Below are 57671 nucleotides of genomic sequence, written 5' to 3' on the forward strand. Positions count from 1 at the left end.
GCATCTCAAAGGTCTCAATCATGCTGAAATAGTCCTGTCCAGAAAGGATGACTTCATCACCAGTTTTCCAATCCAGTCCTTGGATCACAATATTGAGCGCTTCCGTGGCATTTCTGGTAATCAATGCTTCTTCCGGGTCAATCCCGGCAAAGTTTGATAAGCTGCTAACAATGGATTGGTAATCTGCTCCGTAGTTGGTTCTTAGGTACCTGGAGGAGTTAACATTTACCTGCTTGATGTTTTTTAAATATGCCTTTTGTACAGGAAGTGGTTGTACTCCAAAATACCCATTCTCGAGGTTGATAAAGTCTTTGGGCACATCATAAAAATCCTTTCGGAATTTTTTCCAGAATTTTTCATCAGTAGTCTGATCTGATTGGAAGAAACCTGAATAATCTGCAATGGTGGGACGGTTAGCTTTTGCCTGAATAAATGGAAGCCCCGTTATGCCGGCAGCCATTCCTTTAATTACTTTTCGACGGTCCATATCTATCTGTTTGGTGAGGTCATCACCAATAAAGATAGTTACTTCCCGAACTTCTCATCCAGCACCTTCACCCGATATTCAAAAATTCCTTTAAGCTGTTTTTTTACAAAAAGGGTCTGAGCAATGTGACCAAGAAATCCGAATGGAATTTTGTAGGCGACCTTATCCGTCATCAGCACGCCTTTTCCATTTTCCTCAAAGTGGTGCTCATGGTGCCACATGGAGTACGGGCCAAATCGCTGTTCGTCCACAAAGAATTTTTCTTGCTCCACATGTGTAATTTCTGTCACCCAGCTGGTTTTAATTCCTGGTAAAGGCGATACCTTATAACTAATTATTTGACCCGGATACATTTTGCCAGGCTCTCCTGAGGTAATCTTAAACCCCATCTGTTGAGGTGTGATCTTCTCCAGGTTTTTTGGTGATGAAAAAAATTCCCAGGCCTCAGACAACCCAATTGGAAGTTGCTGCATTACTGTTAATGTATAGATGCCGGAATGCTTTTTGATTTCAATCATTACCAATTAACCTGTTTTTACAGAAAATGTTAAATAATCCTAAATCAAAAATTCGCATTTATTAATCAATGATATTTGATTCTTGAAATTTCTGATGACCATATCGCTAATCCTCATTGGGGTTGCTGTGCAGGCGCAGCGTACATACGTCTATGGAGTGGTTCGTGATAGTTTGAGTGGGGACGAAATGATTGGTGTACATGTAAGAAACATTGATGCCGGCAGCTTGACATCCACCAATGAGGAAGGAAAGTTTAGGATTCCCTCACAAATAGGTGATACACTGGTCTTCTCAAGAGTAGGTCATACCACACTTGCCTGGATTGCCGACTCCACCTGGTTTCAGGAGGAAGAAATTGAATTTTTGTTGCCTGTCAATACCATTTATCTGGATGAAGTGGTTGTTGGCGAGTTTCCCGAATATAAACGATTTAAAGAGCTTATTATTCAGGAGCAACCAAAGGACACTACGTTCAAGATTTTCGGTGTGCCGGAAGTGGTGATGGATCCTTATCCGCAATTAGAAAAAAATGAATATCTGAATCCTGTCTTCGTTTTCTTCCATCCTATATCGGCTGTTCATCATTCCTTCAGCAAAAAGGAAAAAGAGAAACGAAAGATGCAGCAGATCATGAAACGCCAGCATATTACCACAAAAGCCAATCTAAAATTTACGCGTGAGTGGGTAGCTGAAAACACGAAACTTGAAGGAGACAAACTCACCAGCTTCATTGAATATTGTGATTTCTCTACCGACTACCTGGCTAGCGCTACTGTATTCGATATTCATCAGCGAATGATGGCCCTTCTACCTGACTTTTTGGAGGAGTATGAGGAGAAGGAAAGGTACAGAGAAGGCTATAAATAGGTAGTTGAATGCAGAATGTATCTACTTTTGTTGGATGAGACAAATGAGCGCATGCGAATTACATGCGTCCATGATAAATAATTAAATCGCATGAAACCCAACATACGCGTCGGTTACGGATACGATGTTCACGCCTTGGCTGAAGGTGTGGATTTTTGGATAGGAGGAATAAAAATCCCTCATACACACGGCGCATTTGGTCATTCAGATGCTGATGTATTGATTCATGTCATTTGTGATGCCTTGCTGGGGGCAGCCAATATGCGGGATATTGGTTTTCATTTTTCAGATAAGGATCCAAAGTATAAAGGGATCGATAGCAAGATTTTGCTGAAGGATGTCATCAAAATTATTGGTGATAAAGATTATAAAGTTGGCAATGTGGATTCAACCATATGCCTGGAAATGCCTAAACTCAATCCTCATATTCCGGAAATGAAAAAGGTACTGTCTGAAGTAATGAAAATAGATGAGGATGATATCTCCATTAAAGCCACAACTACAGAAAAGCTGGGATTTGTTGGCAAGGAAGAAGGCGTAGCAGCCCATGCGACAGTTTTGATTTATAGGGAACCAGATAGGCAAGGCGCGCCAACTTATCAAGGCTTGTGAGATATTGGTAAGAAGGCATGTTAATAAATCTTCTCAGATGTCAGACCATAGAGGGGTGGCGTTTTTACACCAATAGTGAATTTTCCATCCTGATAAGTCCATTTTGAGTTACCCGGCAGGTTTATGGTCTTACTGGCTTCCCTTTCATATTTTTTCAGGAAATTTGGAATGATTCTATGCAATCAGAGGGTTTGTTTGACTAACTAAATTTAAAAGTAGAGTAGATGTTTTTGATCAAGGAAACGAAAATTGTAAATGAAGGACGGATAACTGAGGGGGATGTACTGATCAAAAATGATCGGATTGAAAAAATTGGCACCAATATCAGTGTTGATTCAAACCACCAAATTATAGACGGCAGTGGTTTGCACCTTTTTCCGGGAGTCATTGATGACCAGGTTCATTTTCGTGAGCCCGGGCTCACACACAAAGGCAATATTTTCACGGAATCAAGAGCAGCAGTGGCAGGAGGCGTGACGTCTTTTATGGAAATGCCGAATGTAAATCCACAAACGATTACTCAGGAGCTGCTCGAAGCAAAGTATCAAATTGGCGCAAAAAATTCATTGGCAAACTACTCCTTCTACATGGGGAGTACCAATGACAATCTTGATGAAGTGCTAAAAACAGACCCATCGTCTGTATGTGGTATAAAGATTTTCATGGGATCATCTACCGGAAACATGCTGGTGGATGATCAGGAAACCCTGGAGAAGATTTTTAGGAATGCGCCCATTCTGATTGCCACGCATTGCGAGGATGAAGCAACCATTCGGGCTAATACTGAAAAATTTGTGGCTGAATACGGAGATAACATCCCATTCAAATATCATCCGGTCATTAGAAACGAAGAAGCGTGCTACCTCTCATCTTCGAAGGCGGTAGAGTTGGCGAAGAAGAACGATGCGCGATTACACATCTTACATATTTCTACCGGGAAGGAAACCAACCTATTCACGAATGAAATTCCTTTAGGGCAAAAAAGAATTACTTCTGAAGCTTGCATTCACCACTTGTGGTTTAGCGATGCAGATTATGATAAAAAAGGAGCATTTATCAAGTGGAACCCTGCTGTAAAGACAGCCGAGGATAGAGATCAGATTTGGAAAGCGCTGCTGGATGATCGTATTGATGTGATTGCTACAGATCATGCACCACATACGCTCGAAGAAAAGCAAAACACATACATGAAAGCCCCATCAGGTGGTCCGCTCATTCAGCACACACTGGTTGCGATGTTGGACTTTTATCATCAGGGGAAAATTTCGTTGGAGCGTATTGCCGAAAAGATGTGCCATGCCGTAGCAGAATGTTTTGAGGTAAAGGAGCGAGGATACATTAGGGAAGGCTATAAAGCAGATTTAGTGCTTGTGGACTTGAATAAACCCTGGAAAGTAGAGGAAAAGAATATCCGTGCTAAGTGTGGATGGTCCCCATTTGAAGGGCATACTTTCAAATCGTCTGTAGTGAAAACCTTTATTTCCGGACATCTTGCCTATACAGATGGAGAATTAGACGAAAGTAAACTTGGTCAGCGCTTAAAATTTGATCGAAAATAATCGTTTGTAGATTTCGTAAGGGGTATTACCTTTGCACTCCTTTTGTAAGCAAGAGCTAATTATCGGAGGCTTACTTTTCAGAGAAATCTGAAAAATATGGTGATTGTAGTTCAGTTGGTTAGAACGCCTGATTGTGGTTCAGGAGGTCGCCGGTTCGAGTCCGGTCTTTCACCCTAGTATAGAAAGCAGTTACAGAAATGTGACTGCTTTTTTTTGTTTATAGACCTCCTGAATTGATCCATTGTGGCTCAGGAGGTCACCGGCCAAAGGTTGGTCCCATCGCCTCCGGTCTTTCACGCAAAAATTTGGAACAAATTTTTGCCCTAACAAGCTGTGCTTAGGCGCAAAGCGTTGAAGATGTGCGGTGGGTATTTCCGAATGGAATACTAACTCAAATCTCAATCTCATAATCCTTTGTCATTGCTTGTTTGTCGTACTTCATTAAGAACCTCTTTTATTGATTTAATAACAAGTTCCGGTTGCTCTCTCTGAATATGATGTCCACTGTGCTCAGTATAAATTATTTTCATTTGTGGGACACCTCTGCTAAATTGTCGATAAGTATTTACTTTGGTTGATATCCATTCGTCAGGTCCAGCTTTTTTTCCAGATGCAACTAATAGATGGACTGGTAAGTCAGTAGTGAAGTCCTCTTTGAACCAGTAAATATTTTTGCTTACATAGCTCATTTCATAAGACTCTCCCTTCGTTGCTATTGAATCGGGACCAAATGAGTCCAAGGAGAATAATCGCTTCTGAATTAGTGAGTCATAATAAATTTCATCATTGGCACAGTCAACAAATACAAAGCCTGCTACCTTATCTGGGAACTGCTTATAGTATTGTCTTGCAAGACCACCACCATAGGAATGGGCAACAAAAATGTAAGGTGCTTTAATGTCTTCGCTTGTCAGTATTTTTTCAAGTTCGTTTGCAACATGGTCATAGGTCCGAACCGTGTCGATAATTTCAGAAAGTCCTAATCCTGACCTGTCATAAGAGAAAGTCCGAGTTTCTTTGGATATTTGACTTTGTACTGTATAAAAATGTTCAAGAGGGCAAATTAGCCCGGTGAGAAATACTACAGTAGGTTCGCCAGTCCCTCGGTCAAGTACATGTATTTTTTTACCGTCCACCGTAGCAAATCTGTCAACTGATTTTTCGCAAGCAATTGTCAGTAGTAGTAAAACTAATATTGGTATTACATTTTTCATGTCTCTTTATTTGGAGTGGTCTTTGTCCCAACCCACATTGCCAACAACTTTTTTATATAACTTGTGTATACGTTGTTGAATGCAGTGCATTATTTTTCATTATACAATTCAGATACTTTTTGTAATCAGTTAAACTGTTTATTTGATAAAAATAATTCAATTCCCATTTTTGAGTTCGTTCAGCTTGTTTACTTTTTACAGCATCCCAATTCGGATAAACTCTGAATGCTCGTTTTCCTTCTTTCTTGTCTGTTGATAGAATTCCTTTTTATATCAGCATAGATTTCGGGAATTTCTTTTGGTTTTTCTATTCTATTTGTTACGTTTAGAGTATTACAAATAACGTCCAGATAAATTTATCATTTGTTACCCTTTGTGTTTTTATCATCGAATGTTGGAAGCAAAATGTCTTTCATTACAGCAAATGCTAATTTATCTTCCTGTGAGTTGTAAGCACCTCCCGTAAATACAGCAACAATATCCATTTCCGGAATTACGATTATATATTGACCACCATTTCCAGTTGCTGTTTTGGAAATTAACTCCTTCCCATTTATTATAAAAGGAATGTTCCACCACAGGTAACCATATTCAACACTTGTGATGGCTGTTTTGGTGGTAGTAGATTCCTTAATCCAATTTGCTGATACGATCTGTTGTCCATTCCAACTTCCCTCATTTAATATAAGCTGACCAATTTTGGCTAAATCCCTTGGTGTCAGGTACAGCCTCTTTCCTGAAGGGATTACATCCTTTTCTGAGGTATGCCCCCACTTCAGATTTTCTATTCCTAAAGGTTTGAATAGGTATTCTTCAGCAAATTTGTCAATGGTTGATCCGGATGCTTGACTGATGATTTCTGCCAATATGATTACGCCCATCGAACAATAATTTGAGACCTTTCCGGGAGCATTAACCACTGGGAGATCCAGTGTGTATTGAATCCAATCCTCTTTCTTATAAACCCGATCTTCCTGTCCCTTTGATTTCTTATCCCAATCATTACAATCCCATCCGGCGGACATGGTTATAAGGTGCCTAATTGTTATTTCGTCCTTACGTTCATCGAGGTTTTTCTTGGGGCTATGACTTTTAAGGTACTTGGATATCGGGTCATTTATGTCATCTATTATTCCCTTTTCGATGGCGATTCCGAGAAGAATGGACTTGATGCTTTTGTTTACGGACCGCAGATCGTGCAGTTTCTTTGCGTCATACCCATTAAAGTATTCATCAATAATTAATTGGTTGTTCTTGATTAGCAATACACTATGAAGATTGTGCTCTTCTCCTATGATTTGATTAAAAAAAGTATAGAGACGTGTGGTATCAAATGCTGTTGATTTCAAATGGTTTGTTTCCCATCCATCTCCAAGTTCTACAGGCTGAGAATACATATATCCACTTTGAGCAATACAAAGCGGACTTATAAATAGTATTAAAATTAGGTGGATGATTAAGTTTTTCACAATAAAAGGTAACGACCAGCAAAGCTCCGTAGGCTTAGACTATATAATATCGATAAAAGTATCTTTTCGCAGGGCCTTTTGCAAATAGCTCACTAAGCTTATGGATAATAGTGTTTGCTGGCAACTATCTTGTATCATGAGATTATTACTAATATCATTACGCCAAACCAAAGTAAATACATATTAAAGCAATGGTGTCGAAAAAACCATGTACAGCAATAACAAACCATAAATCGTATTTACGCAAATAGAATATTAGGGCCAAGAGAGCTCCTACAGTTCCTGTAACAAGTTGCCCTGTAATCCCCTGCTGGCTATGCATAAAACCAAAAAAGCAAGCAAATAGGATAATGTTAAGCATAATACTGGCTTTGCTATCACCAAAGAATTTTACGAATTGACGCATAAAATAACCGCGAAAGATGATTTCTTCTCCAAACCCCGCAGTAAGCCATACTATCGGTAAAGCAATTAAACAGGCCGTAAGGTCTCCTTCCAATTGATCAAAATTCGAATAATCTATAGGAGCTCCGGTAAGTATCGCAATTCCAGGAACTAATACAAAGGCATACAATGCAAAGAGCCCTAATGCAACTATTGGGGCAATCACCAAGATGTTTTTGAAATTGAATTTTTCACGTTTAAAGCCAAGGGCTGAAAATGGCTTTCCTTTATATTCTATATAATTAGCTATAATGATTATTATCGAAATAATGATATTCTCTATGATCATTCTTTCCATTGGTCCAAACCATAAAAAGCAGATGATAGAAACGGTAATTAATGGAATTAATATTTGCCGTAAGGTGATTTTGTTCATAGTCCTTTGTTTTTTGATTTGAAACAAAGGTGAATCAAAAAGCTACTCAATTGACACTTTAAGCATGTTTTGGTACAAAAGAACCATTTTTAGGTATGAAGATTTTACCGTAAAATCGACTGGTAGGAAGGCCCCAGTTTTAGGTACAAAAAACTATGCAGACAGAAGTTCCTTATTGAAAGTTTTGGAAACAGGAAGCTCCATTTCGGTCAGGTATATTGTGTTTGAGTCTTTCCACGATTTGAAATGAGTGGGGTTGATAAGATGTGAACGGTGTACTTGCAATAAGAAATTAAATTCAACTTTTAAGTTCTTTAATGAGGTACGAAGTAGTTTGGAATGGAGCGTATTGCTTTGGGTGTAAAAGATCTCGACATAGTTTTGTGCATTAGATACACAGATCAATTCTGCCTTTTTAATTTTTAATATATCTAGTTTATTATCTCCCTTTATGATCAGGCTATCTTCCTTTGCAGGTATTAGTTTGATGAGGTAGCTTCTGGCAATGGCCAGGATAGTTAGGTTTACAATTGCCGCCCTCAACATGATTTCGGTGTTCCATTCAAGGAAAGTATAGCCACCATTAATTATTGGGCTCTTATACAGAGCGAATGTGCCTATAGTATGAATGATGTAAAAAAATAAGAGGGCGCTAACTTCAAGGCCAACAGACCACCTCCGGATTTTTTCAAATATTGCCTTTTGGATCACAGCTATAAATCCATAGGCTAAGAACGCGATCAAATTGAATCCGATGCTGGATCGGACCCAAAAATAGAATCCAGTCGTTTGATCACTAAAAGGTTTCACCATATACATGAAGAGAAAACCCCATAGAGCGAAGCACAAACCTACAAGTAAGTGGTATTTGATAGATGGATTCAGTTTATTCATTTGAACTACTGGTCATTTTTATTCGGTTTTGCATTAAACTTTGCAGGAATTCGTTAAAAGAATAGATGTATGCTATTTAGTTGTAGTGTTTAGCTATTTTCTATTTTGATCAGGGGTTATTTTATCGGTTGTTGCCAACAACCGGCTACAGCACACATTATGCACTATCTCCACTTATATGTGCAATAAAACTACACAATATCTCTTTAGACAAATGTCAATTGTCATACCACTTAGAGTGGTGGGACGACTTTCTTCATGCTTGTGAGAAATTTGTAGCTGTTAGAGATTGCAAATTCTGGATTGCAGGCTTTGCCACATAAGAGTTTTTATGCTCTAAGCTCTTTCACGCAAAAATTTGTTCCAAATTTTTGCCCTGACAAGCTGTGCTTCGTCAGGGCTTTTTATTTTAACATGATGTACTTTGTTTACATTCTATACTCCAAATCATGCGATAAATACTATAAAGGTCAAACCATCCATCTGGATAATCGGCTGAAGAGACACAATGCTGGTTATGAAAAAGGGACCTCACTTGGTCTTGGAAAATGGTTTGGCATGCATCAAAAGATACTCGAGTAGAGGCTGTAGAATTGGAAAGAAAGCTGAAGAATTTGAATAGGGATCGGCTTAAAACTATTAAAAAATACTCTTAGTGATTTTCCATCAAGGCGCAAAGCGTTGAAGATGTGGGATGGATCTTTCGCATTGAATACTAGGTTCAGCTAAGGTGAGTGTGACTACTTTAGGTAAAAACACTAATACACATTCACCTTAGCAACCTGTTATGTCAATACGAAATAGCCAATCTTGGTAATTATACCAGTTGATTGATTATAATCAATATATAAGCACACGGTCTCATCATTTGATGGGACAAACAGAATACTCTTGCCTCCGTCCGTGTCATTATTCTTCTGCGTACCACCAAGCTTAAGGATATGGTCTCCAATTTTGACTGTACGTCCATTTACCGTTATTGAAACGGATGGGCCGGTTATCTCAAAATTTCCAAGATTTCCGGTCGCTTCTATATGATTAGTAAACTCTAATTCTAAATCCGAATAAGTAAATAAGCGACTTAGAGCGCCCGGTATAGGGTCTTGATTAGTTACAGTGACATTATCACCAAGCAAGCTTTTTACCTGATTAACATCTCCACCAGAATCCCAAATTTGCCTGAGACTCGCATTATTGATTTTGATATTCTCAAACTGAGTAGGTGTTAATACGTTTTCTGTTGGTTGTGCCACTATTTGGAAAGCCGATACAGCTATTAACAATACTAATATTAAATTTTTCATATTCTTTTTTTTAAAAATTAGCAATCTGAATCTTTAATTGAAGCACCATCATCGTTGATTATCGTTTTTAGATAAGCACGGGGATCAACCGGATCAAAATTTTTCAAATAATCTGATTCATGGCTTCCATCATGTTCTTTTATTTTGATGTGAACATGAGAAACAGTCATCCCTTTTTCAATGGCTCCTTTCAAGTTACCCGAATCCCCCTGATAGCCTATGATCTGTCCTGCAAGTACATTGCCAGAGGTTACCCGGTTATTTTCTTGCATATGAAAGTATTCGGTAATAATAGTTTTTCCATTAACAGTTGATTGAATACGAGTAAACCAGCCTGCTGACTTGGAATGAAATGATGTATAGATAGATCCAGTGTACATGGCCCTTATCGGGCTTCCATATTCATTCACTAGATCAATACCTCCATGATATTTTTTACCAGGATAAGAAATTCCACTCAATTCACAGACACTTCCGTTCCGTGTACACCCAAACATACCCCCAGCAATACCAGAATTTTTTTGCTCAGCAACAATAGGATAGGGGACTGGATCACCCAAACAAGGAGTATCTTCTACAGTGGCCAGTTCTATCACATCATCACCGGGATTAGGCGATTCACTTCCTCCTGCCTGAGCTTCTATCCCATCTATAAAGTCGCCATCATCTCCACCTGTGTCTCCTCCGCTAGTAACACAAATACTAACAGGGTAAAAAGTCCTAGGCATTACGACCACAGTTCCGTCTGAATCAACATAATTATTGTTGACCTCTATCCAGATGGTGGTACAAGTAGTACTTCCAACCCTGCCGCCTTCATCCGCATCTTCAACCTCTTCATTTCCCCAAATTTTTCCAGTAGAAAGGGAGGTGAGTTGTACGTCTCCATCAAAAGGGTTTTCGATTCTGAAAGAAAGATCACTTCTCCAATTCTTGGAAGGTTGAAAGGAAAGCAAGTATGGAAATAGCTCACCATCTTGCTCAAAAACGATCAAATCATTTGAGTAACAACCATTGTCTAGTCTCACATTCATACTGTAAGAATTGTAATCCAAAGTTTCATTTTCTATAAATCGAACCTTATTCCAACTAGCCTGTTCAATGATATTTTCATCATTCCTAGCCCTATCGTTAGCAATTACTAGACCATAAGAGTTTAGTCGACTCTTTATTGATTGAAGATGGGTATTTTTATTGATGGAAAGATAATCCTGATCGGTTGGTTCGTCAGAATTCAGTTTCTCGTGCTGGCATCCAATTAAGGATAGCAGAATTAAAAAGAACGTTAGATTTTGTTTCATAGATAATTTTAATAGTGAGTAAATTGTTTCTAACTATCGGCTACAGCACACTTTATGCACTATATCCACTTTATATGTGCAATAAAACTACACAATATTTCCCTTACACCTCTTTAGATGTTATGTCAGTCGTCCTACCACTTAAAGTGGTGGGACGACTTTCTTCATGCAAATTCGGAATAGCGGAGCTATTATTTTTTAAGCTAATTTCCTCATCCACTTTTTTGACATCAACGAGACAATAGGAGTACCGATTATTCCCGGAAGTATCCACAACAACCACTGATAGGAACTACCGGGCATAAAAATGTTAGGGTTCTGAACAGCGAATGCGGTGACAGCTGCAATGTAGCTTCCTCCCATGGCGCCAATGTGCTGCTTAATCCACCAGGTCTTCTCAACTGTTGGTTTGCTGATAAAAAACCTTAAGTCCTGAGTCGCATTTAAGGTGGTGAAAACCCCAAACAGTATACAGAGGAAGGCAAGAATCGTATTAGCTGTGTTGAAATAAAGATGACCGCCATAAATGATAATCCCGATTCCGAAAAGGAGGGTAACAATGCTTACCATCCAATCATACCACTTTTCGGAACCGTCTTTTTTTCGTCTCAGAATACGAACCCCTACAAAAGATGCATGAAAGGTTAGTACTGCTATGACCATGAGAAAAGCGCTGAATCGATAAAATGAAATGATCATCCAGGCGCTTATGCATATCCACCACATGGCACCTACATAGATTCTACCCAATAAAATATGATTCGCTGAGCCTTTACGATTCAAAAATTGAATAAGGCCCAGCAGCAAAACTGTGCCACCACAAAAAATATGAGAGAAGATCAGAAACGTGTGCATTGCTTTTTTAGGCAATTCAAAGTGAAAAATAGCCAATCCAAAAAATAGATTGACTGAACTGTTGATTTAGCAAGATGAATTGTGGCTTCAATCTTATCTTGGTGTCATGTATCAGTTTCTTTCTCGTATCTCTAATAAATACTTCAGCAGATACGCACATATTTTGTTTAAGTGGTTCTTCAATAAGTCTCCGATGTATCGCAGAACTACAGGCAGAATTACATCCGTAACCAAAGACCTAAGCAGGATAGAAGTCAAAATCCCTCTTTCTTATAAGAACAAAAATTACGTCGGGACCATTTTTGGGGGAAGTCTATTTTCAGCCACCGATCCAATTTACATGGTGCAATTGATTCAGCTTTTGGGTAGAGAATACGTGGTTTGGGACAAATCCTCCATGATTAAATTCAAGCGACCGGCCAATGAAAACGCTTATGTTGTTTTCGAGTTTACGGATGAGGAAATTTCAAAACTAAAAGCTGATATCTCCGCTAAAAAAGAAGTCGATCTTACGAAAACAGTTCTAATAAAAAGCAAAGAAGGTAAAGTCTTCTGCGAGATTGAGAAAACGATATATGTGGCGGATAAGGAGTTTTACAAGGAGAAGAAAAAAGCTATATCCTAATTCTTAATCGGCATCCGTTTAAACTCCTTCGTTCTATCAAACAGATATCTATAGGTATGATGTGTCTTCACTACATCACCCCCAACCTGCTCCACCACTTTGATCATTTTAGGGTTAAAATCCCCAATCCAGTTCATTTCTAATTGCTCATATCGCGTGTACGTTTCCTGTACCACATCCCTGATGGCCAGAATTAGTGCACCATCTACTCCCTTTCCTTGATGCTCTGGTGAAATGCCAAACACCAAACCAATCATTTTTTTGTTGGTCTTCCTGATTTTGTGATAAAGGAATTTCAATTTTCCAATGAGGTCAAGCTTTCCATTTACGTGTTTGAAAACCTGGTTCAATTCCGGAATATTGATGTAAAAACCAACAGGTTGATCCTTGTGGTAGCCGAACCACATGATCTTTTCGTCCATGATTGGTTTCATCTTTTTGATGATTGCATTAGCCTGAAGGGAAGACATCTCCGCTACCCCCGGATGACGCGCCCATGCATCATTATAAACTGTTCTAAAATCCTCAGCGTATTTTTTTAGTTTCTTCTTCTCGATGTGTCGGAAGGTGTAATCCCCATCTTTTTGAGCCACCTCCGCTTTTTCATAAAGACGATCACTTAACGGATCCATCACTTGCCGTCCAAACGTGAATTGTTTGAAGTAAACCTGAAAGCCATATGTTTCAAACAACTTTTGATAATATGGGAAATGGTAATTGCATTGATAGTTTGGCGGTCGGTCAAACCCATCCACAAGCAACCCCCACCAGGTATCACGGTCACCGAAGTTGATCGGTCCGTCCATAGCTTCCATGCCTTTATCTTCCAACCATTTTTTGCCCGTATCAAAGAGGAGGTTTGCGGCTTCCTGATCATCGATGCAGTCAAAAAACCCAACCCCTCCGGTTGGTTGGTCATTGTCTTTGTTGACGGTCTTTTTATTTATGAAAGCAGCTATTCTACCTATTGTTTTGCCTTGTTCATTCCTTAGTATCCAGCGCGTGCATTCTCCGTTTCTGAAGAATTTATTCACTTTCGGATCAAAAACGCCATTGATGTCTTTATCCAGCGGTCGTATCCAGTTGGGTTCATTTTTATAAAGCCTTATTGGGAAGTGAAGAAATTCGTTAGCTATTTTTTTATCCGTGATTTCGACTATGTGCATGTGTCAAAGTTCTGGTAAAAAAAACAAATTCCTAATATCAAATTTTGCAGGTTATTCCTTTATTATTCTAACAACTTTTACTTCTTCCCCATTAATAAACTTGAGTATATAAACCCCATCAGAAAGGTTCTCGATATTCATGATAAAATCAGAGCTGGCCGTTGTTTGCTTGATCATCTCTCCGGACATAGATACTAACTGGATGATGGTATTAGGCTCATTGATTTTAATAGACAGATTATCCTGTGAAATACTTGGATAAACTTGTGTTGAATTTTTGTTAACACTTAATGGTTCATTCACCAGGATAAAATTTTCAACAATGAGCTCATCCTCCGTGTCTCCAGTAAGAATTAACGTGACATCAAATTCACCAACCTCTTCATAGGTCACTACCGGATTCTCATTGGTAGAGCTGCCAGGAGTTCCCCCTTCAAAAGTCCATGACCAATCGGTTGGATTTCCATCATAAATGGACGAGAAAGTAACACTTTGCCCCTTATCAATCGACGCAAAATCAGCTGAAATGGACTCAATGGTTATCAGATCCAAAACAGTGATCATTTCTGAACGGGTTTCCTCGTTTAAAGTGACATCATATTTTCCGGCTTCAGAGTAAGTAACGGTTGGAGTTGCCTCGGTAGAGGTGCTTGGTGTTCCGCCTTCAAATGTCCACTCATAGCCAGCTGATTCATCGACCAGGATCGCACTAAATGCGATGCTCTCCCCCTCAACTACTTCCAGCAGGTCAGCGGAAATAGCCAACACTCCAGTACCACCTCCAATGATATCAGCAGACCACAGGCCTCTTCCGTATGTTGCTGCAACAATTTTTTCAGACTCGTAATGAATCTCCAGTTCATTTACTATCACATTAGGAAGCCCACTAAACCATGGCTCCCAGGTTCCCGAGTTGTCTTTTTGATATACACCCACGTCAGTACCAACATACAACTGATCATCTGTGTCGCGTTGGTGAACGATACAGTTTACCGGGAGGTTTGGAAGGCCCGCTGAAATATTTGTCCAGGAATCTCCACCATCTGAAGATTCAAACACCTTATTTTGACTATTGTAACCGGAGAATGTAGCCCAAAGTTTTTCTGGATTTTCCTCTGATATTGTAATATATGAAAGGTAATCCGATGGCAATCCAGCGCTGATATTTACCCAGTTTTCTCCACCATCAGTTGTTCGGTAAGTTGTATACCCTGTGGATATATACATGTAGTCAGAGTTGGTTGGTGATATTTTTAGGCTGGTTATATTGGAACTTGACCCAAAATCTGAAATTTCTTCCCAGGAGCTGTTCGAGTTATCATATTTCCAAACATTTTGATATCCGGCATACAAGAAATTATTGTCCGCCGGATCCAGCATATACGGAGTTATCCACGCACCAGTACCATCAAGATCTCCGGCTATATAGTTGATATTTCCAGTCCCTCTGTTGGTGTATTTAATCAACCCACCAAACTGGTACGTGCTGTACACAACATCACCATCTGTGTGGTCTATGACTGCCTCCATTCCATCCGCCCCAAATATGTGCGTCCACGTACCATTTATCATGATATTGCTGCCATTGTCCTGTGCCCCTGCGATGATTACATTTTCATCATTTGGATCAAGGCCTAATCGATAAAGTTGTGTATTATTGAGTCCTTCCGAGAGATCTACCCAGCTTTCACCAAGGTTGGAACTCTTCCAAATTCCTCCATCACATCCGGCATAAAGCTCACCATTCAGGAAGTCCAGGGTGTGATTATCGGCATGAACGTAATTACTTGTATTGGATGGGTTATACACCCAGTAGTTGAGGATTTGAAAATTATCATTATCATCTTGCCAGGTTGCTCCACCGTCTTTAGAATTCCAAATATGCACACCGCTTACGTAGATATCCTCTGCATCATTTGGATTAACTGCAATGGCAAGATCGTACCAGCCTTGTCCAGAGTCATCATCAGCAGTAAGTGAGTACCCAAAAATATTTGGACTATCTGACTGCAACGAAAATGTTTGACCGGAATCTGTAGAACGATAGACCCCACCGAATGTGGAGTTATCCGCAGAAGCGAGGAGGTATACATATTCCGGATTGTCCGGACTTACACCTATGGCTGTTCTGCCAAGGTTTTCAAGTGGGGTGGTAATGGTGCTCCAGGTGTCCCCGCCATCCTGAGAAAGGCCGAAATCACTTGAGGCCCTGGTGCTGGCATATACCACAGATGAATTTCCCGGCTTAAATTCAATGTCTACAAAGGATCCACTATTAACCATCGTCCATGACTCAGCGCCATCGGTTGACTTCCAAATCCCACTCGTGCCGGCAATCAAAATAATATCACTATTGTCCGGATCAACAATCATTCGGTACATTCTGCGAAAGTCTGTTACCACCGGACTGAAGTTAGAATTATTAGCCCATGTGATGCCGCCATCGGTCGATTTAAACACACCATAGCTATAGGTGTCTGCTCCGTACGCATCTCCTGTTAAAACGTACATCTTGTCGGGATCCTCCGGGTCAATGAAAAAATCAGTTACGCCAAGAATTGGAAACTCTTCGGATAGGGTAGACCAGCTATTTCCTCCGGTTTCACTTTTCCAAAGCCCTCCGCTGGCTGTTCCAACAAACAGTGTGTTGGGATCAGTGGGATGAATGTTGATGCTGTTTACCCTTCCAATCCCTGGATTATATCCGTTGGTGCCATTTTGCCAGGAATAAGGCCCCAATGACTCCCAATTACTATTTTCCGCCCTGGATTTTGACATTCTCACGTCTTCTGCTTTTTTGATCTGATAGACCGAAGCAATGTTTGGTATCTGACCATTTATAAGTCTAGGTGCATTTTTATATTCCCAGCGTTTAAACTGCTTGTATCCGTTACCTTTTTTGAGCACTTTGCCATCCCATTCATCATAGAATGCTTTCTGTATTTTCTGGAAATCCCTTTCGCCATCCATCAGGAGTCTTTGCCACTCTTGAGAATAGGCCGTAAGTGAAATAATTAAGGCGGTTAGTAGTATCGGTAGCTTTTTCATTTTGGATCAATTATAAGAGCATTAAATTTAAGCAAATTAGATTGCGAAGACATTAATCGCTAAATAAGTCCTTGTAGCTAAGGATGTTTTAAAAAGATCACCATGAAATACATATACATTGGAGCTATGCTCGCTGCACTTATTTTGGGAGGCTGCAAGGCAAGCGAAAGTTTTTCCGGTTCTGAAAGCGTTTTAGTAAGCAAACTCCAGGACAAATACAGCAACAATGTTTCGTTTGTTCTGACCAATGTTTCAGATGAACCTGTGCAGGTAGAGTCTACCCAACATTTGTATATAGAGAAGAATGAAGAGGGAAGTTGGGTAAGAATACCCTACATACCCTGTGCTTGTGGCACACCATGTAGACCACCGGCTGTCAACGAGGTAAAACCGAATGAAACCATTGAGATTTCATGGGGGTTGATATCCCGAAAGTGCGGGAATGAAAATGGGATAAGGCCACCCATTAAAACTATTGAGGAAAAGGTCGCTGCGGGTGATTACCGAATGACTTTCAACGTGAACAGGCAAAAAGATGGAATGCGACTGACACCTGAAAAGCTGGTAGTCAGCTTTTCACTTACGGATTAATCCACTTTAATAAATTCATAGTCATTCAAGTCCCAGTCGATGACTAAGCCACGACCGACTCCTTTCGCTACTTTGTCTCCATATAAATGGTGAACCAGATATAGCGACACGTCATAAGACTTTGCTCCTCCTGCGGAGGTTAGCAGTTTATCATGATGTACGAAAGAGACGTTTTCATGTACTGTGAGATTAGGGAATGTTTCCCGGAATTTTTCAATATCGGTTGGAAATGTGGTGGACTCTTTTCCTTCTACCAACCCTGCTTTTGCTAAAACAAATGCTCCATCACACAATGATATGACATAATCGGCCTTTGAACCAACTTCGGACACCCAGTTGATAAGGACTTCATTTTCAAGGTCGGTATCCATGTTGTGTTCTGCACTTGGAACCACCAGAATGTCTATCTCCGGTAGATTAGGACTATCAAAGGAATAATGAGGAATCAGCTTTAACCCCTCGAAAGACGTCACTGTATACATCGTTTCTGCTACAGTAAAAACCTTGATTCCTCCGTCAGTATGGAAAATAGTATGCTGGAAAATGTCATAAGGAGCCATCAATTCGGAATTATAAACTCCATCAATCATTAGAAATGCAGCATTGAAAGATTGACCTTCCGCAACAGGATCTATTACAATCGGTGAATTTTCACTGGTGGTCTGGCAACTTACCAGGGTTGCAATTAAAAATCCTATCCAAATCTTTTTCATGGCATTTTCAACTTTAATTTATCCCAAAGGCTCATTTCTTTGAGGTTGGCCAGCATTTTCTCTCCTACTTTCTCAATGGCTTTACTTGGACGAATCATCACCTTGAATTCCGTGATTTTATTTTCCTCATTCCAGGTAATTATATCTACACCATCCATGATGATTCCATCTATTTCGGCATTGAACTCTAGCATGGCGTCTCGCTCACCTATGATTTCTTTTACATAATGAAAGTTGGCACTTTCAAACATTTTAGCTGCTGAAAGCAAGTAGACCATAACGATCTTTCGCCCCTTTTGAGGTTTGAAAAGAATAGGAGAATAGAATATGGCGTCTTTGTCAAGGATGGACTTAAGCAACTTAGCATCTCCGTGCTTTACCACCTCATGCCAGCTACTTATTAGACTATTCATGGTTACAGGCCAAACGCCTCTTTTACCTGATCAACATAATCAAGCTTTTCCCAGGTAAACGTCTCCACCACTTTTTTCACTTCTTCATTACCATTTCCTTTGAAAATCACCTGCTTTACTTCAGGAGCCCTTCCCATATGCCCATAGGCAGCAGATTCAGAATAGATAGGTTCTTTAAGCTTCAATCGTTTGATGATATAAGCGGGACGCATATCAAAAATCTTTGCAACGATTTTAGCAATTTCACCATCCTTCATATCCACATTAGATGTTCCGTAGGTGTTAACATAAATACCCATCGGCTCAGGAACTCCGATAGCGTAAGAAACTTGAACAAGCACCTCATTAGCCACACCTGCTGCAACTAGGTTTTTCGCAATATGCCTGGTGGCATAAGCAGCAGAGCGATCTACTTTGGAAGGGTCTTTTCCGGAAAATGCTCCACCACCATGTGCTCCTTTTCCACCATATGTATCGACGATGATTTTTCTTCCGGTAAGCCCGGCATCACCGTGAGGCCCACCGATTACAAACTTACCGGTTGGGTTGATGTGGTATTTGATCTGATCATTGAAAAGTTCCTGGTTTTCGGCCTTCATTTTAGCAATGACCCGAGGAATCAAAATGTTGATCACATCTGCCTTGATCTTCTTCAACATATTATCCTCATTGTCAAACTCGTCATGCTGGGTAGAGACTACTATCGCATCAATTCGAATCGGATGATTATTGTCATCATATTCAATTGTAACCTGCGACTTGGCATCAGGCCTTAGGTAGGTCATCTCTTTGCCTTCTTTTCGAATGGCTGAAAGTTCCATCAAAATGCTATGCGAGATGTTTAGCGCCAGCGGCATGTAATTGTCCGTCTCAGTGGTGGCATAACCAAACATCATACCCTGATCACCTGCTCCTTGCTCATCTTCTGTAGCACGATCAACTCCCTGGTTAATATCAGGAGATTGCTCATGGATTGCGGAGATCACTCCACAGGAATTTCCGTCAAACATGTATTCGCCTTTTGTGTAGCCAATTTTGTTGATTACTTCACGCGCAATGTTCTGAACATCTACATAGGCTTTGGTTTTTACTTCTCCAGCTAAAGCAACAAGTCCGGTTGTCACCATCGTTTCGCAAGCTACTTTGCTGTCCGGGTCGAAAGCGAGGAAATGATCCAATAGGGCATCTGAAATCTGATCGGCAATTTTATCCGGGTGTCCTTCGCTTACGGACTCTGAAGTAAATAAATAGGGCATCTATGTAATGTTTAAACTGGTCGGCAAATTTAGAAGATTCGGTGAACTACGTTATGGGAATTGACCAAAACTAAAAATGGCTGGAATTTTATGTATTTGAATGTCAGTCTTCTGCCATTTTGATACTGGCTGAGTTCTAATTTTTTCATTAGATCCGGAGATGTCTGCAGCAACACTGAGTAAGGTATCTGGTCTGCACGTCTTCAAAATGTCTTTTATTAATTGCTGATTTCGGTAAGGGGTTTCCATGAAAAGCTGCGTGTATCCGGTCTGACTCAGCTTCTCCAACTCTCGTATTTTTTGCTGTCTTGGGTTTTTGTCAATCGGAAGATATCCGTGAAACGTAAATTTTTGTCCATTAAAGCCGGAGGCAATCAATGCCATTTGGATAGATGAGGTTCCAGGCATTGGCACCACCTGGATGTTTGTTTGATGTGCAAAACTTACTGCCAGGTTTCCAGGATCTGCAAGGCAAGGAACACCGGCCTCAGAGATTACCCCCATGTCTTCTCCATTTCGAAGGGGTTCAAAAAGAGGATACATCTGATCCCAGTTTGATTTTTTATCTAAAATTTTAAAGTCAAGCTCGTCAATAGTGATACCGGCTTTCAGACTGCTTATAAACCGTCTGGCTGTTCGGACATTTTCAACAAAAAAAAACTTCGTGTTTAGAAGCACTTCAGTCACCATTGGTGAAACAAAAGACGCATCGTTATCTGTTGACAAGTAGGTAGGAATTAGGAACAGTTTACCTTGACTCATATGGGCAAAATATTGATTTTAGTTGGAATTGTTTTAGTGATTGCTGGTTCGATCCTGGAATTCGCCCCGAATGTTCCATTAGGGAGGCTTCCCGGAGACATCAGGATTGAGCGTGAAAAATTCAGTTTTTATTTCCCCATCACTACTTGTGTACTCATAAGTCTCGTTCTAATGCTTTTGGGTTATTTGTGGAATAAAATTAGGTGAGAAAGGGTTATCTCAAATTTGTCATTTCGAGCAAAGCGAGAAATCTATACTATTGATACTTGGCCACTTATAAGGAAAAGATTTCTCCTTTCAGTCGAAATGACATGATAAAACATCTTTTGAGATACATTTTCGCTTATCCAAGAAACTCCATTACCATTTCACCTAGTTCCTTTGGCTTCTCTGCATGTACCCAGTGGCCCGCGTCTTTTACGGTTGCTACTATTGCTTTTGGAAAGTGCTCACGAATCAAATCATGGTCTGCATCGGTGATGTAATCCGATTTACCGCCTGCAACAAATAGTGAAGTTCCATTAAAACTCACGTCACCTTCAATTCCCTCACCTACTTTTTCGATCGACTTTTCAATCGCATCAACATTTAGTTTCCAGTCAAAAGAACCATCTTTTTTCCGATCCAGGTTTTTGAGAATAAACTGACGAACTCCCATATTGGAAATCACTTTAGCCATCTGATCATCCGCATCCTTTCTGTTTTCAAGATTATCTAAATCTACGGAATGAAACCCATCAAAAATTTGCTGGTGATGCGGAGGATAATATTTAGGAGCGATATCTACCACTACCAGCTTATCAACTTTCTCAGCGTGTTGTGTTGCGAGATGCATCGCCACTTTACCACCCATAGAATGGCCAAGGATATGAGCCTTTGACAACCCCTCATCTTCCATAAGCTCAATCACATCAGATACCATCAAGGTGTAATCAAACTCATCACTGTGTGGTGAGTTTCCATGATTCCTTAAATCGACGAGATAAACTTTAAACTTCTCTGCGAAAACCTTTCCTAAGGTCTGCCAGTTGTCAGAGGAACCAAAAACACCATGCATGATAATGAGGGGCTCTCCCTCTCCTAATGTTCTAAAATTAAGCTTCATTAAATTTTAAGTTAATTTCCGATCTTTAGAATGATCAAAATAGTCTTTTTGTTCACTTCAATACTTATTAAAATCTACTTGGATCAAAGATACATATTACCTTCACGCGCTTTATGAATTCAATTAGTACGTTTTTATCTGATGCTGTTGCCTTTATCTGGGGTCCACCTTTATTGATCCTACTTCTGGGAGGAGGGCTTTTTCTCCTGATTTATTCGCGCTTTTTGCCTTTCCGATTTCTCCGTCATGCCATCAATGTATTACGAGGTAAATATGATGACCCAAATGACCCGGGAGAGATCAGTCACTTTCAGGCGCTATCGGGTGCACTGGCAGCAACCATAGGCATGGGGAATATAAGTGGTGTTGCTCTGGCAATAGCAGCGGGTGGGCCAGGCGCCATGTTTTGGATGTGGGTGAGTGCCTTCATAGGCATGGCAACAAAATATTTTACCTGTACTCTTGCTGTGCAATTTCGTGGCAAGGATTCCGAAGGGAACGTACAGGGAGGCCCTATGTATGTTATCAGAGAAGCTTTAGGAAAAAAATGGATGCCTTTAGCCGGATTTTTCTGTGTTGCAGGATTTTTTGGAGCTACGCCTGTCTTTCAAACTAATCAGATGGTTGCTGTATTTAAGAATGTGGTGCTTATCCCAGCCGGAATAGAAAGTTCTTTTTCTGTTAACCTAACTATCGGAGTTGTGATTGCCATTCTCGTAGCAATCGTTATCCTGGGTGGTATCAAACGCATTGGGAGTGTAGCATCCAAACTCGTTCCTTTTATGGTTATCTTATTTGTGATTGGGGTTCTTACTATCATGATTACTAATCCCGGAGAGATTATACCTTCTTTTCTTTTCATTATTGAAGATGCGTTTACAGCAAAAGCAATGCTTGGAGGTGCTGTGGGAGCAGTAATCGTGGAAGGAGCAAAACGAGCAGCTTTTTCAAATGAAGCTGGAATAGGGATGGCTCCATTGATGCATGGTGCCGCAAAAACTAAAGAACCCGTAAGAGAAGGACTTGTTGCGATGCTGGGCCCTGCAATTGATACGATCATAGTCTGTACAATGACTGGTTTGTGCATTTTAATTACCGGAGTTTGGAATAGTGGAGAGGCAGACGGTATTGTAATGACTGCAAAAGCTTTTGCTATTGGGTTACCTGGGTTTGGTCCTTATGTATTAATGATCTGTGTAATGGTTTTTGCCATTACAACCATTTTTGGTTTAGCCTATTATGGTCAGAAATGTTTGTCGTTTTTGATTGGAGCTAAATATGGAAGATATTTTTATTATTGGTACATAGCTCTGGTTTTGGTTGGTTCAGTAGCGTCACTAACAGATGTGGTCAATTTGGTTTTTGTGGCCTATGGCCTAATGGCTGTTCCAACCATGATTTCCACTATTGTGCTGGCACCAAAAGTGATGGCTGCAACCAAGAAATACTTTAGTGAAGTATATAATTCATAATGTTTTGGAATACTGGCACTTAGATACAATATCTTTGCGGCCGATATCATTTAAGATAGGATGAGAATTGTAATAGCAGGAGCAGGAGAGATGGGGTTTCATCTTGCAAAGCTTTTAACAGCAGAAGAGCAGGATATTGTAATCATAGACTCGAATGCTTCCGTTTTGGAATATGTGTCTCAACATCTCGATGTGAACACAGTTAGAGGAAGTTCCACATCTCCCAGGGTGTTAAAGGAAGCAAATATCGGCAAGGCAGATCTGCTGATTGCCGTTACTTCAATCCAGGAAACCAATATCACGACTTGTATTCTAGGAAAAAGCCTTGGTGCAAAAAAGACCATTGCTCGAATTTCCAATACCGAACTTCTCCACTCTCGTGAGGAGCTGAACCTAAGCAATGTAGGGATTGATGAAATTATCTCTCCGGCATCATTGGCAGCCAGGGAGATTAAAAGACTTTTGAAGCAATCCGCACTTACTGATACGTTTGAATTTGAAAAGGGAGTGCTTTCCCTTGTCGGTATCACCGTGGATGAAGACTCTCAGCTTTTCGGAAAAACACTTACTGAAACAGCATACCTAAATCCGGATCATAACTTCACTACTGTAGCTATTCTTAGGGATAACAAAACAATTATTCCATACGGTGAAAACAAATTTCAAAATGGAGATCACGCATATTTCATTGCTCAGCCCGATGGGATTGAACGAGTAACTGCTCTCGCCGGGAAGGAAAGTTTTGAGATCAAGAACGTGATGATTCTAGGAGCTAGTAAAGTTGGAATTAACACAGCTAAGCTGCTCAGTAAGAAATACAACATCAAGTTGATTGAGGCAGATAAAGAGAAATGCCTGCATCTGGTGGACGAGCTACCGGATACTATGATTATCCATGGTGATGGAAGGGACATTAATCTCCTTAAGGAAGAGAGTATCGACAGAATGGATGCGTTTGTAGCCCTGACAGAAAACTCAGAAACCAATATCATGGCATCTCTTGTTGCCAAAAATCAGGGAGTAAGAAAAACCATTGCATTAGTTGAAAATGTGGATTATATCCACCTTTCTCAAAGCATAGGAATTGACACCCTCATCAATAAAAAATTGATTGCCGCGAGCTTTATTTTCCGGTACATTCGTAAAGGAGAGGTTTTGAATATTGCCGGTATTCACGGTGTTGATGCGGAGATTTTGGAGTTTGAATTAGGGGATAAATCCAGGATCATGGAAAAAGAATTGAAAGACCTTGACTTCCCTAAAACGGCAATTGTTGGAGGGGTGATCAGAGATGGAAAGGGAATTGCGGTAAGAGGTAATTTTGAATTTCAACCTAAAGACCGTGTAGTGGTCTTGTCAAAACCTGAATGTATCAGAAAAGTAGAGAGCTTCTTCAAATAGTTCATGCAGTTTAACTACAAGGTAATTTTTAAAGTCATCGGGATTTTACTCCTCATCAATGGAGGATTTATGCTGACCTGCTTACCATTTAGTTTTTATTATGGAGAAGGAGGACATGTCGCTCTGATCAGCGCTTCGCTCATTACCATCGGAAGCGGGGGACTATTGATGTTGCTCACCCGAAATCTGGAAAACAACGACATGCGGAAAAAAGATGGCTACCTAATAGTGACCCTGGGCTGGCTATTTATGTCTTTTTTCGGGTGCCTTCCTTATATCCTCAGTGGCGCTATTCCGGATTTAACAAACGCATTTTTTGAAACGCTTTCCGGATTTTCTACAACGGGGGCTACCGTGCTTACAGACATTGAATCCGTCCAGAAAGGAATACTGTTTTGGAGAAGCCTCACACAGTGGATCGGTGGAATGGGTATTATCGTGCTAACGGTAGCAATCTTGCCGCTTTTGGGAATTGGAGGTATGCAGCTGTTTGTAGCAGAAGCTCCCGGTATTTCGCCGGATAAGCTACAGCCCAGAATCAAAGAAACTGCAAAGCGTCTTTGGATCATTTACTGCGGGCTGACGCTCACAGAGATGGTACTCCTTTGGGCAGGTGGAATGACCTTTTTTGATGCAATCAATCATAGCCTGACCACTATGGCAACAGGCGGGTTTTCCACAAAGAATGCCAGCATCGCATATTATTCAAGCCCATTCATACAATATGTAATCATTGGTTTCATGTTCCTCGCAGGAACCAATTTCACCATGACCTATTTTGGACTTCACGGGCGGTTTAAAAAAGTCCTGAATAATGAAGAGTTTAGGTTTTACCTGTTTTTCTGCGTTTTTGTTTCAATTATAGTGGGCTTGCTCATTTTCAATCTGGGTCATGACACTTTTGAGAAATCCATGAGAGATGCCCTTTTTCAGGTGGTTTCAGTTGTGACTACCACCGGATATGTAACTCACGATTATACCGCATGGACATCTTTCCTAACTGTATTGTTCTTCCTGCTCATGTTTGCCGGTGGCTCAGCAGGATCCACAGCGGGAGGGGTAAAACTTGTGAGACATATCTTGCTTATTAAGAATAGTTTATTAGAACTGAAAAGAATCCTTCATCCATCAGCAATTATTCCGGTACGATTCAATGGCAAATCTGTGAGTAGAGACATTACTTTCAATGTGCTTGCATTTATCATGATCTACATCCTGATTATGTGTTTTGGTACGATTGCGGTTTCATCATTTGGCATAGATTTTACTACTTCATTAGGAGCTGTAGCAACGACATTAGGAAATATTGGCCCGGGAATTGGACATGTGGGCCCGGTGGATAATTTTGCCCACCTTCCGATGGGTGTTAAGTGGATACTTTCATTTATGATGTTGCTAGGACGTTTGGAGCTTTTCACTGTACTTATTCTGTTTACACCATTTTTCTGGAGAAAAGTCTAAGGCCTTTCATCAGATTGGGTCATCTTTGAGCGTCTCATAAAAAAATTGAAATGAACACCCTCAGCTATATCATTTGGACGTTTGATCCAGCCATTTTCACGATTCCATTTACTGATTATGCCCCAAGGTGGTATGGGGTGCTTTTTGCATTAGGCTTTTTGCTATCGCAGCAGGTGTTTTTTAGAATCTTTAAAGCTGAGGGCAGACCGGAAAAAGACGTAGAAAGAATAACCGGATATATGGTGCTGGCAACCATCATTGGTGCTCGCTTAGGACATTGTTTGTTCTACAATCCAGACTACTATCTGTCTAATCCGATTAAAATCCTGATGATTTGGGAAGGTGGACTTGCCAGTCATGGGGGGGCGTTAGGGATCTTAGTGGCTATCTACCTGTTTTGTAAAAAATATAATTATCGATACCTGTGGATATTGGATCGCCTGGTAATAGTTGTAGCATTGACGGGTGCCATGATCCGAACTGGGAACCTGTTCAATTCGGAGATGGAAGGAACACTAACTAATTCAAACACAGGGATTGTGTATGCAAGAGCAACAATGGACGTGTTGAATTACTCTCCCGATGTTGATGACGTCTGGTTTGAGAAAGGCGGAGAGATGCAAAGCACGGAGGCTGGCATTGTTCCAATAACTATTTTCATCGAGTACAGAAGGGGATACAAGTTTGAGCTAAAGGACAAAATGTATGTGGAAAATCAAGTGAAAAGTACACTTGACAGATACACCGAAGTAGCAGAACACGTGGACTTTGGCGATGGGCCACTTATTTATAAAAACTACCAGCAGGATGGTAAAGAGCTCGTTGAAATTTCAGCATTAGGAAAGGTACGCCATGCCGCACAGCTTTACGAAGCGCTTTATTGTTTAATACTTATGGTTGTGCTTTATTGGCTTTGGATCAAGAAGCGAGACGTACTTCCTCAGGGATTCAATTTTGCACTTTTTATGATCGTACTTTGGTTCCTCCGTTTCGTGGATGAATACTTCAAGATGAACCAGGAAGCATTCGAAGAAAACATGGCACTCAATATGGGGCAGATTCTTAGTATACCATTAACGATCGCAGGAATCCTGCTCATGTTCTGGGTCTTCCGCCAGGATCGAAAGATGTCAGATTTCAAATAGTATAAAAAAAGGGAGCAGTTGCTCCCTTTATTTTTTGAAATCAATTTTTTTATTGATCTGCTTCTTCAGCCATTTCATCAGCAGCTTCCTCAGCTTCGGCAGCCAGGGAATCAACAGCTACGTCAAGAGAATCCATTGCATCGCCAGCCGCGTCTTCCATTTCATCCATTGCGCCTTCAGCAGCTTCTGTTGCATCTTCTGATTCAGACTCTGATGATGATGACGATGAGGTGCAAGCTCCTAGGAATGCAACCATAGCTAATAGTAATAGTACTTTTTTCATTTTGGTCAGGTTTTTAAATTGAACCCTCAAAATTAGGGGTATATCACTCATAAACAAACGAAAACCCCGATTAAGTAAAAATATACCGAACAAAAGTTTATCATTTTTAGAAATATTTGCAATAGCAAGTACCTGACTAGTTGTCTTGATTTATGAATCACCATGAAAATAATCTGCCAAATTGTCTTGAAATAGTGCAATTAAATCATTGGAATAGCTTTTGTTTTCTTCCGATCGTACAATAAAATGCGACTAATGAACTTTAATAATTATACAATCAAGGCACAAGAAGCCTTACAAAAAGCAACAGAGATAGCTTCTGGTGGTGGACAGCAGGTTATTGAGACAGGACATTTACTCAAAGCAATATTGATGTCTGATGAGAACCTGGTTTCATTCATTTTGAAGAAGTTAGGGGCAAATAAGCAAATGATCTCTAACCCACTTGATCAGTTGGTAAATAATTATCCAAAGGTTTCAGGTGGACAACCCTACCTTTCCAATGATGCAGCCAAAGCACTCCAAAAAGCTGAAAAGTATCTCAAAGATTTTGGTGATGAGTATGTTGCTGTAGAGCATATTATTCTGGGTGTATTATCAGGAACAGATAAACCAGCTCAGATTTTGAAAGATGCTGGTTTTCAGGAGAAGCAATTAATTTCTGCAATCAAGGAATTAAGAGGAGGAGAGAAGGTGACTGATCAAAACGCCGAATCTAAGTATAGGTCCCTTGAGCGATATTCAAAAAACCTCAATGAGCTCGCCAAAAAAGGGAAGATAGACCCGGTCATTGGGCGTGATGAAGAGATCAGGAGAGTACTACAGATTTTGGCACGAAGGACAAAAAACAACCCGATTTTACTCGGTGAGCCCGGTGTAGGTAAGACAGCTATTGTAGAAGGCATGGCTCAGCGAATAGTAGATGGAGATGTGCCTGAGAACCTAAAGTCAAAAACAATTATTTCCCTGGATATGGGTCTGCTTGTTGCCGGAGCTAAATATAAGGGGGAGTTTGAGGAGCGACTAAAAGCGGTAATTAAGGAAGTCACAGATAGTGATGGAGAGATCATACTTTTCATTGACGAGATCCATACACTGATTGGTGCAGGAGGAGGAGGCGAAGGCGCCATGGATGCGGCAAACCTGCTGAAGCCTGCATTAGCCCGGGGAGAGCTTCATGCCATAGGTGCGACCACACTTCAGGAGTATCAGAAATATATTGAAAAGGATAAAGCCCTTGAACGTAGGTTTCAGTCTATTACGGTGGACGAACCCAGTGTTACCGATGCGATTTCTATTCTTAGAGGGATTAAGGACAAGTACGAAGTACACCACGGTGTTCGCGTGAAAGATGATGCGGTAATTGCTGCTGTTGAACTTTCCAATAGATACATAGCAGATCGTTTTTTACCGGATAAGGCCATTGACCTAATGGATGAAGCGGCTTCAAAGTTGCGGATTGAAATCGACTCACTTCCGGAAGAATTGGATGAATTGAATCGAAGAATCATGCAACTTGAGATTGAGCGCGAGGCGATTCGTAGAGAGAAAAACAAGGAGAAAGAAAAACAGCTGAACAAAGAGCTTGCTGATCTGGAGGGTGACCGCAAGGAGCTAAAAGCCAAATGGGATAATGAAAAGTCAGTAATCCAGGGTTTACGTGAGGAGAAAGAAAATATCGAAAACTATAAGCTCGAGGCTGAGCGTGCAGAACGAGCAGGTGAGTATGATAAGGTGGCTGAGATTCGATATGGAAAGATTGTGGAGGCTGAGAAAAAACTAACGGAATATCAGGAACAGCTCTATGAAATGCAGGGAGAAAAGAGTCTGCTAAAAGAGGAGGTAGATGCTGAAGACATTGCCGAGATAGTTGCAAAATGGACAGGCATTCCGGTTTCAAAAATGCTCCAGAGTGATCGGGAGAAATTAATTCACTTGGGAGATGAGCTAGGAAGAAGAGTGGCCGGACAGACAGAGGCGATTCAGGCTGTTTCTGATGCGGTGAGAAGAAGCCGTGCAGGATTGCATGATCCAAAGCGACCGATAGGCTCATTTATCTTTCTCGGAACCACGGGAGTTGGTAAAACAGAGCTGGCTAAAGCATTGGCGGAATATCTGTTTAATGATGAGAACTCGATGGTCCGAATTGATATGTCGGAATACCAGGAACGACATGCGGTAAGCAGATTGATTGGGGCGCCTCCGGGATATGTGGGGTATGATGAAGGTGGTCAGCTAACTGAGGCGGTCAGGAGAAAGCCTTACAGTGTGATCTTGCTTGACGAGATTGAAAAGGCACACCCTGATGTATTCAACATTCTGCTTCAGGTATTGGACGATGGAAGACTGACTGATAATAAAGGCCGTGTTGCGAATTTCAAGAATACCATCATTATCATGACTACCAATATTGGTTCAGGTGTGATACAGGAGAGTTTTGAGAAAATGGATGAGAAAAATCCGGAACCGGTTATTGAAGAAACAAAGAACCAGGTATTCGAGTTGCTGAAAAAATCAGTTCGTCCTGAATTCCTGAACAGGGTGGATGAAACGATCATGTTCCGACCGCTGAGTAAGGAAGACCTTCAAAAGATTGTTGGTATCCAGTTCAAAATCATCCAGAAACGACTGGAGGAAAACGGAATTAAGATAGAAGCCGATAATAAAGTGTTAGCTCATCTTGGCAAGATTGGGTTTGATCCACAATTTGGAGCCAGACCATTGAAGCGAGTGCTGCAGCGAGAGATTCTTAACGAGCTTTCAAAAGAGATTCTGGCTGGCAACATTGCAAAAGATTCTGTAATAGGAGTCACACTTTCGGATAGCGAAGAAGTGGAGTTTTTGAACCTGGATAAGGTAGCCATTGACTAATGGGGTTCACATCAATACCAATATCTCCCTCTTTGGAGCGGTTCGACGTTTCGAGGGTGGGGAGAGGATTTTAAAAAAAATTTGATGTGAAAACCATTTGGAAGCTTTTAAAAAGGATTTTTTGGGTGGCGATCATCGGAACGATGATCGCTTTTCACAATACTTATAAGCAGGAATTCAAATCTCTCGATGATGTTAGGCAGGAGATCATTGAGGAAGATGAAGAAAAGTAGAGACCGGCATGGAACCGATCTCTTTTATTTAAAACAACTTATACTTCGGCGGGACAACACCATTCATACGTAGATAAACTGCCGCCTGTCCTCTGTGATGAGATATGTGCTCATGGGCTTTTTGTATCCACGCCAACCGAGTGATTTTGAAAGGGCCTCTTTCTACGATTTCGCCAAACCTACTCGCATCCATGTTTTTAATTGACAGAATGGCGTAATCAAAACTTTCTGTTACCATCCGCTTTACTTCTTCTTTGGATTGGAGGGAGGCATCCTTTTCCAAATTTGCAGTTGCGTAGATTTTGTCAGCCCCTGTTCCGTTGCTCACCAAGCCAATCGTTCCTTGAGCGGAATGAAGAAACTGTTCAGCAAAGGTTCTTACATCATCTGCCGGTTTGTACCCAAACTTATCCGCTGGCATGGCATCAACATATTCAAGCGACATGGCTTTGGCTCGTTCATAGTCCGCAATTAGCGTTTCAATACTGGTTTGGGCAAAGCAAAAGCTCGCGGTAACCAATAGTAGGATTAGGCATACATTTTTTTTCATAGGAGTCGTGTTTGATTTCACAAATAACAGGAATGCATCCTATATCCCTCACAAATTCAATTTTTACTGAATTTATTTTCCATCATAACGTCCATAAACGATCTTATTTCCATGATTGTCGGAAAGGATAAGGTGATCAATGGTGTTTCACATTTATCCTTTCCTCAAATAAATATTTCCACTGATAGACTCAAATGATGATTCAACACCACCGTTGCTTATTCTTCCACGAACATCTTGTCCAACAACCTGACGCAAGCCTTCTTTGCCATAGGGATAGTTGATCTCTAGGTCGGAAAAAATCTCTCCCGAGATAGTTTTCGCTTTAAAGTCCATTCCGTTTCTTTCTGGGATGGTCACATCGATTTCGCCCGAGATAGTCTTGAGATCCATTTCAGCTCCAAAGTATTCAAAAGCATAGTCACCGGAAATGGTCTCAGATCTTACATTCATTTTCCTGGGTAGATACACCGTGTAGTTGATGGTAGATGTATAGCTGCAGTTACTCCATTTCCCGTTCTCCTTACTGATCTTCTTCCACATGTCCTCATCCATTTCTATGTAAATGGTACTTGTCGATTTGGATGAATTGAGCGTGAAAATATCATTGTCTTCACCGTCATTGATTTCCACCATAACCTCCACGAGTACTTCATTTTTATCCCATGTTTTAAACAGGATGTCGTCTGCAAAGGCAAAATCCAGATCAAGATTGGTTTGCCCGGCCACAGCTACAGATTCTGTGACCTTTTTTGGCTGTGCCGACAACCCAAAGGTCGCCAGGCAAAGCAAGATCAAAAGTCCTTTTACGCTTTTCATATTATTCTGCTTTTCTAATGTAGATATCTCCGCTTATGGTCTTTAAAGTAACTTCTACACCACCACCGTTTAGTTTTCCTGTGGCATTTTGACCTCCGACTCTCCGAATATTTGATTCCTCACCAAAATCAAACTCTACGCCTGTATATACTCCTCCAGAAATGGTTGACATTTTAAATGTCCCTTTTACCGATGCGGGCAAAGTGACATCAATGTCTCCACTGGTAGAACTAAGAGAGGTCGGTGTTTTGCTGGAGAGCGAAGCGAACGACACGTCTAAATCCGAGCTTAATGTGTGTGCCACAATTGGGCCTGTCACGTTAATGAATTCCAAATCTCCCACCTGACTTTTGGCTTCAATCTCTCCTGCCATTCCTCTGACAACCACATCCCCGGCCTGCCAGCTATTGTAGTCTATTTTTAGCATCAGGCTTTTGGGTAAATACATTTTGTACTCTGCATCATCGGCTTCCCTATGAGCGCCTGAGATAGAAATTCTGTTTCCTTCCTGTTTGATGCTAAGTCCTATCCCTGTGTTTTCCGGGCCTGTTGCTGAAAGTGGCTTTAGTCCGGCCGCTTTCTCGGGAAGTCCGTCATAGTTGCTTACTTCTATTTTAATCTCAGAGCCTGAGGTACCTTCGATTTCAATATCTGCAAAAAGGTTATTGATATCGACCCATGTTTCCGCTGCATTACCCTTTACAGCCATTGTATAGCTTGTTTTCTGTTGGGCCACCAAACTGACGCTCGTCAGTAATATTAGTCCTGCTATTATCTTTTTCATTTTTATATTGATTTTGAATTTTGATTAATAATTAAATAGTACCGGTATTTTTATGTCAAGACCTGAATGGCAATTTCTGCCTGCTGTTTTACTTCAGGTGTTGTTTCTTCTTTTTCGATTATATCCTTGAGAGGAGCTATGACGCTTCGCTCTTCTGCCTCTACCAAAATGGTAATCATAGATATTTGAATGAGGGGATCATTTTGTCCCTCAAGGGATTTTACAAGCTCTGCTCTTACATCTTCATTATTGATAAACTTTTGTAAAGCCTGTAGAGCCGCATATCGTACGTTTGGACTTTCATCCGAATTGAGGGTAGAGATCAGGGTTGAAACTAGCTGCTTATTAACCGTGCCTTTTTCCTCAATTTGATTGACCGCCATGATTCGCTCACTTGCTGAGTACCGTTGCAATGTGCTCGTTAGTGTTACTTCTTTGAGTGATTGTACTTCATCTTTTAGCGCCATCAACTCATTAGATGAGTCCGTGCCGGAGAACTTTCCTGCTCCAAATCCTATGATAAGTAAAGCCACCGCAGCAGCTATCTGCAGCCAGGACTGATTGCCGGAGACTTTGTTTTTCTCTTTTTCGATAGCTGAAAGTACGCCTGCCTGCACATGAAATGGAACTTCTACATCTCCTGATGTACTCATGGCTTCAACCACTTCCTTCAACTCATCATATCGCTTTTTCAAGTTTGAATCGCTGGCAAGCTGCGCTTCCAATTCTTCATTGGGCTCACCTTCAATCAGCGCTATCAGTTGTTCATCTGTCATTTTCATTTTCATCAACTTTAATTTGCTCCGGCCATGCCGGTTAGACTTCCTCTAATTGGAAGTATGCTTCTTTCAATTCTTTAATGGTGCGGTGCACCTGTACTTTTATGTTACTCACTGTTGTATCCCGCATCTTGGCTATTTGCTCATATTTCATTCCCTGAAATTTGCTCAACACTAACAGTTCACGTTTTTCATCTGACAACTCTTTCATTGCCCGATGCAGTTTCTTCTCTCTTTCGAAAAGCTCATCATCTCCAACATCCTCCCTTTCCGGTATCACCTCCACCGGGTTGAATTGATCTTTGTGGATTTTCATTTTTCTGAAATGATCCTTGATCATATTCCTGGCTATCTGAAAAATCCAGAACTGAACAGAATGCCCTTCTTTATAAGAGTTTCTGTACTTCATCACTCGGATGAAAAGCTCCTGTGTCAGGTCGTCACTGTCGGCTCGTTCCAATGTGGACTTGAGAAAGTAATTGTAGATGCGCTTGCTATAGCGACTAAACAATTCATTCAGGTAATCCAGCTGTCCTGCCTTGACCAGGGACATTAATTGTTCGTCTGTTGTCTCCAAATTCAACCAGGTTGTGTTGGTAATGCAGATAAGTTACAAGGAAATGGAAGGAAGGTTACAGGTCGGTTTAAAAATTATTTAATCCGACTTTTTTGAGCAGGCTATTGAACCTTGGGCTTTCATGAAGCGGCTCCCAGATTGGGCTGAGGTGAATAAGTAATACGGAACCAAGGCGCTGCTCAACTACTTTTTCCAGATAATTCAACGATTCTTCTATTCTGCCAAGTCCGGCATATAGCGTGGCAAAATTGAGGTAGTTGGTTTCCGGTGGGCTGTTTTGGGCATCCTCTTCCAATTGCTCAAGATAAAATGTTGCTTGCTCCATTTCCCCTTTTAGGGCATAGGCATATCCTAATTGTACATAGGGCTTAATGGCATGAGCGGTTTCCTCTTGCAGAAAAGACTCAAAGATTTGAATAGCCGTTTCATGATCCCCTTTCATCAGGTGAGCCCAGGCTTTGAAATCCAATGCTGACTTAAACTCAGGATCCTGCTGAAGGAGCCAGTCATATACCTCAATCGCCATATCATAATCCCTTCTCAGGTAATAGATATCTGCCAAGGTTCGATTTGTAATCAGTGAGAGTGGGTCGACTTCCCGTGCCTTCTGAATTGCCTCCAGACTCTTTTCTAAATCGTTTTTCACAAGAAAATATAAAGATGCTGCCTGGTTTGCTTCGGGAGATTTAGGATTGATATCTAGTGCTTTATCCAGATATTCTTTCCCCTTGTCAAAATTCCACTTTGCGAAAAGGTCTATCAAACCAAGCGAGACATATCCATTTTCATTTTTGGGGTCAAGGTTTAACGTTTTCCTGGCTGCCTCCTCTGTCAGTCGGTATCCTTCCGATGGGGTCATGAAGCCAGTAAAAGACATCAACCCGTAAGAAAGTGCCAGTCCGGAATATGCTTGTGCATATCCTGGTTCGAGCTCAATTGCCTTATTAAATGATTCAACTGCTTTTTGTGCGTTGATGGGTGTCCACTTATTATAATAGAAGAGCCCCTGCAAGTACACATTGTATGCCTCAATGTTGATGGCCTTAGTTTTGTCGTGATCTTCCAGTCCTTTTTTGGACAATCGCTCTTTTAGCTGCTGAGCGATTTTCAAGGATATCTCATCTTGGACTTCAAAAATATCTTCCAGGGTACGATCATAGGTTTCGGTCCACAGTTGATACCCATCAAACGTGCTGCTAAGCTGGGCCACTATTCTCACACGATTCCCGGATTTTCTTACACTTCCGTCCAAAATAGATTGAACTTCTACCTGCTTCCCGATTTCACGAACATCCATTTGCTTCCCCTTAAAGGAAAAGGATGAGGTCCTTGAGATAACCCTCAACTCTTCCACTTTGGCCAGTGCTGTAATGATTTCTTCGGTAATCCCGTCACTGAAATATTCATTTTCAGGGTCTGCACTTCGATTGATGAAAGGCAGAACCGCAATGCTTTTGATTCGCTCCTTTACTTTTCCTTTGAGATCTGTTCGTTGTGGCACAACTAGCCCCTCATTGGTTAGCGCATACACCTCAACCGGCTTCAGCACATTCTTCAACTCAAACTCACCCATGAGTAAGGGGCGGAAAGCCTGATGGTTTTTAATGTCATCAAACACCTTATCTGAAATCATAACTGATCCCGGCACAGAAAATGATTCGATCCTGGAAGCAATGTTTACTCCATCACCATAAACTCCTTCATCTTCTACCACTACATCTCCAGCATGGATTCCCACCCTGAGAGGGATTTTGTTTTGAATGGAAGAAAGCTGAATAGACAGTGCTGAATTCGCCGCTGAAATGGTACTACTAAAAATGGAAAGAGCTCCATCCCCATAATATTGAAGAATTTGTCCATCGTGACCTTTAATTTCTTTTTCCAAGATTTGACGATGCTGATCTCTAACCCCCTTCGCGTTAAACTCATCTTCCTGCATCATGGCTGTGTAACCGGCCAGATCGGTGAACATAATTGCGCTGAGTTGTCTTCGAGCCATGTTATACTTTCTTTCCCTCCACCATAAAATAGGCAATGGCCGCCGATAAAAATGCGAGCCCCGCACTTATCCAGCAGACAATTTGATAAACATTAATGAACGACAGATCAAAAATTCGGTTCACTGAAGCCTGAAGTTCTTTGCTATAGTCTTTTGAGGCTACAGCTTCACCTAGCTTAGTGGCCTCATCCATAACCTCATTGGTAATGCTTGCTGAAACCTGCATTCCCTGCAAAGACTCTTGAACAAAACTTCCAAAAATCAGAATTACTATGGCCCCCAAAATAGCATTGATAATCGTTCCCGATATCCTGGTCACACTATTGTTAATCCCTGAAGCTATCCCGCTTTTACTATCATCTACACAAGCCATCACAGCGGTCGTCAATGGCACCACAGTAATTGACACACCAAGTGCGAAAACAAGAAACGGCGGAAAGTAAGTTGTCCAATAGGCTGAAGGCCCATCCGTCATACCTATGAAAGCAAACCACACACAGCCCAGGCCTGTAACTGTTGGACCAAGGATCAGGAAGCGTCTTGCTCCGTACTTGCTGGTCAGCTCGCCCATTTTTCTTGCGGCAAGTACCATTATAATTGAGAAAGGAAGAAAAGTGAGACCTGCCTGAAGCTGAGAATAGCCTTGTACCTGAATAATGTTAAGCGAAAGGAACAGCATAACCGCTCCCATTCCTGCGTATAAGAAAAAGCTTAAGAGATTAACTCCCGAAAACGTAAGGTTTTTAAACATGGTCAACGGCACCATTGGCTCATCTACTTTTCTCTCCACAATGACGAACAGGGCCATAAAAAATGTACCCAGAATTAAGCTCGTGATAACCACCCAATGCTGATACCCAAGCTCCGGCATTTCCAGAAAGCCGAAAGTCAATGCCGATAAACTGAGCACGAGTAATACCGCTCCCCACCAATCAATAGCAGATACTTTCGGTTGCTTGCTTTCAGGGACTTTAAGCTGCAAGGCAATGATAGACAATAATCCAAGCGGTAAATTGATAAAGAAAATAAGCCGCCAAAGACCAGCGTCAGCTAATGCTCCGCCAAGCACAGGTCCGCAAATCGTTACGATGGTAGTAGCTGCCGACCATGTGCCAATCGCTTTTCCTTTTTCCTCTTTGCTGAATACTGCGGAAATAATGGAAAGACTCCCGGGAATCATGAATGCTCCACCTATCCCTTGTATGGTTCTAAAAGCTATAAGCTGGGTGATGTCCTGTGATAACCCACATAAAGCAGAACCGATCGTGAATACTAGTATTCCGAATTTGAAGACTTTTACACGGCCTAATTTGTCCCCAAGACTTCCTCCCACAATGATTAAGGCCGCAAGCATCAACAGGTAGCTATTTAGCACCCAGAAGAGGTCTACTCCATCCGCCTCCAGATCTTGCTGAAGAGAAGGGAGGATTACATTAAGGGCTGAACCGTCAATAAATGCCATGCTGGTTGCAAGAATCGTTGAGAACATAGTCCATCTCCCGGTGGGGCAGTTGAGGGGGTAATGGTGCTCCGTTTGAGTAGACATTATCTCAAGTTACTCAAAAAATACTCTCATTGTTGATCCTCTATTTCAATCAAGTTTTTTGACTATTTCATCGACTTATTTTTACATTTTTTATCGATTAGTTTAATATTGAAATCAAGACTTATCTCACCTAACGCAGATTCAACTTAACCTAACCTTTTTATTTATGAATCAAGAAAGCTTAACCTGTTCAAATTGTAAATCGACTATCGCAGATTCTGATAGTTTTTGTGCCAACTGTGGATTCCCTGAACGAGGGATCGATGATGAGAAAAACAAGTTTCACTATCGAGTTAAGCTAAAACAGGATGTGGTGAAGGATGCAGAGAAGAAAGTTAGAGGTGTTAAAACCATGCTTTATATCCTTGCTGGTCTAAACCTTGTCTTAGGCGTTGTTTTTATCTTTTTTATGGACTCTGACTTAACCTTCGCTGATGGGTTAGGTTTCTTAATAACTGCTTTGGTTTTTACTGGGTGTTCAATTTGGGTGAACAAGCAACCATTAATTGGAGTAATGTCTGCTTTTGGGTTTTACATTTTTCTCCTTGTCCTGTCTGGCATCTTTGATCCCAATACTATTTTTCAAGGCTTGCTACTTAAAATAGTCATTATTGGTGTTTTCATTAAGGGAATAAACTCTGCTAGAGATGCTAAGAAATATAGTGAGCAGTTAGCTGAAATGGGCATTCAAAATGGAAGAGGTTGAAATAATTCATTGCCACAATTGTCAGGCTGAACAAACACCAGGCTACAAATTTTGTGGTAGCTGTGGTTCAAAAAACTTAGAGCTTTTTAAGCAAAAGGTTCAGGCAAATAATAAGTTTGATATCAACCTAAAAAGGCTTGCGCAATATTCTGTATTGATTGTAATCGCACTTGTGATTAATGCTATGATTGACACAACCCTTGAGTCAGTTGTCGCAATAACTATTGGTTTTGCAGTAATAGATATTGTGTTTGCTGTGTCACAACCTAGTGTGTGGAAAAGTGTCTTCAAGTCGGTCAGCTTGAAACCTTTTTTATGGATTATTCCGGTTTTTTGTCTTTCCGGAATAGTGATAGGTTATTTGGTTGACTCTTTGAATAGCGTCCTCTTCGAAGGGCAAATATTTATAAGCTATAAAGATTTGTTTTTGGATACAGATGCGCCCTTGATTTATTCACTCATAATCATTGCATTGTTTCCAGCTCTTTTTGAAGAACTTGCTTTCCGTGGCTTTTTATTTGATAATTTCAAAAATATTGTTGGTGTGAATTCTGCTATTTGGGGGTCTGCATTTCTATTTGCCCTTGTTCATTTTTCGCTTTTAAGTCTTTTCTGGCTATTTCCATTTGGACTTATTCTGGGATACATTAGAAAAAAACATGCAACAATTATTTATGGAGTGGTGGCTCATTTCGTTCATAATGCCACTGTAACTATTGTTGAACATTACTACGGGAGCCTGGTTTTTTAAATCAACTCACAAATAAAAGATCAATGCACCCACCCCACTAAAGATGATCATGGCTGATATCACATACATGATGTTCAGAATGACAAGTTTGAAAAAAGTGGTGATCCACCTTTGCTCATACACGCTTCGTAAAGCAAAGAGCAAATACAATTGAAGAAGAAAGACGGTTATCATAAAAGACCACTGGCTTAGAAAAACACTGGTTGGAAAAATATGGTCGATTAGGATAACCATGATAGTTAGGAGAATGAAAATAAAAGCGTGGTAATGAACTGAGAAAATAAAGTGGGTCAAATAAAACCTTCCGGGCTTTCTAAAGAGAACATAAAGAAATAATGCAAAGAGAGGTAGTAGTAAAAAGAATAACCGAGGGAACCACACACTGAAATAAGCATCCAAAAATTCCGCCTCCTCTGTTTTTTCTACTTCTATGGTTTGCTCTACAGGCCCAAGTATCAGGAAGAAAATGATACTGATGAAAATAAACATCCGTAATGGTGGGATGTACTTGACTCTTCTTCCGGCTATAAATTCATTTGTAAGAAATCCCGGTTTGAAAATTAATGGTCGAACGCTTCGAATAATAAGTGAGTCAAAAGTGAAATAGTCGCCAAGGAAATCAAGTATAAACTGCTTGAAGTGCACCACTTTGTCCTTATGCTCCTGACCACAGTTGGGGCAGTATTTAAACCCTTTGTCAAGTTTTGTTTCACAGTTTTTGCAAATCCTTTCCAATATTCCCTGTTTACACTAATATTGATGAACATCGAAAATACTTCGTTGCATTGAGGAATAAACTAATCACCACTTTTCTTTTCATTCTGGCTGTTTCAGGTGTTGCGTCAGGTCAGCGCATTGTGGTGGATTCAACATCGACTAGCAAGTATCTAATTGCTGCTAAAAAAAGCATAGCTCCGCCTAAACAAGATGAAGAGCCGACCTTTAGTGACCGTGCGGTATCTATAGGGCTGGGAATCCTGAATCGATTAAAGGCGAGGTTAAACCTTGAGGAAGCTGCGGAGAGCATCAAGGATAAAAAAGAAGAAATTCTAGGAAAACCGGAAGAAGAAGACGGAGGTTAAGCTGCTCCGTTCAGGTGATGCTCAATCTCTGACCGATCAAAAGGTTTAGTGAAAAACTTTTGAATCTTATTTTCCTTGAGTGCCTGGTCTATTTCATCATTGAAAGCGTATCCACTTAAAATAAAATACGGAATGTCATTTATTTGTTCCTGAGCTTTTTCAATAAACTGAACTCCATTCATTTTAGGCATGTGCATGTCGCTGATTACTGCGCGTATCCGATTTCTGTTTTCTTCCAACGTTCGCAATCCCTCTTCCGGTGAATTGGCTACCAGAACGTCTCGTGATCCCTCAAACGCTATCTTAAAAAGTAGCAGATTCGCCTCTTCATCGTCAATGTATAATATTGCCGGTTTCTCACTCATTTTATAAAGGTAGCTGAATTATAAATTTAGTGCCACCCTGAGGGCTTGATTTTACGTCAATATGCCCATTGTGTTCTTCTATGATTGAAAATGTGATGAATAAGCCCAGCCCAGTTCCTTCGCCCGGAGCTTTTGTGGTAAAGAAAGGGTCGCTGATTTTCATTAGGTTTTCTTCAGGGATTCCTTCACCATCGTCCTCAATCCAGATCTCCATCATATCGCCTTTTTTGCGTGTAGTGATTTCTATCGTTCCTTCTGTCTTTATAGCCTGCTCTGCATTGGCTATAATGTTCATCATGGCCTGGTGAAGGCGACCCTCGTTTCCTTTTAAGACCGATCCCTGACTAGTGAAATTGGTGATTATCCTGATTCTGTTTCGGATTTTACTGTGTAGGATCAACAAGCAGTTTTCTATGATCTCATGAATATTGCATCGCTCATCGATATCGGGTCCTTTCCTGCTAAAGTGGCTCAGGCTTTTCACAATATTAGTTGCCCGATCCACACCTTCATTTACTATTTTGAAGTAGGATCTTAATTCCTCATCCCTGTTGTCTTCGAGCTTTTTTGAAAGTGCTTCAATGCCGTTCTTAATAAAATTTAAAGGATTGTTTATCTCATGCCCCACCCCAGCGGCCAGCACTCCAAGTGAGGCCATTTTTTCAGAAGTGATCAAAAGCTTTTGGGTTCGTTTTAACTCCTCGTTATTTTGCTGTAGCTCCTTATTCTTTTTATCGTTTTTCCGTAATAAAATAATCATCACGATCAGCAATGGAACTGTGATGATAATGATCAAAGTAAACAACTGGTTTGTAATTACCTGATTCCGAATCTGAACCTGCTGCTCTGACAGCTTAAACCGGTCTTCCTCTTCCTTTAATTTCAGTGGTATCAAATTAAGGTTGCGCGACACAACATCCAGAAAAAGAGAGTCTCGTAGGTTTATGTATTTTTTGAGATATTCATTCTCCAGCTTGGTGTTCCCCGTATTTTCATAAATGGAAGCATAAAGCTTCAAATTCTCCAGCTGTTGTTGTCGCAGCTGCATTTGTTTTGCTTTTTCATCACCTGAATCGAGAAAGTCGAGGGCCTGGCTATAGTTTCCAGACTTCATAGCATGCTGCGCAAGAAAATAATTTGCTTCAGCGATTCCCTTTTTATCATCAATGATTTTGCTGTTTTCCAGTGATCGCTGAAAATAGTAATAAGCGGAATCATAATCACCCCGCTCTAAAAGTACACCACCAATGCCCCTAAGGGAAACTGCTCCCCAGTTGATGTTTTCTATCTCTTCGGCCAATTTCCGACCTCTCCTGAAATGGCTCAAAGCACCATCCAGCTTGTTCTGCTTTAAGTAAGTAAGTCCAACATTGTTGAGGGCATAAACCTGATCATCTTTTTTGTTTATTCCAGTAGCTGCCCCAAACGCCTGGTTAAAATATATTCTAGCCTCATCATATTCGCCAAGGCGATCAAATATGAGTCCTATATTGTTAAGTGTTGTTGCCATTCCATATTCCTCACCAATTTTCTCTTTCATCGCCTTGGCACGCAAGAGATACTCCAGGGCAATTTGATAACTCCCCAGATTATAATAAAGCAAGCCGATGTTGTTGTACCCATTGTTCATCAATGAGGAATCTTTCAAAAGTGTTGCGAGCGCCAGTGCCTTTTGATTGTACTCCAATGACTGATCGTAATCACCTTTGTAGTAATACACACCAGCAATTAGCCTTAAAGATTTAGAAATAAGTATTGAGTCTCCAATTTCCTGAGCGAGGGTGAAAGCATCTTCTCCATATTGCATGGCTTTTTCAGGATAATTCAGCCAGGTATCCAGAATAACATTATGTAATGCATCTACTTTCTCATTTCCTTCTGAAGATTCCACAATCTCAATAAGGCTATCGCTTTGTCCTGATAGACATAGGGAAAATAAAATGCTTAATATGTAAGTTGCCTTCCTCACCCCCAGAAGATATTCTCAAAAGATAACAATAAATAAACGAAAAGAGTGGGGTGATTAGATGGTTGGTTATTGTTTTTCGATGCGCTCAAAAGCTCCTATATCAGGATTCTCATCCCTGTCATTTCCAGGAAGATCAATTAGCACTCCCTTCTCAGCACCTTTGTCTTTTGCAAAAGCCAGGGTGTCGAGCTGGTAATCATTAGAAAATGCATCCACAAAGCCAGGAAAATTAAACTCCTGCGAAGTGAAATTGTTAGTAATTTCCTGCCCAGAGCGAATAATGTTTGAGATGAGTGAAAGTGAAATATTAGCTCCACCACCATTATTGATTAAAAGCTCTTCATCTGCTGTTCCCCAAACTATGCAGTTTGTCATTTCTACTGAGAGGTCTGCCGTTAGCAATTCATTTTCGCCAATAACAATGTTATCTGAAAACTGAACGGTTGGCTGATCCTGAACAAATAGTGCTGGTTCATTTGAAAAGGTGCAATGTGTAAGGCTATAATTCCCTCCGGCAAAACCTCCAAATATGTAGTTACCACAGTTGTAAATTAGTGTGTTTGTTACTTCAATATCTGATGTAAAAGCAAGCATACCAGCAAGACTCATATTGTAGATTTCCGTATTGGACACCACAACATCAGGCCTGTCATCATCATCCGGTGTTCCCACCCGCAAACCAACCTGTCCGTTGAAAATATCAGCAAACGCAACCTCATTGTCCACACTTCCCTCCAGGAAGTAAATCCCGTTCCACTGTCCCGGTACCTGATCATAAATGCCATCAAAGCGTGCATTTCTAAAAATGATATGGTTTGCAGAATCTCCAATAGCTTTTAGGGTACCCTGCACAAACATGATTGCATCATTTTCAAAATAAATCTTTGTTCCCTCCTGAATGGTCAATTGGCAACCACTGGAAACTAGCAGGGTATCAGAAATTATATAAGGTCGGCTCTTTGTCCATGTTTCATTGCAAATACTTTCGTTTCCAATCGTGTTACCATCTTGCCCGTAGGCAATCAATTTCACATGTTCTTCATTGGTGTTCCATCTGAAAATTATGGAGTCTTTTACCAGATAGGGAAGGTCTTCACCACGCTCTTTTACCTTGACCTCCACCAAAATCATGATGCTGTCTCCGCCTAGTATTTTTTCGTTGAGAAGTCGGTTTTCCCTTCTCCCGTTGATGATGACCTGATAATCAGAGGTTGATCGCTTTCCCAGGGTGATTTCGGAAAGTTGGATGGCCTGTTCATTAGGGTTGTAGATGGTGAGTCTTCTGGTGCTACTTCGCCTTTCAGAAAGTAGTGTATCAAAAGACACACTGTCATTGCTGAATACCAACGTCAAACCCGGATCGAACGAAACGGACTCTTCATCGGGCGAGCAACCAGCCCAGATTAACATTGAAAGTAGAATTAAGAGAAAGCTTCTCATTTGATGATATAAACGGGCTACTCTGCCTCTTCTTTCATTATCTCCGCATTTTCTGCTATTCGCAGCTGCTCGATAAATTCATCGATATCCCCATTCATGACATTTGGCAAATTGAAAACCGATAGCCCTATTCGGTGATCGGTTACCCTTCCCTGTGGATAATTATAGGTTCTGATTTTGTCCGATCTATCTCCCGAACCCACCATACTTTTTCGCTGGCTACTGATTTCTGCATTATGTTTTTGTAGCTCAATTTCATAAAGACGAGAGCGTAATACTTTCAACGCTTTGTCATAGTTGGCATGCTGGGATCTTCCGTCCTGGCATTCTACTACCAACCCTGACGGAGCATGAGTTAATCGTACAGCTGATTCTGTTTTGTTGATGTGCTGGCCTCCCGCACCGGATGCCCGAAACGTGTCTTTTCGAATATCCCCCATATTCAACTCAACATCTACCTCCTCAGCTTCCGGTAGTACGGCTACTGTAGCTGCCGATGTATGTACTCTTCCTTGCGATTCAGTAGCAGGCACTCGTTGAACTCGATGAACACCGGATTCAAACTTTAACTTGGCATAAACATCCTCACCCTCTACGGAAGCGACAATTTCTTTGTATCCTCCGGCACTTCCTTCGTTGAAGTTAAGCACCGAAAAACTCCACTTCTGATCTTCGGCGTACGACTTGTACATTCTAAAAAGATCTCCTGCAAAGATGGATGCTTCATCACCACCTGTTCCGGCACGGATTTCTAAAATGACATTTTTACTGTCATTCTGATCTTTCGGGATGAGCATGAATTTGAGTTCTTCCTCCAGGGATTCTATTTGTGGCTCCAACTCATCAATTTCTGCTTTTGCCATTTCACGAAACTCGGGATCTTTTTCAGTACTCAACACCTCCTTGGCATTTTTCATGTTGCTTTTGGCTTGAGTGTAAGCCTTGTACTTAACAACAATTTTTTCAAGGTCTTTATATTCCTTGTTCAGCGTGCCGTACTTCTCCATATCCGTAACAATGTCCGGCTGAACAATAAGCTGACCCACCTCTTCAAAGCGGTGCTTTATTTCCTCGAGTTTCTCAATCATCCTCTGTATCTGTTTGCAAGGGCAAAGTTACCGCGATTAAGTGTTTTTGCTAACCGCTATTTTTTGACGATTTTGAATGTGTGTAATTCGCCTGATGTTGATTTTGAATGAATGAAATATATTCCCTTTTGAAGTGCGGATAGGTCCAGCTGACTATTGACAATTTTGATCCGCATAAGCCGATTTCCACCAAGGGAATATACCTCAGCTTCTGTTACCTCAAAATCAAAAGTGATTGTACCGAATGTCGGGTTTGGATAAACATTTAAGCTCGGCCTTTCCAGACCAAGTGGCTCTACCATGATCACCTTTGTTTCGGAATCAGTATAGCTACCGCTGGTTACCGTAAGCGTTACGTTAAAAAGACCGGACTCTTCAAAAGAATGTGTGACATTTACCTCCTCGGCTGTGTTTCCATCTCCAAAATCCCACAAATAGGTAACTTCTGCTTCCGGCAATAATGAGGCTGAACCATCAAACTCTATAGGTTCATTGATTTTATAAACTTTATCAATAACATCAATATTTGCTACTGGCTTCACAACTGTTCCTTGATTAAACTTTCCGGTAAACACACCCCGACCATGAGTGGCTAATGCAATGACACTATCAGATTTTCTTATTTGCATCATATCAACCCGGACATTCGGAAGCCCATCGTTGTAAGACTTCCAGCCTTCTTCTTCTATTTCAATACTCTCCAATCCCCAAACACCAAGCTCAGTTGCTATGAGCACTTTATCGCTATCATAAGGGTTGAACTTCGCATCACGCACGGGAATATCTGGTAAATCGCGCTCAATATTTTGCCAGGTTGTTCCTCCATCGTTTGTATACCATACAGAGGTCACTCCATAGTTGGAAAAGCTTACTAAAATCTCATCGTTGGAAGATCCTATATCGACTCCCGAGATATAGCCAACAGGCAGTTGATCATCGTCGATTTTTGTTGCTGTTGGTGAATATGGAAGCCCAGTTATCTTGTAGACATCCCCCAGCTGATTCCCCAATATCATGGTAGCATCCAGTTGGTCATCATATGGTGAAATTTTGAATGCAGAAAAAGCTACTGTGCTGTTTGTACCAAGCTTGATAGTATCACGCGCTTGTAGGCCAAGCATGTCTTTACCAAGCGGCTCATTCACATTGATAATCCCAAGTGTGTCTAAAAATCTTCCCTCAAGTCCTGTGTTCAGTGCTTCATATCCACCATCAACAGCCATGTTTACATACAAAAGGTTAGAGCGGTCATCATATGCACCAGGGTTAATAAAAGTCCCTGAATTTAGACCATAGAAATAACCTGAATTACCAACCCAAACATTATAAGCATTTGATTGGGAGGAAGTAATGCGAAGGTCTGGGTCATCACTATCAAAAAAACAATAGGCACCATCTCCTCCTCCTATCATGCTGCTATAAGTAATGCTACCGCTTTCTGTGGTATGGGTGCTGTTGTCTTGCGATCCTGCAAGTACTTCCATATTTCCTTTCTCAGGATGGAGGGCAATGGTATAATATTGGGTGGTCGCTAATGAATTGTTGATATGGCCGAAAGTTGGATAGGTGTTCAATCGTGCTCCCTCGAGTGTGGCAAAACCTTTAGTAAGATCAGAAGTATATTGAACCCCTCCATCTGTGCTTACAACTAATTCGTCAGAAGAACCTGTGAATAAAAGTGAATGAACATCTGCGTGAACGAAGTGTTTCTTAACGCTATCAATATTACTTAGTCCATAGTAGGGGATCAGATAGTCAGAAAAATAGTACATAGACGCCCAGTCACTTAAACGAACCCAGCTAAGGGATCCAGCTTCCCGGGCATTGGATAGTGCGTGAACATCTAGTCCACCAACCACCAGGTGATTGTCATCCGATGGATCAACGCTAAATGCAAGCGCATGCCATGGAATAGAAGCCCAGTTTGATGGTGGGCCATCCAAATCAACCCAGTCTGAAGCCCCGTCTTTATACATCATTCTTGTTGCTCCTCCCCAGTCCCTGATTTGATCAAAGTTGTTAAGCCACCCAGCGGTTCCAACAGCATATACCATGTCTCCGCCGGAAGTAATCCTCATTCTTCCGGGGTGTGCCTCCAAACCATAATTGGTCAACAATTCATCTGTGATATTTACCGCAAATCTGTCTTCAACATCCCAGTTTACCCCGTCTGAAGAAGAAAGGATGACTCCTCCTCCTTTTAATTCCAGGTTTCTCATAGTACCAACATACAAATCGCCATTGGGTACAAGCTCAATATCGCTGACAGTATACGGCACTGAAGAGCCTACAATATTAGGCAACACCTGAGTCCATGAGCTACCGCCATCCGTAGATCGGTAAAGGCCATCAGATGGGGAAGATCCAAAAACACTTCCCTGATATATACCAGATGCTACACCTGCATAAACTACACTAGTCCCATCTTCATCCCTGACAACAATATCATTTACGTATTGGAAGTCGGATGTTGAGGATAGCAGCGACCATGTACCTCCTCCATCAGTTGATTTGTAAATTCCAACTCCAGAAGAAGTCGATTCCCGGTAGATATTTACAGATGTAAAGGACTCCCCGGTTCCTACATAAAACACCTGAGAGTTATTGGGATCTGATACAATACTGTTTATAGAAAGGCTTTCCCAGTCGTCAGAGACAGGAATCCAATCTGCATTATTTCTAAAGTTGGGGTTATACCATAATCCCCCTGTGACCGCCCCGAGCCATAGTTTATCTGAGTTATTCGGGTCTATCATAATAGCCCTGGCTCTTCCTGCAATCTCAGTATCTACCTGAGTCCACTGAAAGTCTCTGTTAGCTGCGCCTCTTGCTGATTTTCTGCCCCGAATTGTTTCTTTAATGTTTCTCGTTGGTATTTCACCCGTAACAGGATTCATTGTCATTAGCGCATCCCTGAAAGCAGACTTTTCAGGACCATCCAGTTTATATCGGTTGTGCTTTGAAATATTTGACAAATAAGCTTCTTCAGAAGATTGGTTGGTTTTTACAAGAACTGCTAAAGCAAAAACTGCAGCTATTGCAGCAGGGAATATTAATCTTTTCATATTTGGAATAAGGTGAGCTTACATTAAAGTTACTGGTTTATTAATTCTGAGTATCGAAAGCAATCAACCGTGTGATCGTTTACCAAACCAATTGCTTGCATATGGGCATATATGGTGGTAGAGCCAACAAACTTGAATCCTCGTTTTTTTAAGTCTTTCGATAGCACATCTGATTCATTTGTGGTCACTGGTACTTCCTTCATTGTTTTCCATTGATTCACGATTGGACGACCATTTACAAACTGCCAGATGTATTTATCAAATGACCCAAATTCATCTTGCACTTCAATGAAGCGCTTTGCATTGTTGATTGTGGCTTCAATTTTCAATCGGTTTCGGATAATAGAGGCATCTCGTAATAGGTCCGCTACCATTCCTGTACCATATTGTGATACAGTGGTAACATCAAAATCGGCAAATGCCTTGCGATATCCTTCACGCTTCTTTAGTATAGTAGCCCAACTAAGTCCCGCCTGTGCGCTTTCCAAGACCAAAAACTCAAAATGTTTTTTGTCATTATGAACAGGAACGCCCCATTCCTCATCATGATATCTCACATATTCTTCAAAAGAGTTTGCACACCAGCCGCATCTTGTTTTCATACTTATCCAGTTATACTAAATTGGGTCACTATTGAGTTGAGGTTTATAAAATTAGCACTTTAGTTTTCAACCTATGAAGGGATTTTTTCTCGTACTTCTTTATTTTTTATGCCTTTCAGTGATTGGCCAAACGCCCGTCTATGATTTCGTTTCATTTAACAGAACACTAAAGTTGCCGGAAAATCTAAACAGTGAGCGAAGTGCTGTTGTCTTTTCGGTACCAAATAAAGCAGGCGATTTTACGGAAGTTGGCGAGTATGAAGGAATGTTGTCACGGGTTCATAAAGGATTTGTTACGATGGGAATTGATGCCATTTTCTATCTCAATGATGTCAATCTTACTGCAAGCAACACCGCTCGCCTTTCCTATGTTGAGTTGTTCAACAAACGGAAAGTGGAGAACATTATATTTCTAACGCAGAGGAATAATGCTTATGAGATTTTGATAGCACCATTTAGTGGCACCAGCAGGATGATTAAGGATAATTCCGATGTTTTCTATACCGAATCGGATGATCTTTATGGTTTACTTATCAAGGTAGGAAAAGAGGTGAGAAGAGCGGATCAACCCCTCAATAATTTTCTGATTCCGGAAAAGCCTAATTATTTACAAGGGATGTCTATCGTGGAAAACACACTACTAAAGAATTATCCCGGAATACTTCGAAGAAGCAAACTTGCGGTAGAGCGATTTAGTCCGTTAGACTCCACCAATATTGCTGATCCACGAGCGCTAGCCAACATTACAAAATACAATCAGGAAATCACTCGCATGAATAATGAACTTGAAAAAATAATGCAGAGTTATCCCTATGAGTATGAGTTGATAGATCTTATGACTGATGATGAGCTCAAAAGAAACAGGTATCAGTTTCTGCTTAGATCGGTGCAGTCTTCTGCTGTCATTGTAAAACAGATGTTGGACTATGATGTTTTACCAAACGAAACAGGTTTTGTTTCTATTATCCCTGTGATGCCGGATCAAACCCGCGTGAAAACGATTCCAAGAAATGCCATGGTTTATAAATTTTATATTCGTCAAAATATTTCCAAAAATGTTCATGTGGGTGAGTGGGATGCGGATACAACCTGGCAAAACGCACTCCGAAATATGGTTGGAAACCTGACACAAGAACTGAATATTGGCAATTGAATAAGCTGAATTTTTTCCAGAATAAACCTAAAGCATTAAAAATTGATATTAATGCTTATCTCAATCGAATAGGCTTAAAAAGAGAAGAGCCAACATTAAAATATTTAAAGGCTCTGCAAAAAGCACACCTCCTTCATGTTCCGTTCGAAAACCTGGACATTCATTATGGAAATAAGATTGTCCTCGATTACAGACAGATTTTTGAAAAGGTGGTGAATAGAGGAAGGGGTGGTTTTTGCTTTGAGTTGAATGGGCTATTTTATCACCTGCTTTACCATCTTGGGTACAACTGCTACATCATTTCCGGTGAGGTCAAAAACGAGTCAAGCGGCCAGTTTGGAAAAGCTTTTGATCATATGGCCATTGTTGTCTTACTTGATGATGAACAGTGGCTGGCTGATGTTGGATTTGGTGATGGTATCATCTCCCCTTTAAAAATAAAGGTGGGTATTGTTCAAATGGATTATACCCGGTATTGGAAAATTGAAACCGACCCGGATGAAAATTTACTATTGAAAGTTTCTGATGATACAAGCTTGTATAAAACAAAATTGCGGTTCACAACAAAAGAAAGACAGTTGATTCAATTTATGGAGATGTGTGAGTTTCATCAAACATCTCTTGAGTCTCCTTTTACACAAAAAAAACTAGTGACGAAGATCACTGCCAATGGAAGGGTCACATTAACAGATCGAAAACTAAAGATTACCGAATTGGGGAAAAAAAGCGATTCGGAGATTTTACACGAAGATGACTTTCTATCAAAACTTGAGCATCACTTTGGAATTTCTTTACATCAGCTTATTCCAAAAAGGACATAAAAAAATCCGCCGAAGCGGATTTGTTTTTTATCAATGTCTGTGTTTCCTAACTTCCCTTTTTAGAGAGGCCACATCCGATGCAATGGCCGGGTCGCTATATATCCTGGCAGAAAGCTCTGAAATCACATTTCGTTTAAAGCCAAGCTTTTCAGCCAACTCCTCGCAAAATTTAATCTCCGAAAGATAGACCTGGCTATCGATTTTCATCAATTGAACGAGATGAAATAAATATTCGAATCTATCGTCTTCTGACATTGTACTGAGAGGTGGTAATGGCTCTGGGTTTTCTACCATGTCATTTATCTCATCTGCACTAATGCCATTGGCCTTTCCAATCATATAGATCAGGTCTCGCTCTTCGCCAGCAAACTCTCCATCGATATTTGCTAACTGAACCAGCACGCTAAGTTTCGCCTTGATGCTCATAATTTTTTAATAGGTTACTTTTTTAAAAATTTATTGGCCTCCTTCATTAAAGCCTCTCTGTTTCCGGTGATTGAAGGATCTCCATAAATCCTGGAAGACATTTTCTTTACTACTTTCTTATCATACCCCAATTTCTCTGCTACCTCTTCGCAATATCTAATTTCTGTTAGGAAAACTTCGCCATCGATCTTCATCAATTGGATTACATCATATAAATAGTCAAACCGCTCTTCTGAAAGTAATCCGTCAAAATTGACCTCACTATTTTCCTTTGTGTTAAGCACCTCGCCTACCAACTCGTCAATTTCCTTTTCTGCTACTCTGTTGGCCTTTCCAATGGTATAGACATAGGATTTTTCCGGTTGCCCGAAATCCCTATCTATGATGGATAGCTGAATCAATGCTTTTAGATGGTTTTTAATATTATTTTCCATTTCGCTGATTTGTGTTTCGTCCTTCTAATTTAGGAATTAATCCCTAAAAAGAAACGCTCTTAATGTAAATAGCTTCCGGCGTTGACATCAAAGGTGGCGCCAGTGGCGTGATCAGCCATTCCACTGGCAATAAACGTGACTAAGGGAGCGATATCTTTAGGCTCGGTTAATCGTTCCAACGCAAGATCACTCTTCGCATGATCTTCACCATACTGCTGCATAAATTCCTGGGACATGTCTGTGCGAACAAAACCCGGAGCTATTACAAAGGCTTTAACCCCTTCCTTCCCATATGATCGGGCGATGGATCGCGTAAGAGATACCAATCCTGCTTTTGATGCGGCATAAGAAATATACTCTGCCTCCTCTCCTCTAAACGCTGCTCTTGATGCAATATTAATAATTCGTCCTGCAGCCTTTCGGCTAATAAAATGCTGAACCGCTTTTTTGCTGATAATAGCAGCCGAGTTAAGATTTACCATCATTGTTTCATTCCATGCTGCCATCCAGTCATCATCCTTTGCATCTATACTTGCCGGTTTAGCCAGTCCCGCATTGTTTATAACTATTTCAACACTCCCCATTTCCAGTGCTACCCTTTCAAATAGCTTGGCTGCTTCATCAGGCTTTGAAAAGTCTGCCTGAAAAGCTTTCGACTCATTGCCAAGGATATGAGCAAGGTTTTCTGCCTCCCTCACATTCTTATTGTAATGAACAGCAATTGTGGCTCCAGCCTCTGCCAACTTGGTAGCTAATGCCTTTCCAATTCCCCGGCTTGCCCCTGTCACTAATATGTTCAAGCCTGATAGATTGATATACATATGATGGTGTTTAAAGGCGAAAAATTAGACAAATCCAGTTTGAAGTTGACTTATCTAGAGATAAAAGATGTCGGAACATGTTTCTCAGAACGAAATCTTTGTTAATTTAGGCCTCTCCAGCTAAAAGAGTCACCGCTTTTAACGAACATGAACGTAATAATTAATCCATGGGCATAATCATTCCCCTTCTCCTCATCACGTTTTGTTGCATAATAATTTGGAGAGCCGGAGATGGCTTTATGACAGCATCCGAATATATAGGTCGAAACCTTTCAGAGGGTGTACGAGGAGCAACAATCAATGCGATTGCCAGTTCAATGCCGGAAGTGTTTACTTCACTTTTCTTCTTATTCGTGCTTACCGATGCAGAGGGTTTTTCCGGAGGTATCGGAACAACCGCCGGTAGTGCCATCTTCAATGGAATGGTTATTCCTGCGGTGGCTGTTTTGGCCGTCATCGGGATGAAAATGACCAAAAAAGTCCAGGTTTCCAGAAAAGTCCTTTTGCGGGATGGGATTGCTTTGATCATTGCAGAGCTGATTTTCTTGGTTTTGATCAGCGGTTCAACCCTACATTGGTATCACGGTATGTTGCTCATGCTCGTATATGTTGTTTATATCTTATACATGTTTGGCACCATGAAAAAATCTGAAAAGAAAGATCTTTTAGAAGGTGGCCAGATAGAAGAAGATGTATTTGAGAGTGATGAAGAACCTCAGGGTCCTTTTTTGAAAGGCTTGATCACTTTCGACCTTGAAAGAGTTTTTATAGGTAACAATAGAATTAGTGGAAAGAGAGCCTGGTCGCTTCTCTTGTTTTCAACACTTGCCATAGCAGCCGTTTGTTATTTTCTTGTTTTAGCGTGCGAATGGATTGGATCCGACACCTACTCTGTTGCTGGAATGGGTGAGTTCAAAGGCCTGAATATCCCGGTTATGTTTGTGGCATTGATCCTTGCATCGGCTGCATCTAGTTTTCCTGATACCATCATTTCTATTAAGGATGCCAAAAACGGACAATACGATGATGCCATCTCAAACGCATTAGGTAGCAATATTTTTGATATCTGTTTTGCGCTAGGTTTCCCGCTTTTCATCTTTACGATTCTGAATGGCCCTATCCACATGCCTCCGGAGCTGGTTGACTTGAGTAGTGAGCTCCGCTTTTTGCTTTGGTTGCTAACTGTGCTTGCTGTGATCATTTTCACGAGTGGAAATTACTTTGGCAAGCGAAAGTCTTATTTGCTACTCAGCATTTATGTGCTCTTCGTGCTCTACATCGTAGGTCGTGGATCAGGCAATGAAATTGCGCAGAGCATAGCTGACTGGTTGGTTGGTGTTGTTAAATTTTTCAGAATCGGTTAATCATTCCACCAGGTAAATTCCATCTGGGTCTGTGATCACTTCATAGATTTGAAGCGACTTGCATCGCTGTTCAGCTTCCTCTCCTGTTTTCATATTGAAGCGATAGGTATGAAGCGGGCACACGATTTCATCCAGATAATTGGTTTTTCCTTTATGCAGGTTTTCACCCATATGTGCGCACGCATTCTGAAATGCGAATATTCGCTCACCTTTCCGCACGATACAAATTTCCTTTCCCTCTGCTCTCACGAGTCGTGGTTCATTGTCATTTAAAACCTCTTTTGCCTTAGCTTGCGATTCGAAAAGCTTAACCTTCATATCGTAAGTTTAAATGATGAAGTGCCAACGACAAAAATTTTTGCTTCAACGGAAGCACGCATATCTCAACTGCGCTTATATGTCTCCATTAATGAAAAAAGTGGAGAAAGCCGGAGCAAAAGGATTGAAAAAGAAACGGCAACCTTTCCATATCTCTGCTGATGATTTTTTTAAAGAAACGGAAGACCTAAGGGTTCTCTATTCGCGGTTAATTGAAAATGACCAGCCGAAGCGAGTAGTAGTTATCCCATCGGTTTCGTATGGATTAGCTAATGTGGTCAACAATCTTCCTTTTAAGGATGGAGAAATTTTGCTCGCTGAAGAGCAGTTTCCCAGCAATGTCTATCCTTGGTTTAAGCTAAAAGAAAAAGGGTTTGAGATAAAAACAGTTTCTCCTTCAGATAGTGAAAAAAGAGGAGAGAGCTGGAATTCAGAGATACTAAATGCAATTAATGCAAAAACCAGAGTTGTTGCAATCGGGCACGTGCACTGGTCAGACGGCACATTGTTCGAATTGCAAAAAATCCGCAATAAACTAGATCAGGTTGGTGGACTGCTTATCATAGATGGTACTCAGTCTGTTGGAGCTTTGCCTTTTAGTGTGAAAGAAATCCGGCCGGATGCATTGATTTGTGCGGGTTATAAATGGCTGATGGGGCCATACTCTATCGGGCTTGCGTATTATGGTGCGGCATTTGACGGTGGTGAGCCGATTGAAGAAAACTGGATCAATAGGCTAAACAGCGAAGACTTCAGTAACCTGGTGAATTATCAACCAGAATATCAGGAAATGGCCTTAAGGTACGAAGTTGGAGAGCACAGTAATTTTATCCTCGTGCCGATGCTTCACCAGGCCATTCGGCAGATATTGAACTGGCAGCCTGATAATATTCAGGTATATACGCAAGAGTTGCTGCGTGAAGCCATTAAGGAATTAACGGAGCTGGGATTTGGAATCGAAGATGAGGCATTCCGAGCACATCATCTTTTCGGCATCCGGTTGCCAAAGACGGTAAGTGTAGATGCACTAAAAGCTTCCTTGACAAAAAACAGAGTGAGTGTGAGTTTCCGTGGAAAGGCTGTTCGGGTGTCGCCACATGTATATAACGACGAAATGGACGTAAGAAAATTGCTCAAAGCGATGAAAGAACCTATCTTCGCATCCAGGTGATCAACTGATTAAAACAAGAGAAAATGAACTTAACAAATCCAGCAGTAACCGAAGGCGTAAACATTTTTGTAAACATCATTATTTTTCTTGCTGCATTTGTGCATGCGCTGATGTTTGTAAACGCCCGAAAGGAAAGTCAGAAAAAGAATTAAATCACGTTTATTCTACGTGATCTCCTTTGTGCTTGCTTACCGCCTTATTGGGTAGAATAAACGGGCAAAGAATTGCCAAAACAAACAGTCCGATAATTATTCCTAGCATTGCCATTTTTTGATCAATTTTTATGTGGAGAGCAAATATAGCTGCTTCTTCAACTTTGATCCACTTTCCGCCTCTTCATTTCCATTTTCAGCCTAAATCTCTACCCACTTTTGGGTATTTTTCAATCCTTTTTCAAGCTCTTCTTTGAATAAAATGAAGTTCACGCTACCATTGTCTCTAACCAACTAAACCTTATAGAAAAATGGCAAAGAAAGACGTAAAGAAAATTGGCAAAACGATGGATAAATCCAAAGCCAAAAAATGGGTGAAGGATTACCAAAAAGCAAATCCTAAAGCAGCGCTGAATGGGTACTTATATGGGAAAGATATCCTGGAAAAATTATGCAGTTATCCTGAATCAGAAGGCATTTGGATATTTAAAGGATTGAATGACAATAACGAAGAGTGTCTGGTCCTTTTTCCGGCTGATTCGGATGGAAATATATTGGATAAGAAGGTAAAATCATTGGGTGCAGCAGGCTTAAAAGATCCGGGGGTTGATGATCCGGCGGATAATGGCGAGCCATGTCCACCAAAATGCCCAGGAGGACTGTAGCACTTAGTAAGGCCACAAATGGATTATTTTTGGAATTGGTATATCGAATTAAATAGGTTCTCTGGAATTTCGGGGTGCCTATTCTTCATTTTAATCGCAAGATCCCTCAAAAATGTTTCTGGGATCTTGTTTTTGCTTCTTTTCACATCCCTTTTGGCTGATAATGCAAATTACTTCTTCGTAAGAATGGTGTATCCAAACGCCATGTTCATTGCTAACACTTGGATGATTATTAACTATTTCCTTTGTGTACTTCTCTTCTTTAGAATCTTGAATAGAAAAAAATTAATTTTCGCTATTCTATTGTCAATATTTATAATTGGTTCCCTTTTATCGTTTATACTAATGTTTGATTATTCTGAATCAAACACTTTTGTGAGTACATTTAGTAATGTAACACTCGTTTATCTTTCCCTCATAGCATACTATGAACTCTTAAAAAAGCCGAGTGTTAATCTTTCCAAACATCCTATTTTTTGGATTGTCACCTCACTTTTTATCTATAACAGTGTATTACTTCTGATAAGTATATTTGACAACTACCTTGTTTTTGGATTGAATATAAAAGCTGAGTCATATGCGGCTGTTTCAATAATAAATTTATCTGCTAACATCGCCAAAAATTTCATTCTCTTCTACGCGCTTGTCCTTATAGATAAAGGCTATCCGAACACCTTAAAGCCGGTAAAGGCATGATTGAGATAATCGTAAATATCGTGGTGTATGGGACTGTGCTTATCTTTGGTGGAGCACTTTGGTTTTTGTATGCCTTTTCGAAAGCCTACCATTCCAAGAATAAACTACCAAATTGACCTCTTCTGATATCTACTGGATTTTTGCAGACCTAAACCGATATTCCGGTGTTCCCGGAGTTTTGTTTTTTCTGTTCTTTATCCGTCAATGGAAGTCAAATGCGGCCATTATATTCTACATCTTATTCGTCAGCTTCATTTTCGATTTTTCCATCTATATCTACATCAAGCATTTTTACCCGAATAGCTACATCGGAAGCAACTGGTGGGTGATTGTCAATTATGGTTTGATGTCATGGTTTTTTGTTCGGGTATTGCCGAGACTCAAAAAGGTCATTACTGTCCTTGCTATAATTTTTGCGCTCACGGCCATTATTTCATTTGGTTTTTTCATGACCTTTCTGGAGTCAAATACCATTACCTGGGTCTTTTCTTCAGCTGTTTTTCTCACATTATCCATTTTAGGATTTAAAGAAATATTAAACAAACCTAAAGGCGAGCTTCTAAAAATGCCGGTCTTCTATGCATTAACAGCACTTTTCACTTACTATGCCCTCACATTTCTCAAAGGGCTTTTTATGCAATACCTCGTGTTTGAGTTGGAAATCACCTCCAGCCAACTCTTTCCAGTCAATATGGTCAACCTCTTTGCCAATACATCAAAAAACTATATCCTTTTCTTTGCTATGGTGCTTTTGCATAAAGGTGTCTATGATCCGATTTTAAATCCAAAGACAAATGGAAAGTAAAGTCATCTTACTGGTTATCATCGGTACCATCGGGGTAATGCTGATGGCATTTTCTGTGGTCTTCTTTGTATTGCTATACAGAAGAAAAGTGCTTGAAAACCAGCTGGATATGCAGGAGGTTAAAACTAAACATCAGCAGGAGATGCTCAATGCGACACTGAAGTCACAGGAATCTGAGCGGAATCGATTAGGAACAGAGCTTCATGATAGTGTAGGGGCTATGCTTTCGTCCATCAAGCTAAACCTGCAGGTAACCAAGAAAAGAGAAGGAGTCGTT

61 protein-coding genes and 1 tRNA gene (2 of these 62 running past the window's edge) are annotated in these 57671 nt (G+C 40.7%); 25 read left to right on the forward strand and 37 right to left on the reverse strand.

What is annotated here, in order from left to right; genetic code table 11:
• Nucleotides 1-487, reverse strand: partial view of an aminotransferase class V-fold PLP-dependent enzyme gene (locus RIC88_RS17145; RefSeq protein WP_350218797.1) — the beginning only. Its footprint begins 785 nt before the window's first position; the window shows 487 of its 1272 coding nt (coding positions 1-487); its start codon is at nt 485-487; the stop codon falls past the left edge of the window.
• 38 nt (nt 488-525) lie between these two features.
• The gene (locus RIC88_RS17150) at nt 526-1005 is read right to left on the reverse strand and encodes an SRPBCC family protein (protein WP_350218798.1); all 480 of its coding nucleotides are present in this window, start codon (nt 1003-1005) and stop codon (nt 526-528) included.
• A 94-nt stretch (nt 1006-1099) separates the two neighbouring features.
• Between RIC88_RS17150 and RIC88_RS17155 the strand changes: the two genes are divergently transcribed.
• Nucleotides 1100-1873 carry a peptidase associated/transthyretin-like domain-containing protein gene (locus RIC88_RS17155; protein WP_350218799.1) on the forward strand — a complete coding sequence of 258 codons (774 nt, stop codon included), beginning with the start codon at nt 1100-1102 and terminating at the stop codon, nt 1871-1873.
• Between the two features lie 90 nt (nt 1874-1963).
• Nucleotides 1964-2485 carry a 2-C-methyl-D-erythritol 2,4-cyclodiphosphate synthase gene (gene ispF, locus RIC88_RS17160; RefSeq protein WP_350218800.1) on the forward strand — a complete coding sequence of 174 codons (522 nt, stop codon included), beginning with the start codon at nt 1964-1966 and terminating at the stop codon, nt 2483-2485.
• 20 nt (nt 2486-2505) lie between these two features.
• On the opposite strand, the gene RIC88_RS17165 is transcribed toward ispF, so the two are convergent.
• Complete coding sequence (locus tag RIC88_RS17165; RefSeq protein WP_350218801.1) at nt 2506-2667, reverse strand: hypothetical protein; 162 nt, start codon at nt 2665-2667, stop codon at nt 2506-2508.
• Nucleotides 2668-2709: 42 nt separating this feature from the next.
• Between RIC88_RS17165 and RIC88_RS17170 the strand changes: the two genes are divergently transcribed.
• Both RIC88_RS17170 and RIC88_RS17175 read left to right on the forward strand, forming a co-directional pair.
• Complete coding sequence (locus RIC88_RS17170; protein WP_350218802.1) at nt 2710-4044, forward strand: dihydroorotase; 1335 nt, start codon at nt 2710-2712, stop codon at nt 4042-4044.
• 98 nt (nt 4045-4142) lie between these two features.
• Nucleotides 4143-4218: transfer RNA gene (locus RIC88_RS17175), tRNA-His, on the forward strand.
• 230 nt (nt 4219-4448) lie between these two features.
• On the opposite strand, the gene RIC88_RS17180 is transcribed toward RIC88_RS17175, so the two are convergent.
• The 5 genes from RIC88_RS17180 to RIC88_RS17200 all read right to left on the reverse strand — a co-directional run bounded on the left by RIC88_RS17180 (nt 4449) and on the right by RIC88_RS17200 (nt 8441).
• A complete protein-coding gene (locus tag RIC88_RS17180; RefSeq protein WP_350218803.1) occupies nt 4449-5258 on the reverse strand; it encodes an alpha/beta fold hydrolase in 810 nt (269 codons plus the stop codon).
• Between the two features lie 52 nt (nt 5259-5310).
• Nucleotides 5311-5520 (reverse strand): MepB family protein, encoded by a 210-nt coding sequence (locus RIC88_RS17185; RefSeq protein WP_350219161.1) that lies wholly within the window; start codon nt 5518-5520, stop codon nt 5311-5313.
• A 97-nt stretch (nt 5521-5617) separates the two neighbouring features.
• Nucleotides 5618-6727: a serine hydrolase domain-containing protein gene (locus RIC88_RS17190; protein ID WP_350218804.1), complete on the reverse strand. Its 1110-nt coding sequence runs from the start codon at nt 6725-6727 to the stop codon at nt 5618-5620.
• Between the two features lie 157 nt (nt 6728-6884).
• The gene (locus RIC88_RS17195) at nt 6885-7547 is read right to left on the reverse strand and encodes a CPBP family intramembrane glutamic endopeptidase (protein WP_350218805.1); all 663 of its coding nucleotides are present in this window, start codon (nt 7545-7547) and stop codon (nt 6885-6887) included.
• Between the two features lie 153 nt (nt 7548-7700).
• Nucleotides 7701-8441, reverse strand: coding sequence for a LytTR family DNA-binding domain-containing protein (locus tag RIC88_RS17200; protein ID WP_350218806.1), 741 nt, complete (start codon nt 8439-8441; stop codon nt 7701-7703).
• A gap of 417 nt (nt 8442-8858) precedes the next feature.
• On the opposite strand from RIC88_RS17200, the gene RIC88_RS17205 reads away from it, so the two are divergent.
• Complete coding sequence (locus RIC88_RS17205) at nt 8859-9023, forward strand: GIY-YIG nuclease family protein (protein WP_350218807.1); 165 nt, start codon at nt 8859-8861, stop codon at nt 9021-9023.
• Nucleotides 9024-9226: 203 nt separating this feature from the next.
• Here the strand turns inward: RIC88_RS17205 and RIC88_RS17210 are convergent, their stop codons facing one another.
• The 3 genes from RIC88_RS17210 to RIC88_RS17220 all read right to left on the reverse strand — a co-directional run bounded on the left by RIC88_RS17210 (nt 9227) and on the right by RIC88_RS17220 (nt 11901).
• Entirely contained in the window at nt 9227-9745 is a 519-nt protein-coding gene (locus RIC88_RS17210; protein ID WP_350218808.1) for a hypothetical protein, read from the reverse strand.
• 17 nt (nt 9746-9762) lie between these two features.
• Nucleotides 9763-11046 carry a M23 family metallopeptidase gene (locus RIC88_RS17215; protein ID WP_350218809.1) on the reverse strand — a complete coding sequence of 428 codons (1284 nt, stop codon included), beginning with the start codon at nt 11044-11046 and terminating at the stop codon, nt 9763-9765.
• Nucleotides 11047-11244: 198 nt separating this feature from the next.
• Nucleotides 11245-11901: a DUF2306 domain-containing protein gene (locus RIC88_RS17220; protein WP_350218810.1), complete on the reverse strand. Its 657-nt coding sequence runs from the start codon at nt 11899-11901 to the stop codon at nt 11245-11247.
• A 106-nt stretch (nt 11902-12007) separates the two neighbouring features.
• Between RIC88_RS17220 and RIC88_RS17225 the strand changes: the two genes are divergently transcribed.
• Nucleotides 12008-12526, forward strand: a complete 519-nt coding sequence (locus RIC88_RS17225; RefSeq protein ID WP_350218811.1) for a DUF4442 domain-containing protein — start codon at nt 12008-12010, stop codon at nt 12524-12526.
• Here RIC88_RS17225 and RIC88_RS17230 read toward each other — a convergent pair.
• Both RIC88_RS17230 and RIC88_RS17235 read right to left on the reverse strand, forming a co-directional pair.
• Complete coding sequence (locus RIC88_RS17230) at nt 12523-13692, reverse strand: hypothetical protein (RefSeq protein WP_350218812.1); 1170 nt, start codon at nt 13690-13692, stop codon at nt 12523-12525. The two genes, RIC88_RS17225 and RIC88_RS17230, sit on opposite strands and share 4 nt — an antisense overlap.
• A gap of 51 nt (nt 13693-13743) precedes the next feature.
• Nucleotides 13744-16740 (reverse strand): PKD domain-containing protein, encoded by a 2997-nt coding sequence (locus RIC88_RS17235; protein WP_350218813.1) that lies wholly within the window; start codon nt 16738-16740, stop codon nt 13744-13746.
• Nucleotides 16741-16842: 102 nt separating this feature from the next.
• Here RIC88_RS17235 and RIC88_RS17240 point away from each other — a divergent pair, with 102 nt between their 5' ends.
• Nucleotides 16843-17331: a hypothetical protein gene (locus RIC88_RS17240; protein WP_350218814.1), complete on the forward strand. Its 489-nt coding sequence runs from the start codon at nt 16843-16845 to the stop codon at nt 17329-17331.
• On the opposite strand, the gene RIC88_RS17245 is transcribed toward RIC88_RS17240, so the two are convergent.
• Genes RIC88_RS17245 through RIC88_RS17260 form a run of 4 tightly spaced genes read right to left on the reverse strand, consistent with a single transcriptional unit; the run spans nt 17328 to nt 20475 of the window.
• Nucleotides 17328-18044, reverse strand: coding sequence for a DJ-1/PfpI family protein (locus RIC88_RS17245; protein WP_350218815.1), 717 nt, complete (start codon nt 18042-18044; stop codon nt 17328-17330). The genes RIC88_RS17240 and RIC88_RS17245 overlap by 4 nt on opposite strands.
• The gene (locus tag RIC88_RS17250) at nt 18041-18457 is read right to left on the reverse strand and encodes a nuclear transport factor 2 family protein (protein WP_350218816.1); all 417 of its coding nucleotides are present in this window, start codon (nt 18455-18457) and stop codon (nt 18041-18043) included. The genes RIC88_RS17245 and RIC88_RS17250 overlap by 4 nt, the downstream gene beginning before the upstream one ends.
• Before the next feature lie 2 nt (nt 18458-18459).
• Nucleotides 18460-19713 (reverse strand): methionine adenosyltransferase, encoded by a 1254-nt coding sequence (gene metK, locus RIC88_RS17255; protein WP_350218817.1) that lies wholly within the window; start codon nt 19711-19713, stop codon nt 18460-18462.
• A 51-nt stretch (nt 19714-19764) separates the two neighbouring features.
• Nucleotides 19765-20475, reverse strand: a complete 711-nt coding sequence (locus RIC88_RS17260) for an SAM-dependent methyltransferase (RefSeq protein ID WP_350218818.1) — start codon at nt 20473-20475, stop codon at nt 19765-19767.
• On the opposite strand from RIC88_RS17260, the gene RIC88_RS17265 reads away from it, so the two are divergent.
• Nucleotides 20476-20682 carry a DUF2905 domain-containing protein gene (locus RIC88_RS17265; RefSeq protein WP_350218819.1) on the forward strand — a complete coding sequence of 69 codons (207 nt, stop codon included), beginning with the start codon at nt 20476-20478 and terminating at the stop codon, nt 20680-20682.
• A 136-nt stretch (nt 20683-20818) separates the two neighbouring features.
• Here the strand turns inward: RIC88_RS17265 and RIC88_RS17270 are convergent, their stop codons facing one another.
• The gene (locus RIC88_RS17270) at nt 20819-21580 is read right to left on the reverse strand and encodes an alpha/beta fold hydrolase (RefSeq protein WP_350218820.1); all 762 of its coding nucleotides are present in this window, start codon (nt 21578-21580) and stop codon (nt 20819-20821) included.
• 113 nt (nt 21581-21693) lie between these two features.
• Here RIC88_RS17270 and RIC88_RS17275 point away from each other — a divergent pair, with 113 nt between their 5' ends.
• Genes RIC88_RS17275 through RIC88_RS17290 form a run of 4 tightly spaced genes read left to right on the forward strand, consistent with a single transcriptional unit; the run spans nt 21694 to nt 27059 of the window.
• The gene (locus RIC88_RS17275) at nt 21694-23052 is read left to right on the forward strand and encodes an alanine/glycine:cation symporter family protein (RefSeq protein WP_350218821.1); all 1359 of its coding nucleotides are present in this window, start codon (nt 21694-21696) and stop codon (nt 23050-23052) included.
• Nucleotides 23053-23112: 60 nt separating this feature from the next.
• Nucleotides 23113-24453: a Trk system potassium transporter TrkA gene (gene trkA, locus RIC88_RS17280; RefSeq protein WP_350218822.1), complete on the forward strand. Its 1341-nt coding sequence runs from the start codon at nt 23113-23115 to the stop codon at nt 24451-24453.
• Between the two features lie 3 nt (nt 24454-24456).
• Nucleotides 24457-25914: a TrkH family potassium uptake protein gene (locus RIC88_RS17285; protein ID WP_350218823.1), complete on the forward strand. Its 1458-nt coding sequence runs from the start codon at nt 24457-24459 to the stop codon at nt 25912-25914.
• Nucleotides 25915-25964: 50 nt separating this feature from the next.
• Nucleotides 25965-27059, forward strand: a complete 1095-nt coding sequence (locus RIC88_RS17290; protein WP_350218824.1) for a prolipoprotein diacylglyceryl transferase — start codon at nt 25965-25967, stop codon at nt 27057-27059.
• Nucleotides 27060-27108: 49 nt separating this feature from the next.
• Here RIC88_RS17290 and RIC88_RS17295 read toward each other — a convergent pair whose 3' ends face one another.
• Nucleotides 27109-27342 carry a hypothetical protein gene (locus tag RIC88_RS17295; protein ID WP_350218825.1) on the reverse strand — a complete coding sequence of 78 codons (234 nt, stop codon included), beginning with the start codon at nt 27340-27342 and terminating at the stop codon, nt 27109-27111.
• Between the two features lie 255 nt (nt 27343-27597).
• Here RIC88_RS17295 and clpB point away from each other — a divergent pair, with 255 nt between their 5' ends.
• Together clpB and RIC88_RS17305 are read left to right on the forward strand one after the other, a co-directional pair.
• A complete protein-coding gene (gene clpB, locus RIC88_RS17300; RefSeq protein ID WP_350218826.1) occupies nt 27598-30213 on the forward strand; it encodes an ATP-dependent chaperone ClpB in 2616 nt (871 codons plus the stop codon).
• Nucleotides 30214-30299: 86 nt separating this feature from the next.
• The gene (locus RIC88_RS17305) at nt 30300-30446 is read left to right on the forward strand and encodes a hypothetical protein (protein WP_350218827.1); all 147 of its coding nucleotides are present in this window, start codon (nt 30300-30302) and stop codon (nt 30444-30446) included.
• Between the two features lie 28 nt (nt 30447-30474).
• Here RIC88_RS17305 and RIC88_RS17310 read toward each other — a convergent pair whose 3' ends face one another.
• The 7 genes from RIC88_RS17310 to RIC88_RS17340 all read right to left on the reverse strand — a co-directional run bounded on the left by RIC88_RS17310 (nt 30475) and on the right by RIC88_RS17340 (nt 37500).
• The gene (locus RIC88_RS17310; protein WP_350218828.1) at nt 30475-30996 is read right to left on the reverse strand and encodes a DinB family protein; all 522 of its coding nucleotides are present in this window, start codon (nt 30994-30996) and stop codon (nt 30475-30477) included.
• Between the two features lie 153 nt (nt 30997-31149).
• Entirely contained in the window at nt 31150-31815 is a 666-nt protein-coding gene (locus tag RIC88_RS17315) for a DUF4097 family beta strand repeat-containing protein (protein WP_350218829.1), read from the reverse strand.
• Nucleotide 31816: 1 nt separating this feature from the next.
• Entirely contained in the window at nt 31817-32599 is a 783-nt protein-coding gene (locus tag RIC88_RS17320; RefSeq protein ID WP_089354995.1) for a DUF4097 family beta strand repeat-containing protein, read from the reverse strand.
• A 50-nt stretch (nt 32600-32649) separates the two neighbouring features.
• Nucleotides 32650-33381: a HEAT repeat domain-containing protein gene (locus RIC88_RS17325; protein WP_350218830.1), complete on the reverse strand. Its 732-nt coding sequence runs from the start codon at nt 33379-33381 to the stop codon at nt 32650-32652.
• Between the two features lie 34 nt (nt 33382-33415).
• Complete coding sequence (locus RIC88_RS17330; protein WP_350218831.1) at nt 33416-33955, reverse strand: RNA polymerase sigma factor; 540 nt, start codon at nt 33953-33955, stop codon at nt 33416-33418.
• 67 nt (nt 33956-34022) lie between these two features.
• Nucleotides 34023-35954, reverse strand: a complete 1932-nt coding sequence (locus RIC88_RS17335; RefSeq protein WP_350218832.1) for a TPR end-of-group domain-containing protein — start codon at nt 35952-35954, stop codon at nt 34023-34025.
• A 1-nt stretch (nt 35955) separates the two neighbouring features.
• Entirely contained in the window at nt 35956-37500 is a 1545-nt protein-coding gene (locus RIC88_RS17340; RefSeq protein ID WP_350218833.1) for an MFS transporter, read from the reverse strand.
• A gap of 166 nt (nt 37501-37666) precedes the next feature.
• On the opposite strand from RIC88_RS17340, the gene RIC88_RS17345 reads away from it, so the two are divergent.
• A complete protein-coding gene (locus RIC88_RS17345; protein WP_350218834.1) occupies nt 37667-38206 on the forward strand; it encodes a zinc ribbon domain-containing protein in 540 nt (179 codons plus the stop codon).
• Nucleotides 38193-38957, forward strand: coding sequence for a CPBP family glutamic-type intramembrane protease (locus RIC88_RS17350; RefSeq protein WP_350218835.1), 765 nt, complete (start codon nt 38193-38195; stop codon nt 38955-38957). The genes RIC88_RS17345 and RIC88_RS17350 overlap by 14 nt, the downstream gene beginning before the upstream one ends.
• A 6-nt stretch (nt 38958-38963) precedes the next feature.
• Here RIC88_RS17350 and RIC88_RS17355 read toward each other — a convergent pair whose 3' ends face one another.
• Nucleotides 38964-39692: a DUF3667 domain-containing protein gene (locus RIC88_RS17355; RefSeq protein WP_350218836.1), complete on the reverse strand. Its 729-nt coding sequence runs from the start codon at nt 39690-39692 to the stop codon at nt 38964-38966.
• Between the two features lie 50 nt (nt 39693-39742).
• Here RIC88_RS17355 and RIC88_RS17360 point away from each other — a divergent pair, with 50 nt between their 5' ends.
• Nucleotides 39743-40039: a hypothetical protein gene (locus RIC88_RS17360; RefSeq protein ID WP_350218837.1), complete on the forward strand. Its 297-nt coding sequence runs from the start codon at nt 39743-39745 to the stop codon at nt 40037-40039.
• Here the strand turns inward: RIC88_RS17360 and RIC88_RS17365 are convergent.
• The 6 genes from RIC88_RS17365 to RIC88_RS17390 all read right to left on the reverse strand — a co-directional run bounded on the left by RIC88_RS17365 (nt 40036) and on the right by RIC88_RS17390 (nt 48568).
• Entirely contained in the window at nt 40036-40404 is a 369-nt protein-coding gene (locus RIC88_RS17365) for a response regulator (protein ID WP_350218838.1), read from the reverse strand. The genes RIC88_RS17360 and RIC88_RS17365 overlap by 4 nt on opposite strands.
• A gap of 1 nt (nt 40405) precedes the next feature.
• Complete coding sequence (locus tag RIC88_RS17370) at nt 40406-42373, reverse strand: tetratricopeptide repeat-containing sensor histidine kinase (RefSeq protein WP_350218839.1); 1968 nt, start codon at nt 42371-42373, stop codon at nt 40406-40408.
• A 66-nt stretch (nt 42374-42439) separates the two neighbouring features.
• Nucleotides 42440-43813, reverse strand: coding sequence for a right-handed parallel beta-helix repeat-containing protein (locus tag RIC88_RS17375; protein WP_350218840.1), 1374 nt, complete (start codon nt 43811-43813; stop codon nt 42440-42442).
• A gap of 17 nt (nt 43814-43830) precedes the next feature.
• On the reverse strand, nt 43831-44901 hold the full coding sequence (gene prfA, locus RIC88_RS17380; RefSeq protein WP_350218841.1) for a peptide chain release factor 1: 1071 nt from the start codon (nt 44899-44901) through the stop codon (nt 43831-43833).
• Nucleotides 44902-44957: 56 nt separating this feature from the next.
• Nucleotides 44958-47966 carry a PKD domain-containing protein gene (locus RIC88_RS17385; RefSeq protein ID WP_350218842.1) on the reverse strand — a complete coding sequence of 1003 codons (3009 nt, stop codon included), beginning with the start codon at nt 47964-47966 and terminating at the stop codon, nt 44958-44960.
• Between the two features lie 29 nt (nt 47967-47995).
• Nucleotides 47996-48568, reverse strand: a complete 573-nt coding sequence (locus RIC88_RS17390) for a DNA-3-methyladenine glycosylase I (protein ID WP_350218843.1) — start codon at nt 48566-48568, stop codon at nt 47996-47998.
• A gap of 73 nt (nt 48569-48641) precedes the next feature.
• Between RIC88_RS17390 and RIC88_RS17395 the strand changes: the two genes are divergently transcribed.
• Both RIC88_RS17395 and RIC88_RS17400 read left to right on the forward strand, forming a co-directional pair.
• The gene (locus tag RIC88_RS17395; RefSeq protein ID WP_350218844.1) at nt 48642-49721 is read left to right on the forward strand and encodes a hypothetical protein; all 1080 of its coding nucleotides are present in this window, start codon (nt 48642-48644) and stop codon (nt 49719-49721) included.
• Nucleotides 49718-50542: an arylamine N-acetyltransferase family protein gene (locus RIC88_RS17400; protein WP_350218845.1), complete on the forward strand. Its 825-nt coding sequence runs from the start codon at nt 49718-49720 to the stop codon at nt 50540-50542. Before RIC88_RS17395 ends, RIC88_RS17400 begins: the two co-directional genes overlap by 4 nt.
• Before the next feature lie 30 nt (nt 50543-50572).
• Here RIC88_RS17400 and RIC88_RS17405 read toward each other — a convergent pair whose 3' ends face one another.
• The 3 genes from RIC88_RS17405 to RIC88_RS17415 are packed head-to-tail and all read right to left on the reverse strand — an operon-like array spanning nt 50573 to nt 52223.
• Nucleotides 50573-50968: a TerB family tellurite resistance protein gene (locus RIC88_RS17405; protein ID WP_350218846.1), complete on the reverse strand. Its 396-nt coding sequence runs from the start codon at nt 50966-50968 to the stop codon at nt 50573-50575.
• Between the two features lie 14 nt (nt 50969-50982).
• The gene (locus RIC88_RS17410) at nt 50983-51402 is read right to left on the reverse strand and encodes a TerB family tellurite resistance protein (protein WP_350218847.1); all 420 of its coding nucleotides are present in this window, start codon (nt 51400-51402) and stop codon (nt 50983-50985) included.
• Nucleotides 51403-51461: 59 nt separating this feature from the next.
• Complete coding sequence (locus tag RIC88_RS17415) at nt 51462-52223, reverse strand: SDR family NAD(P)-dependent oxidoreductase (RefSeq protein ID WP_350218848.1); 762 nt, start codon at nt 52221-52223, stop codon at nt 51462-51464.
• A 167-nt stretch (nt 52224-52390) separates the two neighbouring features.
• Here RIC88_RS17415 and RIC88_RS17420 point away from each other — a divergent pair, with 167 nt between their 5' ends.
• Nucleotides 52391-53587, forward strand: coding sequence for a sodium:calcium antiporter (locus tag RIC88_RS17420; protein WP_350218849.1), 1197 nt, complete (start codon nt 52391-52393; stop codon nt 53585-53587).
• Here RIC88_RS17420 and RIC88_RS17425 read toward each other — a convergent pair whose 3' ends face one another.
• The gene (locus RIC88_RS17425) at nt 53588-53905 is read right to left on the reverse strand and encodes a Rieske (2Fe-2S) protein (protein WP_350218850.1); all 318 of its coding nucleotides are present in this window, start codon (nt 53903-53905) and stop codon (nt 53588-53590) included.
• Nucleotides 53906-53996: 91 nt separating this feature from the next.
• Here RIC88_RS17425 and RIC88_RS17430 point away from each other — a divergent pair, with 91 nt between their 5' ends.
• From RIC88_RS17430 to RIC88_RS17450, 5 genes are all read left to right on the forward strand, one after another.
• The gene (locus RIC88_RS17430) at nt 53997-55076 is read left to right on the forward strand and encodes an aminotransferase class V-fold PLP-dependent enzyme (protein ID WP_350218851.1); all 1080 of its coding nucleotides are present in this window, start codon (nt 53997-53999) and stop codon (nt 55074-55076) included.
• Between the two features lie 23 nt (nt 55077-55099).
• Nucleotides 55100-55228, forward strand: coding sequence for a hypothetical protein (locus RIC88_RS17435; protein WP_350218852.1), 129 nt, complete (start codon nt 55100-55102; stop codon nt 55226-55228).
• A 311-nt stretch (nt 55229-55539) separates the two neighbouring features.
• Entirely contained in the window at nt 55540-55893 is a 354-nt protein-coding gene (locus RIC88_RS17440) for a hypothetical protein (RefSeq protein WP_350218853.1), read from the forward strand.
• Between the two features lie 808 nt (nt 55894-56701).
• Nucleotides 56702-57394: a hypothetical protein gene (locus tag RIC88_RS17445; RefSeq protein WP_350218854.1), complete on the forward strand. Its 693-nt coding sequence runs from the start codon at nt 56702-56704 to the stop codon at nt 57392-57394.
• A protein-coding gene (locus RIC88_RS17450) for a sensor histidine kinase (RefSeq protein WP_350218855.1) crosses the window boundary here: on the forward strand, nt 57384-57671 show its start. Its footprint extends 480 nt past the window's final position; only the first 288 of its 768 coding nucleotides appear in the window; its start codon is at nt 57384-57386; its stop codon lies beyond the right edge, outside the window. Before RIC88_RS17445 ends, RIC88_RS17450 begins: the two co-directional genes overlap by 11 nt.

The organism is Ekhidna sp., assembly GCF_040220215.1.
Taxonomy (GTDB): Bacteria; Bacteroidota; Bacteroidia; order Cytophagales; family Cyclobacteriaceae; genus Ekhidna.

Coding starts and splice junctions, on each gene's coding strand:
- RIC88_RS17215 (WP_350218809.1), bottom strand. CDS start 11,046: ATGAAACAAAATCTAACGTTCTTTTTAATTCTGCTATCCTTAATTGGA.
- RIC88_RS17180 (WP_350218803.1), bottom strand. CDS start 5,258: ATGAAAAATGTAATACCAATATTAGTTTTACTACTACTGACAATTGCT.
- RIC88_RS17265 (WP_350218819.1), top strand. CDS start 20,476: ATGGGCAAAATATTGATTTTAGTTGGAATTGTTTTAGTGATTGCTGGT.
- trkA (WP_350218822.1), top strand. CDS start 23,113: ATGAGAATTGTAATAGCAGGAGCAGGAGAGATGGGGTTTCATCTTGCA.
- RIC88_RS17415 (WP_350218848.1), bottom strand. CDS start 52,223: ATGTATATCAATCTATCAGGCTTGAACATATTAGTGACAGGGGCAAGC.
- RIC88_RS17250 (WP_350218816.1), bottom strand. CDS start 18,457: ATGAATAGTCTAATAAGTAGCTGGCATGAGGTGGTAAAGCACGGAGAT.
- RIC88_RS17170 (WP_350218802.1), top strand. CDS start 2,710: ATGTTTTTGATCAAGGAAACGAAAATTGTAAATGAAGGACGGATAACT.
- RIC88_RS17240 (WP_350218814.1), top strand. CDS start 16,843: ATGAAATACATATACATTGGAGCTATGCTCGCTGCACTTATTTTGGGA.
- RIC88_RS17270 (WP_350218820.1), bottom strand. CDS start 21,580: ATGAAGCTTAATTTTAGAACATTAGGAGAGGGAGAGCCCCTCATTATC.
- RIC88_RS17230 (WP_350218812.1), bottom strand. CDS start 13,692: ATGCACATAGTCGAAATCACGGATAAAAAAATAGCTAACGAATTTCTT.
- RIC88_RS17200 (WP_350218806.1), bottom strand. CDS start 8,441: ATGAATAAACTGAATCCATCTATCAAATACCACTTACTTGTAGGTTTG.
- RIC88_RS17275 (WP_350218821.1), top strand. CDS start 21,694: ATGAATTCAATTAGTACGTTTTTATCTGATGCTGTTGCCTTTATCTGG.
- RIC88_RS17320 (WP_089354995.1), bottom strand. CDS start 32,599: ATGAAAAAGATAATAGCAGGACTAATATTACTGACGAGCGTCAGTTTG.
- RIC88_RS17220 (WP_350218810.1), bottom strand. CDS start 11,901: ATGCACACGTTTCTGATCTTCTCTCATATTTTTTGTGGTGGCACAGTT.
- RIC88_RS17315 (WP_350218829.1), bottom strand. CDS start 31,815: ATGAAAAGCGTAAAAGGACTTTTGATCTTGCTTTGCCTGGCGACCTTT.
- RIC88_RS17350 (WP_350218835.1), top strand. CDS start 38,193: ATGGAAGAGGTTGAAATAATTCATTGCCACAATTGTCAGGCTGAACAA.
- RIC88_RS17195 (WP_350218805.1), bottom strand. CDS start 7,547: ATGAACAAAATCACCTTACGGCAAATATTAATTCCATTAATTACCGTT.
- prfA (WP_350218841.1), bottom strand. CDS start 44,901: ATGATTGAGAAACTCGAGGAAATAAAGCACCGCTTTGAAGAGGTGGGT.
- RIC88_RS17155 (WP_350218799.1), top strand. CDS start 1,100: ATGACCATATCGCTAATCCTCATTGGGGTTGCTGTGCAGGCGCAGCGT.
- RIC88_RS17425 (WP_350218850.1), bottom strand. CDS start 53,905: ATGAAGGTTAAGCTTTTCGAATCGCAAGCTAAGGCAAAAGAGGTTTTA.
- RIC88_RS17260 (WP_350218818.1), bottom strand. CDS start 20,475: ATGAGTCAAGGTAAACTGTTCCTAATTCCTACCTACTTGTCAACAGAT.
- RIC88_RS17210 (WP_350218808.1), bottom strand. CDS start 9,745: ATGAAAAATTTAATATTAGTATTGTTAATAGCTGTATCGGCTTTCCAA.
- ispF (WP_350218800.1), top strand. CDS start 1,964: ATGAAACCCAACATACGCGTCGGTTACGGATACGATGTTCACGCCTTG.
- RIC88_RS17365 (WP_350218838.1), bottom strand. CDS start 40,404: ATGAGTGAGAAACCGGCAATATTATACATTGACGATGAAGAGGCGAAT.
- metK (WP_350218817.1), bottom strand. CDS start 19,713: ATGCCCTATTTATTTACTTCAGAGTCCGTAAGCGAAGGACACCCGGAT.
- RIC88_RS17285 (WP_350218823.1), top strand. CDS start 24,457: ATGCAGTTTAACTACAAGGTAATTTTTAAAGTCATCGGGATTTTACTC.
- RIC88_RS17150 (WP_350218798.1), bottom strand. CDS start 1,005: ATGATTGAAATCAAAAAGCATTCCGGCATCTATACATTAACAGTAATG.
- RIC88_RS17325 (WP_350218830.1), bottom strand. CDS start 33,381: ATGAAAATGACAGATGAACAACTGATAGCGCTGATTGAAGGTGAGCCC.
- RIC88_RS17430 (WP_350218851.1), top strand. CDS start 53,997: ATGAAAAAAGTGGAGAAAGCCGGAGCAAAAGGATTGAAAAAGAAACGG.
- RIC88_RS17310 (WP_350218828.1), bottom strand. CDS start 30,996: ATGAAAAAAAATGTATGCCTAATCCTACTATTGGTTACCGCGAGCTTT.
- RIC88_RS17395 (WP_350218844.1), top strand. CDS start 48,642: ATGAAGGGATTTTTTCTCGTACTTCTTTATTTTTTATGCCTTTCAGTG.
- RIC88_RS17295 (WP_350218825.1), bottom strand. CDS start 27,342: ATGAAAAAAGTACTATTACTATTAGCTATGGTTGCATTCCTAGGAGCT.
- RIC88_RS17205 (WP_350218807.1), top strand. CDS start 8,859: ATGTACTTTGTTTACATTCTATACTCCAAATCATGCGATAAATACTAT.
- clpB (WP_350218826.1), top strand. CDS start 27,598: ATGAACTTTAATAATTATACAATCAAGGCACAAGAAGCCTTACAAAAA.
- RIC88_RS17435 (WP_350218852.1), top strand. CDS start 55,100: ATGAACTTAACAAATCCAGCAGTAACCGAAGGCGTAAACATTTTTGTA.
- RIC88_RS17235 (WP_350218813.1), bottom strand. CDS start 16,740: ATGAAAAAGCTACCGATACTACTAACCGCCTTAATTATTTCACTTACG.
- RIC88_RS17340 (WP_350218833.1), bottom strand. CDS start 37,500: ATGTCTACTCAAACGGAGCACCATTACCCCCTCAACTGCCCCACCGGG.
- RIC88_RS17335 (WP_350218832.1), bottom strand. CDS start 35,954: ATGGCTCGAAGACAACTCAGCGCAATTATGTTCACCGATCTGGCCGGT.
- RIC88_RS17410 (WP_350218847.1), bottom strand. CDS start 51,402: ATGGAAAATAATATTAAAAACCATCTAAAAGCATTGATTCAGCTATCC.
- RIC88_RS17225 (WP_350218811.1), top strand. CDS start 12,008: ATGTATCAGTTTCTTTCTCGTATCTCTAATAAATACTTCAGCAGATAC.
- RIC88_RS17420 (WP_350218849.1), top strand. CDS start 52,391: ATGGGCATAATCATTCCCCTTCTCCTCATCACGTTTTGTTGCATAATA.
- RIC88_RS17405 (WP_350218846.1), bottom strand. CDS start 50,968: ATGAGCATCAAGGCGAAACTTAGCGTGCTGGTTCAGTTAGCAAATATC.
- RIC88_RS17385 (WP_350218842.1), bottom strand. CDS start 47,966: ATGAAAAGATTAATATTCCCTGCTGCAATAGCTGCAGTTTTTGCTTTA.
- RIC88_RS17375 (WP_350218840.1), bottom strand. CDS start 43,813: ATGAGAAGCTTTCTCTTAATTCTACTTTCAATGTTAATCTGGGCTGGT.
- RIC88_RS17245 (WP_350218815.1), bottom strand. CDS start 18,044: ATGAAAAAGATTTGGATAGGATTTTTAATTGCAACCCTGGTAAGTTGC.
- RIC88_RS17390 (WP_350218843.1), bottom strand. CDS start 48,568: ATGAAAACAAGATGCGGCTGGTGTGCAAACTCTTTTGAAGAATATGTG.
- RIC88_RS17290 (WP_350218824.1), top strand. CDS start 25,965: ATGAACACCCTCAGCTATATCATTTGGACGTTTGATCCAGCCATTTTC.
- RIC88_RS17345 (WP_350218834.1), top strand. CDS start 37,667: ATGAATCAAGAAAGCTTAACCTGTTCAAATTGTAAATCGACTATCGCA.
- RIC88_RS17440 (WP_350218853.1), top strand. CDS start 55,540: ATGGCAAAGAAAGACGTAAAGAAAATTGGCAAAACGATGGATAAATCC.